This is a genomic window from Pseudodesulfovibrio aespoeensis Aspo-2, assembly GCF_000176915.2.
GTDB classification, from domain to species: Bacteria; Desulfobacterota; Desulfovibrionia; order Desulfovibrionales; family Desulfovibrionaceae; genus Pseudodesulfovibrio; species Pseudodesulfovibrio aespoeensis.
In genome coordinates, this window is record NC_014844.1 from 1,830,629 (window position 1) to 1,888,299 (window position 57,671).

A 57,671-nucleotide genomic window follows, 5' to 3' on the forward strand; every position below is an offset into this window, starting at 1 on the left:
GTTACTTATCAACCAACTGGCCCGAGTTAAGGAATCGCCCAAAAGATGATCCGGCTTTAGTAATGAAGGCGCGGGATCGCTGGTATGTGCCTGACCCTAATAAGGCAGGCGACTTGGAGAAGCTTCGTGAGAAGGCCCTGCTAAAAGAATTTGAAGAGTACAAACAAGTCAAGAAAAAGCTTAAGGTCTTCCGGTTGGAGGCTGTCCGGGCAGGTTTTAAGAGCTTATGGCAGCTACGAACGCCTGAAGCATACAAAGCCATCATTGAGGTGGCGGAAAAGATTCCGTCGAATGTTCTTGAAGAAGATCCGAAGCTGCTCATGTGGTATGACCAGGCAATCACTCGAAGTGGCGGCGAGATTTCATGATTACGGAGGATCGCAAATTCCTGGATCTGGATCATGTGTGCGACCAGATTGTTAGCCAAGATGATCGCGCCATGTTCAATGAGGCAATTCGGTGTTATCAGATTGGGTCTCACCGGGCTGCGGTGATTTTGGCTTGGTGCGTAACGGCGGACTGCCTTTATCGTAGAATCGATGATCTGGCAAATGAAGGAGACGGCGTAGCTCAACAAGCCCGAAATGACCTTCGAAGTGTTGTGGGGCAAGCGTGCTATGAGGAAAACCTTATTGTACAGGCAAAGAAATGCGAGCTGTTTGATGATTACGAAGAAAAGTGCCTACGTTTTGCTCGAGACACTCGGTCTAAATGTGCGCATCCAACAGGAGTAATTCCCTCTGCGGAAGCGGTGCGCAACATCTTTCATATCTGTTCTCAAACCGTCTTGTGCCGAGACGGATATAGGGGCATGTCATTTGTTAGGCAGTTCGTTCAATCAAAACTCGATGATAGGCATCTGTTTACCGACAAAAATCGCGTCCAGGAAGCATGCCGTTATTACTTTGGAAAGGTGCCGGAACGAATTCGGCCACAGTTCGCAGCTTGTTCTGCCGACCATGTGCGAAGTGGCGTAAGCCTTCAGTGGAAACAGAATGCGTTTCGCTTTTTCAAAGAATTAATCAACTGCTCATCAGATGAACTTGCGCTGAAAATATCCCAAAAATTCCAGCCAATAGAATCAATTGACAGGACTCTGTTTTCAGTTTTCGTTGGAATTGATGAAAGGGATAATCTTTGGGATGGCCATTCCAGAAGTCAGGCGAAAGCACATCTAAGAGACGCGCTCAAAACGGGGAGAATCGATTCATTCGAATTTGATTCCTATGGAAACCTTTGCGCCTTATGCGATTTTGAGGTTGAAGACCAAGATCTTTTTAAAGAACGCTTTTCGCTTATAGCTGAACACCTCTCTCAGCATCCGGTTTTAATCTTCCGTAGGAGGTCAGAAATATTGTCTCTTATCACAGAGGCAATGAAGGATGATCAACATCGGCAACAGATTTTCAAGGGTGTTGCATGGTTGGTATCTGGTGATCTCTTCATGCAAGAATCCGAGGAGATCACGCGATTCGTTGATGAACTCATCGAGAGCGATTGGCGGGAGGAAAATGTAAGCGACCTCTTCTTGATGTGCTCTGATTGGTCGGACATCTTAAAGGTTCATCTACTCAAAAAATCGGAGCGGTTTTTCGAAGAGTGCTCGGAAGATTTCCCTGATGACCTAGTTCAGTTATTTGATGCGGCAAATAGTCTAATTTCTTCCAATCCTTCCATGCTCCCCTCCGAATTTGAAGTGGCCATAAAGGGGATTATTGACGGCGACCAAAATGTTGTCTGGTTTGATGACAAAGGGTCGGCATTCCGAACCTTTGTCGGTCAAATTGACTTGATCCGTACTCAGCATGGGGTCCACCTTCCAGTACTTTCTTCGTTAATCCTGCCTGAAATCGAACCTGAGGAGCTTGTTGAGAATGAATAGCTCCATATGGCAATACAGCACCGTTCATAACAGCGCCTGCAAGGTCATCGAAGAACAGACCTTGTGGGGGCAAACGGTTTGCCGTGTCTGGTTGCCGAACCAGGACGCGGTGGTGCGCGTGCCCCGCTCCGCATTGCGGCCGCTGAGTGCCGACTTGCAGCCGGAGATCGAGGCTGGACGCATTGCCTATGTGGCCGCCGCAGCCAAGGTAGCCGAGGTGCTCGAAGGTTCCACCAGCGCCACCGAGGGCCATGTGCTGCTGGCTCCCATGGAGTCCAACGTCATTCCGCTGCCGCACCAGATCCACGCCTTGTCTCGGGCCATCTCCGGTGACCGCGTGCGCTACCTGCTGGCCGACGAGGTGGGTCTCGGCAAGACTATCGAGGCCGGGCTGGTCATGCGCGAGCTCAAACTGCGCGGACTGGTGCGTCGGACATTGGTCGTCTCGCCGAAGGGAATCGCTACCCAGTGGGTGGCGGAAATGCAGACCCACTTCAACGAGCAGTTCCAGCTCGTGCTGGGCGACGACATCGGCACATTGCAACGCCTGGCTCCAGGGGCGGATCACCGGAGCTCAGCCTGGTCGATGTTTGATCAGGTCATCGTCTCCCTGGATTCGGTCAAACCCATGGACAAGCGGCGCGGCTGGACCGCCGAGCGCGTCGCCGAATACAACCGCAGCCGGTTCGAGGATCTGATTACCGCCGGTTGGGATCTGGTGATCGTGGACGAAGCGCATCGGCTGGGCGGCAGTACCGACCAGGTCGCCCGCTACAAGCTCGGCAAGGGGCTGGCGGAAGCCGCGCCCTATGTGCTGCTCCTTTCGGCTACACCCCACCAGGGGAAGACCGATGCCTTCCATCGGCTGATGAACCTGCTGGATGACGATGCCTTTCCGGATATGGACAGCGTCTCCCGCGACCGGGTGGCTCCGTATGTCATCCGTACCGAGAAGCGCAAGGCCATCGATGCCGACGGCAAGCCGCTCTTCAAACCCCGGCGGACGCAGATGGCCCCGGTGGCCTGGGAGAGCCGTCACCAACTGCAGCAGCTTCTCTACGAGGCGGTGACCGACTATGTGCGCGAGGGCTACAACCAGGCCCTGCGCGAGAAGAAGCGCCACATTGGTTTTCTGATGATCCTAATGCAGCGCCTGGTGGTCTCCAGCACCCGGGCGATTCGCACCACGCTGGAGCGTCGGCTTGCGGCACTCAAGGATGGTGAGCAACAAGCCAGCCTGCGCCTGGCGGAACTGGAAAACGGCGCGGACGGATTGGAAAGCCCAGACGATGAAATAGCCGAGCTATATGACATGGACGGCCAGGAGCTGCTCGATGAGCTGCTGAAATCCCACGTGTCGGCTCTGCAGAGCGAAGGAAGCCATGTTGAGACCCTGCTCGACGCGGCGGTCCGTTGTGAACAGGCTGGACCGGATGCCAAGGCCGAGGCTCTGATCGAGTGGATCTACAAGCTGCAAGCCGAGGAAAACGAACCGGATATGAAGGTGCTGATCTTCACCGAGTTCGTGCCGACCCAGCAGATGCTGAAGGAGTTTCTGGAAGCCCGGGGAATCTCGGTGGTCACCCTGAACGGCTCCATGGCCATGGAGGAACGTGGGGCAGCCCAGGATGCCTTCCGCAAATCGCACCGCGTATTGGTCTCCACCGATGCGGGCGGTGAGGGTCTGAACCTGCAGTTCGCCCATGTCATCATCAACTACGACATCCCCTGGAATCCCATGCGGCTGGAGCAGCGTATCGGCCGCGTGGACCGTATCGGCCAGCCCAAAACCGTACAGGCGATCAATTTCGTATTTGAGGATTCAGTCGAGTTCCGGGTCCGCGAAGTTCTGGAGCAGAAGCTCTCGGTGATCTTCGACGAGTTCGGCATCGACAAGACCGGCGACGTGCTCGACTCGGCCCAGGCCGGTGAGTTGTTCGAGGATGTGTTCGCCTCGGCCATCCTTAATCCTGACGGCATCGAAACCTCCGTCGATCACACGGTGGCCAGGATTCGGGATGAGATTCAGCAGGTGCGCGAGTCCTCCGCCATCTACGGCATATCCGAAGAGCCGGATGTGCAAACCGCTGAGCGTCTGCGCTCGCATCCGCTGCCCCACTGGGTGGAACGGATGACGGTGGGCTACCTCAATTCACACGGCGGCGCAGCCAGTCGCAAGCGCTCATGGTGGGATCTGAATTGGCCGGATGGCCAGGAACACCGCAAAGCCGTATTCAGCGCTCGGGAAGCGGATCGTCTAACCGACGCAACCCTGCTCAATCTCGAAAACAGCCGTGTCCGTGGTCTTGCCCTGAACCTGCCCCAGGTCGCGGCAGGTCAGCCATTGCCGTGCGTAACCGTAAGCGGGCTGCCAGCCAGCATCTCCGGACTCTGGGGGCTCTTTGAGATCCGCCTTCAGGCCGGAATGCACCAGAAGACACAACTCCTGCGCATCCCCATGGTGCGGCGTGGCTATGTCAGCGTGTTTTTGAGCGAGGAAGGCAAACTGTTTCTGCCCACGGCCCGGCATATCTGGGATGCGCTGCAGACAGCGGAAGCCGAGGTGCAAGCCACCCTCGGGCAGGATGACTCTATCACCGCCCATGAGCGTTTGCAGATTGCTGCCGAACAGGCCGGACAGGAGCTATTCGATGCATTACAGCAGGCGCATCTCGCCGCTGTGGCTCGCGAGGAGGAACGTGGCATCGTTTCCTTTGCCTCGCGCCGCAAGGCCATAGAGCGGGTTGGATTGCCAGAGGTACGGCAATTCAGGTTCTCTCGTTGCGATGCGGACGAATCCGAGTGGAGGCATGAACTGCAATCGGCGAGGCAGATCGTGCCGGAAATCCGGCCGTTGTTGATGCTGCGGATCATCAAGGGAGGCGCTCAATGAGTAGTTGGCGAGACGCCATCCTGAACGATTTTGTACCGAACGTCAGCAAGCTGACCTTGGTCGCGGACCCGGATTGCCTGCTGACCGAGGAAAAGCTGGCCTTGGAACTTCGCGGGCGCGGCTTCGACCTGATAGAGTTCAGTGACCCGGTCGAATTCAGATACGCCTATGAGTCCAAGTACCGTTCGATCTGGGACCGGGGTGAGCACACCGATCTGGTGGTGGTCCTCCGCTTGCAGAATGCGGAGCTGGAATCCCTGCCATACGATCTGCTCCAGGCGGGCCGGAAACTGTCATTCAACTTGGGGGATCTCTTTCCCAATCTGAGCTATCCGGTCATCGAGAAGCTCGACCGGAGCCTGTTGGACGCGCTATTCGAGGCCCAGCGCAAGTCGCCGCCGGATCGCATGGGCGACAACGCCACCAAGGATTTCATTCTCCGTCATGTGTTCGGCATTGCGGCGGAACTGATCGCCAACGAGGTGGAGCTGCTTCGCGCCTTGCTCCGCCTGCACTACGGAAAGCTCCAGATTCCACTGATGCTGGCCGAGCGGCTCATCCAGGTTCTCAAAGGCCATGATGGGTTCAAAGCCTGGCCGCTTTCCGAGATCGTTCCGGACGATGAGGCCTTCTTCGCCTTTTTGCAGGAACGCTGGCCGCTCTTTCTTTCCCGGCTGGGTAGCGCCAATCAGGTGCGGGAAGATTCACCGGAATACGGCCTTAAGTATCCCGGCCCTGACCGCCTGCCGTTCGACCATCAGGACATTAAGGTCTACATCGACAACCTGTTCCTGGAGGGGAAACTCACCCCCGTCGAGGCCAAAGGCATTGAAGTGGATGCCGGGTCCTGGGTTCGAAGCGGCATCGCCACGTCCGGCGTGGACAATGACGCACTTCGGATTTCCCACCTGTTTGACCTTGTCGAAAAGGAACTGCCCACTGCGGAAGCGCGTTACTCTGATTGGACCGCTTTTGCATTGAAATGGGCCGAACTCTCTTCGCTGGTTCACTGCGGCAACAGCACCGAGTATCAGACCCGGCTCAGGGAAATCGGCGATGCACTGAACACGACCTTCGCCGGTTGGCTGACGGACCACTACTCCAGTCTGATTAACTTGCCGCCGACCAATCCTGCCATGCTCCACCATGTGCCGCGCCGCCTGGCTCGGGATATCGAGGACTCCGGTAGCAGCCGTGCCGCGCTGATCGTGGTCGATGGCCTGGCCTTGGACCAGTGGGTGACCATTCGCCAGCTTCTGCAAAAGCAAGATGCCAATCTGGTCATGCGCGAATCCGCGACCTTCGCCTGGATTCCGACGCTGACCTCGGTATCGCGGCAATCGATCTTCTCGGGCAAGCCACCGCTCTATTTCCCGTCATCCATCAACTCGACCAACAGCGAAGAGAAACTCTGGAAGCAGTTCTGGGAAGGCCATGGTCTGTCCCGGTTGGATGTCGCTTACCAACGCGGCCTCGGCGACGGCGATGCTGCGGGCGTCCTCGACTCCGCAATCCACCCCGGGAAGACCAAGGTGGTGGGGCTGGTCGTGGATAAAGTGGACAAGATCATGCACGGCATGCAACTCGGCTCGGCCGGGATGCACAACCAGATCAAGCAGTGGTGCCAGGGTGGTTTTCTGGCTGCGCTGGTCGGCCAACTGCTGGAATACGGCTATGAGGTCTGGCTGACGGCCGATCACGGCAACATCCAATGCGAAGGTAAAGGCCGCCCGTCTGAAGGCGTGATTGCAGAAACTCGCGGCGAGCGGGTTCGTGTCTATCCAACGCCGGAACTCCGCGCTCAGGTGGCTGGGGCGCTCCCGTTTGCCCACGAGTGGCAGCCGGTCGGGTTGCCCGCAGATTATTTCCCCCTGGTGGCCGGTGGCCGCGACGCATTCGTGAATCCGGGAGATGCCATCGTAGGTCACGGCGGTGTAGCCATCGAAGAAGTCATCGTGCCCCTTGTGAAGTTTGAAAGGAGGACACGGTGATGGGCAAAAGACACGAAGCCATCGGCATCAAGCAGGCGATTCGTTTTGAGTGGATGCAGAAAGCAGCCAATCTGCTGCTGGCGGGACTCGACGCCAAAACCATCCGCCAGGAGCTGCATGAGTTCCTCGCGGATCGAAAAGGCAACGGCTCCGAAGGCGAACGAAGCGATCAGACCCGGACCTTTGTCGTCAACAATCTGATGAAGATCTGGGTCTCTCCTGACCCCGAGTTGATTCCATTCCGGGATGCCTCGCTGGCGTTCCTGAGGGAAACCCCGTCAATGGCCCTGGCGATCCACTGGGGGATGATTTCGGCGGTCTATCCGTTCTGGTTCAATGTGGCCCGGCAGACCGGCCGTCTGCTGGCCTTGCAGGATCAGGTGACCCAGACGCAGATCATCAACCGCCTGAAGGAACAGTACGGCGACCGGCAAACCGTAAGCCGCTATGCCCGGTTCGTCATCCGCTCCTTTGTCGCCTGGGGAGCCCTGAAGGATTCCGAGGCCAAAGGCTGCTATGAGAAAGCCGCTCCGGTGAGCATTGCCGAACCAAACCTGGCCATCTTGATGTTCGAATCCGCACTCCTGGCCACCCCGGAGGCCAAGGGCGCATTGGGGCTGCTCCTGAACAACCCGGCATTCTTCCCATTCCAGCTCCCCGTGATGACCGGTGATTTTGTATCCCAGCGCAGCGCCCGGATCGATGTGGTTCGCTATGGACTGGACGATGAGCTGTTGAAATTGAAGGGCAACTAAATCAGGGATGGGACGTGAATGCCTTGGGATTCAGAACAAAATAGATATGAGAGAATCATGCGCATGACGTTGTTGGCAACATATCGATATTACGGCGAATGGTCGTCAATTTTCAGATGGGATCTTCAGCTCCATTTTTTCTGGGGATTGGAGCTCAATAGCAGTACTGGCTCCCGCCCGTCGGACAGTGCTGTATGAAAGGAAAGAGGAGGAGTGTAAATGAAAATGATAGTTGAGTTTTGGAATTCCCATTCGGAAAGCATTATCGGTATTGGCTATAAGGCCCTGTTGTGCGTCGCGATTCTTTTTGCCAGTACCCTTGTCGCCAAAGGTGTAAGGCGTTCGATTAATAAGGCAAATGACCGCTTTGAGAAGCTTGATGCCACTCTGGTGCCTATCCTGTGCGCTACGGCTACCTATGTGGTCTATATCATTGGCGGCGTGTTCATTCTTGATATTTTCGGGGTGAACACGACGAGCATCATCGCTTTACTGGGTGCTGCCGGCATTGCTGTCGGCCTGGCGCTCAAGGACACCTTAAGCAATATCGCGGCTGGAGTTATGTTGTTGTTTCTGCGACCATTCCGATCCGGTGATTTTGTCGAGATCGGTTCTGTCATGGGGTCCGTCAGAGAGATCAATCTTTTCACCACCATCCTGGAGACATTCGACGGCCTTTACATCTCCTCGCCGAACAGCGTGATCTGGGGGAACAGCGTCAAGAACTATACCCGTAATGGCAAGCGCCGCATGGATATCGTCATCGGCATCGCCTATTCCGATTCTATAGATACCGGCCTTGATGTGTTGAAAAGAATAGCGGTGGAAGAGCCGCGTTTTTTGCAGGACCCGGCTCCAGAGACGATGGTTGTCTCCTTGGCCGAAAGTTCCGTGAACCTCCAGCTCAGGGGATGGACAACCATTGGAGACTATTGGCAAACCTGCTGGGATTTGAACAAACGAGTCAAAGAGGAAATCGAGAAGGCGGGGCTGACCATTCCATTTCCGCAACGGAGCGTCCATGTCGTGGCAAATCCGGGGACAGCCGAGGCGGCGGAGGCTGGTGCATGATGCTCGCCTTTGCCAGTGATGCATGCAGCCTTGTCCAGCGGGTTTGGTACGAACGCCTTTTTTCTCTCCTGCTGATGGCCGGGTTGGCCACACTTCTCACAGGCTGCGAGAACACCGATATGCAGATGGCCACCGAGGCTGGAATTGATGCCTATAAAGCCATCACCCTTTCTGGGGAGCAGGTAGCGGAACTGGCTGGGAAGTCATCGGCCTTCATGGACAGCGAGCAGGCGATTGCTCCGGCCGACAATCACTATGCCAAACGGTTGCGGTCGTTGGTTGGCGATCTGCATGAGCAGGATGGCTACACCTTCAATTACAAGGTCTATTTGCGCGACGAGGTGAATGCCTTTGCGGTGGCGGACGGATCTATCCGGATCTTCAGCGGCCTGATGGATATGCTTGATGATGGCGAACTTCAATTTGTGATCGGCCACGAAATGGGGCACATCGTGAAACAGCACACCGCCAACCAATTGCGCCTTGCCTATGCCGCCAGCGCCCTGCGCAAGGGCCTGGCGGCGCAGGAGGGAGTGGTGGCGGATATTGCCCGCTCGCAATTGGGAGGCTTGGTCCAACGTTTGACGGCGGCGCAATTCTCGCAGCTTGAAGAGAAAGTGGCGGATGACTATGGCCTTTCCTTCCTCAATGCGCAAGGTTATCCACCCGAGGATGTGGTTTCGGCCTTGAACAAACTTGCCGGTCTGGGTAGTGGCCATTCCTTTCTTTCCAGCCATCCCGATCCGGCCTTGCGGGCCGAACGAATAAGCCTGCAGATTCAAGGCAAGGCCCTATCCATTGAAGAGACACAAAAAAACCTGCTGATAACCATTAAACAGAAGATGAACGAGTGGTACAACCATTTGCGGAAGATCGTCGCGGGGCTGATCAAGAGCCTTGCTGGACAGTCTGATATAAAAAGGGGGGCGGTATGACACTGCCCTTTTTCGCTGTTGTTTTTGGTTTGGCGCTTCTCGTCTGGAGCGCCGACCGTTTTGTGGAGGGATCGGCCTCCACCGCCCGCCATTTCGGGATGCCGCCGCTGTTGATCGGCATGGTGATCGTCGGGTTCGGCACCTCCGCGCCGGAGATGGTGGTGTCGGCGCTGGCCGCCTCGCAGGGTAACCCGGGCATCGCGCTGGGGAACGCCTACGGCTCGAACATCACCAACATCGCCCTGATCCTGGGGGTGACGGCCTTGATCAGTCCCATCGCCGTACATTCGCAGGTGCTGCGCAAGGAACTGCCAATCCTCACCGGCGTGACTGCCCTGGCGGCATGGCAACTCTGGGATGGCGAGATCACCCGGTTCGATGCTGTGGTATTGCTCTGTGTATTCGGCGGGTTGATGGCCTGGACCATCTGGCAGGGTATGCAGAAAAAAGCCGATGCGCTTGGGAGCGAGATGGAGCAGGAACTCGACGTCCGCGCCATGCCGATCCGCCGTGCGGTCTTCTGGCTGGTGGTGGGTCTGGTGTCGCTTATCGTGAGCTCCCGCATCCTGGTCTGGGGCGCGGTGGAGATCGCCCATGGATTCGGGGTCAGCGACCTGATTATCGGCCTGACCATCGTCGCGGTCGGCACCTCGCTGCCGGAGCTCGCCTCGTCGATTATCGCCACCCGCAAGGGGGAGCATGACATCGCCCTCGGTAATATCCTCGGCTCCAACCTGTTCAACACCCTGGCGGTGGTGGGTATCGCTGGCGCAATTCATCCCATGGCGGTCGGGCCGGAGGTCTTCAACCGCGACATACTGGTGATGGCCGTCCTGACCCTATCGCTGTTCGTTTTCGGCTACGGTTTTCGTGGGCCGGGACGTATCAATCGCATCGAGGGCGCGGTGCTGCTGGCCTGTTACATTGGTTACACAGCCTACCTGGTTACAACGGTACTGGCATGAAGCGTAGGTCGGTGAGCGTAAAAGGCCTGGAAACCTCGCGGCAGGATACAAAAAAGGCAGTTTCGGCTCGCTGGACTGCTTACGCCTTACTGTTTCTTGGGTTGAGCTGTGGCGTGCCTTTTTTTATTTATCGGCAGGTCGGCGCACAGTCATTTTCTATCAATCAGCACCTGTGGTCCTGGCCGGTTATTTCCGCACTCGTCCTGCTTCTGACGATTTATTTTGTCAGTGATGCACTGCGCCTGCACTTCATTCTCAAGGCGTCGGGGCACAACCTCGCCGCAGGAAACCTCGGCAAACTGACGTTCATCAATATTCTTTTTTCCAATATTACCCCCATGGCGACTGGCGGAGGTTTTGCCCAGGTTTGGTTTCTTTATCGACGTGGCGTTTCGATTGGCACGGCCACGGCGGCGACAACCATTCGAACGTTTATTGCGATGTTTCTGATTTTTCTCCCCATACCGTTCCTTGTCGCGGGAATGCCGTATTTCCGGGATGGCGGCATGATGACCAGTGTCGGCTGGATTTTGGCCAGTGTCGCCATCGGCTACCTCGCCTGTTTTCTCGTGTTGTTGTTTCGTCTACGCTGGCTGCTGCGGCTCTTCGACCTGGCCGCCAAAGGGCTGGTCTGGTTGCGCCTCACCAGCCATGAAAGAACGCGGCGTATCAAAGCTAAATTTCTCAGGGAAGCGGTACGATTCTCGCGCTGTTTGAAAATTTACGTTCGGGGGGACATGAAATACGTATTCCTCTCCGTTTTCTTTACCTTTATCTTCCTCCTTTCTTTGTTTTCGTTCCCCTCTGTACTGTTCTGGGGCGCGGGCTATCAGACGAATTACTTTACAACCACCGGCCTACTGGTGGTGTCGACCTGTATCATGTATTTCGCGCCGTCGCCTGGAGGTGCTGGATTTGCCGAGGGTGTTTTCGGATTGTTTTTCGCCTCGCTCATTCATGCGTCCGAACTGGTCGGCATCATACTGGTTTGGCGGTTTTTGACCATCTACCTCGGCATGCTTATTGGAATCCCCGTAACCTTGCATGAGCTGACCCGTTGGAGGATTGGCAATGGCTAGATTGTCATGGTGGCGGGCGCTCTTCTATCTGAACATGCTTATTCTGTTCCTGGTTATTTTCTATAAGATCTACCTCAATTTCTTTGAACAGGACTACGGTGCCGTCCATGCTGAACAGGTTGAGAGCGTCGAATCGATTCTGCATGGAGAAGAGACGTTCAGTTTCGCCGTTGTTGGAAACATCAATAACTCTGTGGGCATTTTTGAGCGAAAGATCATTCCCGAACTCAACCAGAGCGATGTAGCGTTTGTCGTTTCCGCCGGAAACGCGGTCAGCGGTGCGGGCGAAGATAAATACCGCGCACTGCACCGGACCATGGGTCATCTTGAAAAACCCTATCTCCTGACTTTTGGCGATAACGAGCACGGCACTTTTGGTGGGTTCCGATACTATGACCACTACGGGCCATATGTTTTCGCATTTTCAGCGGGGAACAGCAGATTTATCTTTCTCGACAGCTCCGGAAAAACCTCCTTTAAGTGGCAGGCCCGCTGGCTGGAGGAAGAGCTTGAAGTCGGTCCGAATCAGAATGTTTTCCTTTTCGTCGGGCATCCTCTTCTGCCGGTTGACAAAAAAGGCACATTCGATTTCGAAGATGATTATCTGTCAGATGAGGAATTCCGTAGTCTTCTCATGCCCATGTTTCGGGATTCCAGAATAAAAGCGGTCTTCTCGTCGAATTTGCCGCTCTTTTCAGTCCAGGAATACAACGGTACACCTTATGTTGTGACGGGTGGCGCAGGTGGATTTGTTCTCAACAATGATCGCAGTTTTTATCATTACGTGAAGGTCCAGGTCAGCCGGAGCCAGGTGGATATCGAACCTGTCAGGCTGAATATCGGACAGCACACGGTCTTTCGTACAGTTGAAAGCATCTGGTTTTTTATTCATTCGCTGTTCTATGTCGGTTATCTCAATTACCTGCTTATTGTTTGCTTTCTCATTGTCAGCGCTTACTGGCTATATTCACTCCTGTTGAAAGAACGGGATTACTATCCTGATTTCAATCAGCCATCCGAACCGAATCTTGATCGAGAGATCAAGATCGCCATGTTCACCAATAGCTATCTGCCCTTTATTGGCGGCGTTCCGATTTCGATCCATCGACTCTCTACAGTTCTCAAAAAACTGGGGCATAACGTCCTGATTCTGGCACCACAATACGAACAAAGCGTAGAGCCGCCGGTAGAACGTGATGTCTTCAGGCTTCCTTGTCTTTTTAGGCAAGCGGCCGACAAGGGGATCGTGGTGCCAAACATTTTCTCCTTGGCGGCAATCAGAAAAGTGCGCGAATTCGCGCCTGACGTGATTCATATCCATCATCCCTACTGGATGGGAACAGTAGGACTCTGGATGGCAAGGCGATTAATGATACCGGCGGTCTACACCTACCATACACGGCTGGAACATTTTTCTTACGCAGTCCCTTTGCCCAAAGCCCTGTTTCGTAATTTTCTTTCCCACGCGCTGGTGCGGCGGCTCGGCAACCGATGCAACGCCATCGTCGTTCCTACGGAAGCTTCTGAGCATTATCTTCGCATGATTGGCGTGAAGACTCCCGTGTTCGTCGTGCCTACAGGTATCGAAACCGACAAGTTTGCCAAACTGTCTGAACTGGAAGGAGCCCGATTGCGCGCTGAGCTTGGCATAGCAAACGATGAACTGGTGCTGTTGAGTGTTTCCAGATTGAGCGCCGAGAAAAACATAGACTTCATGCTCGAAGCGGTTTCCCGTCTGACAAAGCATTGTTCGCGGAAATTCAAGCTTGTTCTTATTGGTGAAGGCCCTGAGCGGGAACGTCTTTATAAGATGGCCGAGACTTTAGGTTTACAGGATACCGTGCTCTTTCCAGGCGCGGTTCCTCCCGAAACCATGCCAGCCTACTACAGCCTGGGCGATATCTTTGTTTTCGCGTCCACCTCGGAAACACAAGGGATGGTTATCCTTGAAGCGATGGCAAGCGCAATGCCCGTTGTGTCGATCAGGGCCAGCGGCATCGATGATTTTGTTGTTGACGGCATGACCGGATTTAAAACGATGCAGAATATCTCCGCCTGGACAGAAAAAGTACAGCTCCTGCTGGAAAATGACACGTTGCGACACGAGTTGTCCGGCCATGCGGCATCAATGGCAAGCAGGTTTGGAATAGACGAGTTTGGCAAAAAAATGATACGAGTTTATGCTCATGTTTTATTTAACAGAAAGGAGACGTGCAATGAAATGCCCGGTGTGCAAAGAAACCAATCTGGTAATGACGGAAAGACAGTCCATTGAAATCGATTATTGCCCTGAATGTCGCGGGGTATGGCTGGATCGTGGCGAGCTGGACAAGATCATCGAACGGTCGACGCAGGAGGCTGCACCGGTCCGGAAAGAACCCTATCAGGATCTTGGGCGCGACCAGCAGCGTTATGCCCAGGGGGACCGCCATCACGATTACAAACACAAGCACCACAAACGAAAGAATCTGCTCGGCGAACTGTTCGATTTCTGATTTGGGAACCGAACCGGCGTCCGAAAACCAGATTCGAAGTTGTTGCGGCTCAACGCCAGGTATCCGTTTTTACTGCAAACCCGTCACCCTCGTCCGGTGCCGGGAAATCAGGGGAGAAAATCGTTTCTCTGGTCGGGTTGGCGGGAAGTGGTTGTGCGAGATGATTTCGGCGTTTATTATCAAGTAGTTACGAGGAGCGTGGGCTTTGAGACTGTTTTGCGGTAGGTCGGCGTTCCCTCCACCACCCCCCATTCGCGCCGCGAAGCCCTGATCGACACCGTCGATCAGGGCTTTCTGCCTTGGGGGCGGGAAATCCTGCAATTGCCAATTCTCGCCCATGATTCCTCCTTCGTCTCTGCATTCCCCTCTAGTCAATCCATGCGGCTTTCTGTAGAGTTCAGGCCGTTGCCCGGCCTGGCCGGGCGGCCAATCCCCGCACTCAGGACCAAGGAAGCACATGCCCACCCTGCACTGGCTCACCCGCGAAACAGACCTCAAGCTCTCCGGCCTCGCGCCCTATCGGCTGCTGGAAGCTGTTGACGAACACTCCCACGGCGACCCAGCCACGGGCAACATACTCATTCAGGGCGACAATCTGGACGCCCTCAAAGCCCTGCTCCCCTATTATGCGGGCGCAGTGAAATGCATCTACATCGACCCGCCCTACAACACAAAGAGCGCTTTTGAGCATTATGACGACAACATGGAGCACACCAAGTGGTTGTCCGTCTTATATCCGCGCCTTGAGATTTTGCGAGAACTACTGACTGAGGACGGGGCTATTTGGGCATCTATTGACGATCATGAGGTGCACTATCTTAAGGTCATTATGGATGAGGTATTCGGTCGTGGCAACTTCCTTGCCAACTTTGTTTGGCAAAAGAGCTATGGAGGAGGTGCCAAGGCCCGTTGGTTTGTCGGTCTACACGAACATATACTCTGCTACGCAAAGTCTCTTGATAGATTACCAGACCTGTGGCTACCTCCAGATCCTGAAGCAGCGAAAAAATATTACAAATATAAAGGGGGCTGTACCAGATAACTCCTCTGGGTTATCAGTATGGCAATGCGAAAAAGTCGTTTGAGCAAGGACAAGCAGCTTCGTTTAATCGAACATTTTGTTGCCGGCACGACAGCTCGTTGTGCTGCTGATCTGGTTGGTGTGAACGTCAAAACAGCCGCCTATTACTTTCACCGGCTCCGGGAAATCATAGCGGAAGAAGAGTCCTGTGAAGGGATGGATTTTGGCGAATTTGAGGTCGATGAAAGCTACTTCGGTGGCAAGCGAAAGGGCAAAAGAGGACGTGGGGCGGCTGGTAAGGTTCCTGTTTTTGGAATCCTTAAAAGGGGTGGGAAGGTATATACACAGGTGATTCCTGATGCAAAAGGTAAAACCTTGCTTCCCATTATTCAGGAAAGAATCCAGCCAGACAGTGTGGTTTACTCGGACTGCTGGTATGGCTACAATGTCCTCGATGTGTCAGCATTCAAACACTTCCGAATCAACCACTCGAAGCTGTTTGCAGATAGCCACAACCACATCAATGGAATCGAGAATTTTTGGAACCAGGCCAAACGCCATATGAGGAAATTCAACGGCATTCCAACCAAGCATTTTTCTCTGTTTTTAAAGGAATGCGAGTGGCGTTTTAATAACAGCAATCCGCGAAGTCAGTTTAAACAGCTGAAACAGTGGGTTAGAAGGTATATGGGCTAGTTATCTGGCACAGCCCCATATAAAGATAGCAAGTTTGTTGCGAGGGGGTCATTTAGATTACAAGCACTTGCCACTACCAGCATGGATGAACGACAAAACCTACGTTATCCATTAATACTGGCAGATGGCCGCGAAATATGGCCAGAAAAGCAATGGCAATGGTCGCGAGAACGTGCAGAACGCGCATTGGCAAATGATGAACTTGTTATATCAGAAAAGAACGGTAAAGTGACAGTTTCCTACAAGCAATACTTGAGAGATGAAACGGGCGAAGAACGGCGCAGAAAGCCTACATCGATTATCAATGGGTTTTATACCCAACAGGGAACATCCGAAAGTGTAAAGCTTTTTGGGCAAGCATCAAAATTTCAGTTCCCAAAGCCTGAAGGATTGATTCATTCAATATTTGAATGTTGCACCAACCCAGGCGACCTCGTCCTAGACTCCTTCCTCGGCTCCGGCACAACCGCTGCCGTGGCCCATAAAATGGGCCGCCGCTACATCGGCATTGAAATGGGCGAACACGCGGTGACGCACTGCGCGCCGCGCCTGCGCAAGGTCATTGACGGCGAACAGGGCGGCATCTCCAAGGCCGTGAACTGGCAGGGCGGCGGCGGATTCCGCTTCTATCGCCTGGGCGAGCCCATTTTCAATGATGACGGCAGCATCCGCCAGGGCATCACTTTCGCCCAGCTTGGGGCGCACGTCTGGTTCTCCGAGACCAAGACCCCGTTGACCAACGCCCCGGATTCCCCGCTCCTGGGCATCCGCGAGGGCACGGCCTATTACCTGCTCTACAACGGCATTCTGAAAGACAAGAGCGTGGGCGGCGGCAACGTGCTTACGGCCAGAATCCTGGAAGGCCTGCCCGCGCACGACGGCCCCAAGGTCATCTATGGGGAACGCTGCCTTTTCGGCGAAAGCCGCCTCAAGGAAAAGCGGATCACGTTCAAGCACACCCCCTATGACATCAAGGGCCGCTAAAGGAGCTCACGCATGTTCACCCTGAAGGAATACCAGAAGCGCACCCTTGCGGCTTTGGAGACATACCTCGCCTCTGCCCGCGTCATCGGCCCCAAGGAAGCCTTTGAACGCTTCGTGAAGACCAGCCCGACAGACACGCGCCCGCAGAGCTACGCGCACCGCTGGGGGCTCACGGATGTGCCCTATGTGTGCCTGCGCCTGCCCACGGGCGGCGGCAAGACGCTCCTGGCCTCCCATTGCGTGGAAATAGCGGGCCGCACCTTCATGGAGCGGGACTTCCCGCTGGTGCTTTGGCTGGTGCCCACCAACATGATACGCCAGCAGACAGTCGAGGCCCTGAAAAAACGCTCGCACCCCTACCGCGAAGCCCTGGATTCCATCTACGGCCAGGATCGCGTGGAAGTGTTCGACATTGGCGACATCGTCAATATCCGGCCCAAGGATTTTTCCGACAAGGTCTGCGTCATCATCGCCACCATGCAAACCCTGCGCGTTGCCGAGAGCAACAAGGAGGTCCGCAAGGTCTACGGCCACAATGAGAATTTCGAGCCGCACTTTGCGGGCCTGCCCAATGTCGCGCCCGGCCTGGACCGGGACGAACACGGCCAGGTGCTTTACTCCTTCGTAAACATACTGCATCAACTCAGACCCCTGGTCATCGTTGACGAGGCGCACAAGGCCGTGTCCGGCCTCACGGGTGAAATGATGCAGCGCATCAACCCTGCCTGCGTCATTGAGCTGACCGCCACACCCGTGGAAAGCAACGTGCTCTTCCGCGTGTACGCCTCGGAACTCAAGGCCGAAGAAATGGTCAAGCTGCCCTTCATGCTCACGGAGCATGACAATTGGGAACAGGCGATCAACGGCGCGGTGCAGACCCGGCGCAAGCTGGCTGAACTGGCCCCAGGCGATAGGGAGAACTACATCCGGCCCATTGTCCTTATCCAGGCCGAAAAGATCAACCAGCCCCACACCGTTGACGCGGTCAGGAAACACCTCATGGAGAATGAGGGCGTGGCGGAATCGGAAATCGCCGTTGCCACGGGCGAACAGCGCGAACTGGACGGCATCAACCTGTTCGACAAGACGTGTCCGGTCAATTTCGTCATCACCATCGAAGCCCTGAAAGAGGGCTGGGATTGCTCCTTTGCCTATGTATTTTGTTCCGTGGCCAATATCCGGTCGGCAACGGACGTGGAACAGCTCCTGGGGCGCGTCATGCGGATGCCCTATGCCAAGCGGCGGGCCATACCGGAGCTGAACAACGCCTATGCCCACGTCATTTCCTCTTCCTTTGCCGAAGCGGCCCAAGGCATGCACGCACGGCTCATGAACATGGGCTTCCACGAGGACGAGGCCGCAGCCAACCTGCAACAGGTGCAGCTCGTCTTGCCAGAGGTGGACCTTTCCGCCATGCCCCTTTTCAAGACCACCGGGGCAACGCCATCCGAGCCGCCGCCAATGACCATCACGCTGCCCAAGGCCCCGAACCTGGAAACCCTCCATGAGGATGTCCGGGAGTATGTGTCCGTGACCCCCAATGCCGATGGCACGGTGCAGGTGGCGTGCACGGGCATGGTCCCGACCGAACTGGAGACGGCGCTCATTGCCGCCAACCCGAAGAAGGAAGACGACATCCGCAGCACCGTGGCCTTGCACCGGGCGCGGGTGCGCGCCGCGCAGCCCCCCACGGCGTCGCAACAGGGCAAACGGTTTGACGTGCCCCGGCTCATGGTGGAGGTATGGGGCTCCCTGGAACTCCCCGAACAGGAGACCATTCTCCTTGCCACGGAGTGGACCCCGCTCAAGCACACCGTGCGCATGGAGCCGGGCGAATTCGACTATGACGAAACTGCCCGCACCTTCCGCTTTGACCTGGACGGGGAGCAGATGCGCTACGAACTGGAGAATGCCCAGGTGCAATTCTCCCTGCTGGCCTCGGCCTCGGAGTGGAACAACCTGGAGCTTGTTCGCTGGCTGGACCGTCAGTGCCGCCGCCCGGATGTGCGGCAGGCCGACATGCTGGAGTTCTGCCGTCGTTGCGTTGCTTCGCTCCTGGAACGCAGCGCTGTTGCGCTGCCCACGCTCTGCCGTGCGAAGTATGCCCTAGCGGCAGCCTTGAAGGACAAGCTTTCACGCCTGCGTGAACAAGGGCTGAAGGACGGCTATCAGCTTCTGCTCTTTGCGCCCCAGGCCAAGGTGGAGACGAGCTTCAGCAATGCCCTGGCCTTCCCCGCTTCCGGTTATGCGGAAAGCATCCAAGCCTATACGGGAGTCTACCGCTTCAAAAATCACTTTTACCCGCTGGTCCGCGACCTGAAATCAAAGGGCGAGGAATTCGAATGCGCCTTGGCCCTGGACGCAAACCCGCAAGTGGAATGGTGGGTGCGCAATGTGGACCGGCAGCAGGGTTCTTTCTGGCTGCCGCTCTCGAACGCTAGGTTCTACCCGGATTTTGTGGCCAAACTGTCGGACGGACGCACGCTGGCGGTGGAGTACAAGGGCCAGCACCTCGTCAGTGGCGATGACTCCAAGGAAAAGGAGAACATCGGCGCGTTGTGGGAAGCTAAAGGCAACGGCAAGGCCCTTTTCCTCATGGCCGTGAAGGTCGATGACCAGGGGCGGGATGTGCAGCGGCAGATTCAGGGGAAGATTACTGGATAGCGAATTGCTGGTGGGAACCTATTGGGGGCAAACGATATTTTTTGCATCCCCCCCATTCGCGTCACGAAGCCCTGATCGACACCGTCGATCAGGGCTTTCTGCCTTGGGGGCGGGAGAACGCCAGCTTTGTTCACACGGAGGATCTCCGTCCGAAGCCTTCTGCTGACCTTGATATTTTCTTCTCGTTATAATTGCCCTCTTTTCCATATTGAACTAGATTCGTTGCATGATCACACTCAGCCGTCATGTGTGGAAAGCGTTGCCGGAAGCCATGGTCAGAGGCTCTGTTCCTGGTGCCCTGCTCACAGCCCTGTGCCTCATCCTGTTCGCCTTGCCGGGCTGTGGCGACAGTTCGCCCATCCTGGTGGGGTTTTCGGGACAGCTCACAGGCAAGGTGTCGGACATGGGCGTGGGGGGCAGAAACGGCGCCCTGCTGGCCGTGGAGCACATCAACAAGGCCGGGGGCGTCAATGGCCGCCCGCTCAAGCTCGTTGCCGAAGACGACGGCAACACGGCAGAGGGCGCCCTGGCCGCTGACACGGCGCTGATCGACGCGGGCGTGGTCGCCATCATCGGCCACATGACCAGCTCGCAATCCATGGCCGCCCTGCCCTATGTCAACGAAAGCGGGATCATCCTCATCTCGCCGACCACCTCCACCCCGCTGCTGACAGGAATCAAGGACAACTTCACCCGCGTCATGGTCGAGAATCCTGTCCAGAGCCGGGCGCTGGCCACATACGCCCGGACCATCCTGGACATCAGAACAATTGCCAGTATCATGGAAACAGACAACCTGAGCTACTCCATGACCTTTGAGGAGACCTTCACCTCGGTCTTCGAGCAGTTGGGTGGCACCTTCCTGTCGAGCTTTGCCTATTCCGCCTCCGGGGCCACCAACTGGACCGCGATCATGGCAGAGTTGCAGCGGTTGAATCCCGACGCCATCCTGCTGACCTGCCCGGCCCAGGATTTCGTCACCCTCGCCCAGAATATCCGCTCTTCCGGGATCACGGCACGCCTGTTTTCCGGGGCCTGGGCCTATACGGACAAGCTCCTGCTCTGGGGCGGCAGGGACATCGAGGGGAGCATCTTTGTCATCGACTTTGCCTCGGACAATCCAAGCCCGGCCTTCACAAGCTTCATAAAGGCATACGAGACGCGTTTCGGCAGCAGCCCGAATTTCGCTTCCGCCTTTGCCTACGAGAGCGTCCTGGCCCTGGCCAACGGGCTGAAAAAAACAGATGGTTCGTCCGAAGGACTCCTCGCTGCCATGACTTCGGGCGAGAGAATCCAGGGGGTCACAGGCTCCTTCAGCCTTGATGAGTATGGCGATGTGACCCGCGAAGTGTTCATCGTGACTGTGCGCGACGGCAGCTTCAGAACAGTCGGGATCAGGTAGGGCCGGCTCCATGCGACCAGATGCGACACCCACCATGCCGACACTCTCCCTGAACAATCTGCTCCAGCGGAACCTGATGCGGTGGGTGCTTGTTCCAAGCCTCTTTTTCATCCTGCTGCTGGGCGGATATATCGCCTATGAGAAAACCCGTGATTTCGAACTGCGAAACACGATCCTGGCCCAGTCCTTGAGCAAGCAGATCACCACCCACGTCACGGACGCCGAGGCCGCCATTGGCAACCTCGCAACGGCCCTGGAGCGCTACGACCCCTTCTGGTATACGACGGCGCTTGCCAATTTCCTCAGGTCCTATCCGCATGTGGAGGGGCTTGCCTATCTTGATCCCCAGGGCCGCGTTCTCAGCTCCTCGCCAGCCGGGAGCGACTTGCTGACCATGCAGCTGTTCCTTGAACGGGTCACTGAAATCCCGGCGATCATCTCCAACCCCATCAGATCCCCGACCAGTCACAATGTCGTGGTCTACATAGGCTTGCGGACGCCAAGCGGCAATGTGCTGGTCGGCGAACTGAGCATGAGCGCGTTCCAGCGCCACATCGAGGAGTTGCTTCCGCCCAGCGGGGGCCGCGTCATTCTCAGCGACAGATACGGCAACCTCGTCTCCCACCCCGATCTCCACAGGGTCGCCATCCAGGACAACATCGGAAACCTCGACATCCTGCACAGCGTGGGCAACAGCGGAAGCAACACGGCCCTCTTTGGCGACGACGGCACATACTACATCGGCACGGTCTCGCGCATCCCCCGGCTCGACTGGATCATCCTCATAGCCAAACCGGCCAGCGAGGTGTTCCTGCCCATCATCACCCCGATCATCATTCTCCTGAGCCTGATTCTGCTCGCCTTCTTCCTGTTCGTGAACATGCTCAAATACCGGTTGCGCGAGACCATCATCAGCCCCTTTGCCGCTTTCACGGAATTCATCGAACAGACTGCGCGAGGAAATTACCACCATCAACGGTCAAACAAGCAGACTTTCGCCGAACTGGCCATCATCGAGCACAAATTCGACGAAATGGTCATGCAGATGACCCAGCGCGAGAGCCAGATCAAGGAGAGCGAGGAGCGGTTTAGACAACTCGTCGAGAGCATTCACGAATTCTACTGGATCAGCGAACTGGCGAACGGCAGGATCATCTACGCCAGCCCCTCCTACGAAGCCATCTGGGGCCGCTCACGCCAGTCGCTCCACGACAACCCGGAGACATTCTTCCTGGCCATCAAGCCCGAAGACCGGCTGTCTGTCATCGAGGCATTCTCGGCACTCAGGGTCGAAGGAATCGAGGTCGACGAGGAATTCCGGATCACCCTGCCCGACGGCGGCGAGCGCTGGATCCGCGCCCAGGCATTTCCGGTCCGCGACGAACGCGGCGGCAGTGTCCGCCAGGCCGGAGTGGCCGAAGACATCACCGAGCGCAAGGCCACCCAGCAGGCGCTCATGGAGGCCAAGCATTCCGCAGAGGCGGCCAACCAGAGCAAGACGGAATTTCTCACCAACATCAGCCACGAGCTGCGTACGCCGCTCAACGGCATCCTGGGCATGCTCCAACTGACCCGCGAGACGCGGCTCAAGCCCGAACAGGCGGAATACATCGACACGGCCATCAGTTCGAGCAAGGTGCTGCTCAACGTCATCAACGACATCCTCAACATCGCCCAGATCGAGGCGGGCAGGCTCACTCTCCTCGACGCCCCTTTTTCGACAAACGAAGTGCTGGAGACCATCTACCGTTTCTTCAGGCACTCGACAGAGGCCAAGGGGGTCGAATTGACCATGGATATGGAGCCCGGGTTTCCGAAAACCCTTGTCGGCGACGAGGTGCGCATTCGCCAGATCCTGTTCAACCTGTTGGGAAACTCAGTCAAATTCACCGACCAGGGGCATATCAGCGTGCATGCAAGCATCCTCCCTGTCACCCCCCGGCCCGGCAGGGTCACGGTCCTGCTTGTCATCAAAGATACGGGAATTGGCATCCCGTCGGATAAAATAGACTACGTCTTCGAATCGTTCACCCAGGTGGACGGCACTTACACCCGCCAGTACCAAGGCACCGGCCTGGGCCTTGGCATCGTCCGCAGCCTTGTGTGGTCCATGAACGGCACCATAGCCGTGGACAGCGAGACGGGCATGGGCACAACCATCTACGTGACCCTCCAGCTCAGCCTGCCCAAGGGCGACGACCAGGTCGACGAGCCGCCCCGGCCCGTGCTCCGCGAGCGCACCGGGCTGGCCATCCTGGTGGTCGAGGACGACCGGGTCAATCAGCTGGCCATCAGCCGCATGCTGGAGAAGATGGGCCACTTCCCCACCTGCACACCCAATGGCGAAAAGGCCCTTGAAATGCTCAAGGGAAGCATCTTCGACTGTGTTTTCATGGATATACAGATGCCAGTGATGGACGGAATGGAAGCCACCAGGATGATCCGCACCGCGCCGTCCCTGGCCGGGGTCGCGTCCATCCCCATCATCGCCCTGACGGCCCATGCCATGCCTGCCGACAGGGAGGCCTTCCTCAAGGCGGGCATGAACGACTACGTGGCCAAACCCGTGTCCTTCGAGCAGCTTGCCGAGGTCTTGTCCCGCATCATCGCCTGACCGGCGACCGGCACACTACCATTTGGAGCGGCCCACGGGCATGTAGAAGAATTCGACCCGCCTGTTGATCTGCCTGTTTTCCTCGGATGTGCTCGGCACGATGGGTTTTGCCCCGGCATAGCCCACGGCCTTCATGCGGTTGGCCGAGATGTCCGAGTGGGTCAGGATGTAGCGCAGACAGGTGGCCGCACGGGCCGCTGAAAGCTCCCAGTTGGATGTGTAGAGGTCCGACTCCGGGGTTTCACTGTCCGTGTGTCCGTTGATGACCAGGTTGAAATTCTTGTTTTCCATCCCGGCAATGACCACCTCAAGCGCCGGTTTCGCCTGGGGCGACAGTTCGGCTGATCCCCTCTGGAACATGGCGCTGTTGTTGAAGCGGAGCATCACGCCCGACTTGTCGCTGCTCACGCGGGCCATGCTGGTCAGATCCCTGGCCCGGATGAAATCCTTGAGGCGCGCGCCGACCTCGACGATCTCGCGGTTCTCGCGCACGCTCTGCCGCTCCTTGAAGGACGAATCGGCAAAGGGGTTGGAGAGGGCTCCACTGTCCTCGTACTGGACGCCCAGAGCCTCCTGGATGGACCCCATCAGCAGCCGGAAGTTGGTGATGTCGGTATTGGTGAACGACAGGAGCAGCACGAAAAAGCACAGCAGGAGTGTCACCATGTCGGCGAAGGTCGCCATCCACGCCGGGATGCCCGGGTCCGGCTTCGGCTGCGAGGGCTTGACACCGGCCTGAAGCTCGGGCTGCGGCTTGGATTCGGATTTCTTGTCGGCCATGGTTTCTACCGGCTACCACGCATCGCGCTGGGGCATGTGCAGGTAGAATTCGACGCGCTGGTTTTTGAGGCGGTTTTCGTCTGAATCATTGGGCGCAGCTGGCCGGGTGTCGGCATAGCCCACGGCCTTGGCCCGGCTGATCCCGATGCCGCTCTCGCGCAGGATGTAATCGAGGGCCACGGCGGCCCTGGCCGACGACAATTCCCAGTTGGACGGAAACTTGAGCGTGGATATGGGCCGGTCATCAGTATGGCCGCGCACCACCAGGCTGAGATTGTAGTCCTTGAGCACCGTGACGACCTTGTCCAGCACCGTGTCCGCATCGGCGGCCAGATCAGCCGTGCCGGGCGCGAACAGCATGGCGGAATCGGCGCTGAAGATCACGCCGTCCCGATCCGCCGCAACGCCGGTTCCTTCCTTGAGCTTGATATCCTCGTCTTCCATCAGCGACTTGATGCGCATGACCACTCCGAGCAGCAGCCGCTCGTCCGTGGAAATCTTCGCCATGAGCTCCTTGGAAGACTGACTGGTGTTGAACGGGGCCATGTCGTCAGACACGGTCCGCAGCTCTCTAACGCCAAAGGCCCCCTTGAGCGAGCCCAGGGCATCGCGGTACTTCTCCTCGCTCTGCTCGGCAAAGGACAGGAGCAGCACGAAAAAGCACAGCAAAAGCGTCATCATGTCGGCAAATGTCGCCATCCAAGGCGGGAGTCCCTCGTCGCGGGGCGGCTCCCGCAGGGGTTTTCTCTGGACGACTTCTTCCGCTTTCCTGGCCATGATTCACCGGACCAAAAACCCTAGGCCTGCTCGCGCATGGCTGGCGCAAGGAACGCCTGGAGCTTTTCCTTGACCACTGTGGGGTGGTCGCCGCGTTGCAGCGAAGCCACACCCTCGATCATGATCTGCATGAACAGGGCGTCCTCGGCCGAGCGCTCCTCCAGCTTCGTGGCCATGGGGAGAAAGACGCAGTTGGCCAGGACCGCCCCGTAGAACGTGGTCAGCAGGGCAACGGCCATGGCCGGGCCGATGGAGGACGGGTCCGAGAGATTGGAGAGCATGTTCACCAGACCGATCAGGGTGCCGATCATGCCAAAGGCGGGAGCCATCGTCCCCATGCCCTTGAAGACCGACTGCCCCTGCCTGTGCCGCTGCCGCATGAAATCAAGCTCGATCTCCATGACCGACCGGACCAGGGTCTCGCTCGACCCATCCACCACCAGCATGACCCCTTTCTTGAGAAACGGATCATCAATGGCGACCTTCTCCAGGGAGACGAGGCTCTGCTTGCGGGCTGTGTCGGCCAGCGAGGTGATGAGTCGGATGATGTTCTGGGGATCGTTGGATTTGATCATCAATGTCTTGAGCCCCACCTTGATGGTCCCGATGACCACGCCCAGCGGAAACATGACAAAGGTGACGGCAAAAGTGCCGCCGACGACGATGGCAATGGAGGGGATGTCCACAAAGCCTGCGGCGTTTCCGCCCATGAAGATGGCCGCAAAAACCAGTCCAAAGGCCCCGACAAGCCCGATTAAAGTTGCTATATCCATATTTTATCTTCTAAGCTTATGGACCGATGTGCCGATTTTGACTTCATCGTTCTCATGGTAAAAATAGACGTCCTCAAGATAATCATCCACCTTCAAAAATGCGGAACCGATACTTATCTCCACACCGGGTTTGACCAGGCCGGGCACCAGCACCTTGCATTGGTCCACCTGCTCGGTGCCCCGGATGCCTTCCCACAGCTTGACCTTGAGCAGCTTGAGCAGGTCTAGCTCGCGCCGGGCGGACTCAAGCTTTTCGGCATATTCGCGCTTATGGTCCCGGCCCTTGCCCAGCGCCTTCTCAAGGATCGTGATGTCGGTGTGCAGTCTGTCGATCCGGGTCTCGTACTCGACATCGGTGAAAAGCAGGGCCGGATCATACCCCACCACCAGCGCGGTGTCCGTGTCCAGGCCGCCGCCGAGCTGCTCGCCGACATAGATATACTCGTGACAATAAATGGTGCCGCCGGTCAGCCTGCCGCCAACAGCCAGCTTGCGTCCGGCGTACACGTTGCTGTGCATCAGCGCCCCCTTGATCAGGATGTCCTCCCTGGCTTTGAGGGTGCCGTATTCGCAAAAGGCGAGTTTCATGCTCCTGCCAGCTTCGAGAAACGCGGTCTTGGCTCCCTTGACGCCGCCCCGGCAGTTCAGATCGCGCAGGGCCTCGATGCGCGTCCCCTCGATCTGCCCCTGGATGGTGATATCGCGCCCCCGGATGGCGAACCCCCCTCGCGCGGAGCCGCCGATGATCACGTTGCCGACGAAATTGATGTTGCCGGTATGGAAATCCACCTCAGACGGCAGGGTCAGGGTGTCGTTGACCACGATCCGACCATCCTGATAGCAGACATAGCCGCTCACCGCAGCGTAGAGATTGTCGGGGTCCCTGCGCTTGATGCCGGTCCCTTTCCCGGCTGGGAACATCTTGTCCTGGTGGAGGAACCGGGGATCGGCGCTGCGGGCCGCCTCGTCGCTCAGCTCCTCCCACTGGGCGATCACGGCCCCGGCCTCGACATTATGAACAAAATTCAATTCATAATGATCGACGCTCCCGTCTTCCTGGTGCTCGGGCCGAAGGCTTTGCTGATCCACGTCGGGGTCAAAATGGTGTTTGAGGAAAAAAGGCATTTCAACCCTGCGCAATAATGGTGAGTGATGCGGACATGACGCGGACGAACTGCGCTCGGCAAATTGAATTTGATACTTATTTTGCAGTCATATAATCATATTCAAGTTTCAATTCGGCGTCAATTGATTTGCCGAAACCGCCCGGGCCGGAGCCGCCCGCACCCCGGAGTCTAAAGATTGTGTCTCAATTGCCGATAATACAGACGTGAAAGGCGAATCAGGTGGGGAGTATTCGTGTAACACCAGGGAGGGAGACCATGAATTTCTCCGAAATATCCAATGATATCAGGCAGAGTTTGCGCTCGGAGAGCGTTGCTCCGGCCCAGGCAAAGGTCCGGGCTCCTGCTCGTGACGCAGAATCCGAAACGGCTCCATTGGCTGTGAACAGGAGTGGTGAGAATGCGCTTGCCAACAGGCCGCACACGCTCTCCAAGGACGAGGCAACAGCCCTGGCCGCCGATATCGAAAAGGTTCTCGAAGCGAACAACGTCAAGTTGAAGTTCAACATTATCGAAGAGAATGACACCGTGCAGGTGGAGATCGTGAACAACGAAGGGAAGACCATCCGCAAGATTCCCAGCGACGACATGATCAAGCTCTCCAAGTCGCTCGAAAGCCTCGACCGCGGATTCATCGACGCGCGATCCTGACCGACCGCGCAACGCTGATCGCCGATGCCCCCGTCTCCCGACGGGCGGGGGCGTTTTTGCGTTCTCCCCTCCCCCTTGCCAGGCGTTCATTCGTGGTGCATATTGTCCATGAGACTCACACCCACCACGGAGGCAGCCATGTCCGGCATGAGCATATCGACAGAATCCGTATCCGCGCTGACCGAAAACCTGATGCGCGGGGCTGAAACCGTCTCGGATACCACCAGCACCATCTTCTCGTCGGTGAACCGGGGCGGCGTGGATTCCATGGAACAGACCGTGGCCGGTGCCGAGGTGGCGTCGAGAACCAGCGAGTTCTTCGGCTCCGGGACAGACTTCAGCTCCACCGGCACCGACTACGACACCCAGCAGGCGGTCAACAACACCGTCATGAGCGGCAACGGTTCCATCGCCGACATCGTCGTCTAGCCCTGCCGGGCGCACCGACGCCTTTCCTTTCGCATTCACCCCCAGCCAGGAGATCCCCATGACCAAAATCATGTTCATCAAGGCGTCGCCCCGCGGCCAGCGCTCCCATTCCATCGCCGTGGCCGAGCGGTTCATCGCGGCCTGCCGGGCCGCCGACCCCAAGGCAGTTATTCTGGAGCGCGACCTCTTTGCCATGGACCTTCCCACCCTTGACGGGCCGACCCTGGCTGGCAAGTACAACATCATGCATGGCCGCCCCTTTTCCGAGGCCGACAGGAAGGCGTGGAGCGCGGTGGAAGCGGTGATCACGGACTTCAAGAGCGCAGACAAGTATGTCTTCGCCATTCCCATGTGGAACTTCTCCCTGCCCTACCGGCTCAAGCACTACATGGACATCGTGGCCCAGCCCACCTACACCTTCGAATCCACGGACCAGGGCTACAAGGGACTGGTCAAGGCCAGGGCGTTCATCGCCTATGCCCGCGGCGGCGACTACCCCGATGGCTCGCCCTACAACTTTCAGCAGGACTACATGGCCTTCTATCTCGGCTTCATCGGCATCACCGACGTGCAGAGCGTGGCCGTGCAACCCACCCTGGCTGGCGACGGCCCGCGCGACGCCTCCAAGGCCACGGCCATTGAAAAGGCCCTGGAGATCGCCAGAACCTTCTGACCTCTGCCCGAAACGACGCGAAAAGGCCCCGCCATGTCTCACATGGGGGGCCTTTGTTGATTCAGGGTGAGCGGGCCGGACTACCAGGACTTGGCGCGCTGCGCCTCAAGCGCCTGCTCCTGCTCCTCGAAGGTGGCAAAACCGGCATGGTGCATGGCATCCTCCACGGTGTTGTGCCACTCCCAGCTGGCGTAGATGACCGGCTTGTGGAACATGCTGCGGAACTGCTGCATTTCCTGGCGGTAGAACTCCTCCTTGGGCGTCTCCATGTGCTCGCGAAGCTGCTCGCTGAAGCGGTCCAGCTCGCCTTCGTACCACTCCATGAAGTCCTCAGGGGACTTGTATTTCTTGAGAATATGCCCGTAGCTGTTGGTTTCCAGCAGCTCGCACAAGCGCTTCATGTGCTGCTTCTTGAGCCAGCCACCCAGGTCGCTGGGCCTGATGTTCTCGGCCTCCACGGCGGCCATGTCGAACTTGGTCTGCTGGTAGGTGTCGGGCACCACCGAGGCGGACACGATGCCGGCAATGGCCACCAGCCCGCGCAGGATGAGGCTGTTACTGACGCCCTGGCCGCAGAAGCCGACCTTCTTGCCCGCCTTCTGTCCGGCGAAGATGGCCGAGAGAATGGCCCAGACCACCGCCGGGTCCTCTTCGTCGTAGATGTGCTGGAGGCTCGCGTTGTCGCGGTCCGTGGCCAGCACCATCTGGGTCATGTCGTTGGAACCGATGGAGAAGCCGTCCACCTCCTGGAGGAACTCCTTGCACAAAATGGCGTTGCTCGGAATCTCGGCCATGAGGATGACCTTGAGGTTGTCCCGGCCCGATTCCAGGTTGTGGACCTGCTTGAGGTAGCGCTTCATGCTCCGGGCCTCTTCCAGGGTGCGCACAAACGGGAACATGATGCTCAGGTTCTTGCCGCCGTAAATGCCCCGGGCCAGCTTGAAGGCCTCGAGCTCCCAGTCGTGGATGTTGCGCGACACGCCCCGGTAGCCGATCATGGGGTTGTCTTCGTGGGCCTCAAAAAGCAGACCGCCCAGCAGGTTCCGGTACTCGTTGGACTTGAAGTCCGTGGTCCGGTAGACGATGTTGCTGCCGTAGAAGGCCATGGCAAAGAGGGCCAGCCCCTGGGCCAGGGTCTGGATGTAGTTCTCCTTGCCCGAGGTGTAGCCGCGCGCCTCCAGAAGATGCCGGATGCGGTCGGGCAGCGTGGCCACCTCGTCCATCTCGGACTTCAGGCCCATCTTGAGGGCCACTTCCTCGCGCAGGGCGGTCACCTGATCGAGATAGGCCACTATCTCCGGGTTGTTCTTGAGCCGCTTGACGTAATCGGCCACGATCTGCTCGTGTTCCTGCCGGACCTTCCACGCCTCGCTGCGCGGCTCGGGCATGGATTCGAGCACGTCGTGGTGGCCGAGGATGACGGCCACGTGCGCCTCAAGGTCGATGGAGGTCTTGAGCACGTCCAGTCGATCGGTGGCAAAGGAAAGGTGCTCGTCGAGCTTGTGGTCCATCTCGCGCAGCTTGCGGTGCATGGCCAGCACCTGATCGGTGCTGCGCGATCCTTCCTGCTCGGCCAGGGAATCCATCTGGCCCGACAGACCGGTGATCAGGCCGACGTATTCGCGCAGCTTGAGCGGCATCCGGATCAGGCCGTCCGCCAGCTGCTCCTTCATGACCTTGGTCAGGCGGTTGTCCATCTGCTGGATCTTTTCCTCCACCAGATCATTGAGGGTGTCCTTGTCATAGGCCTCAAGGGCCATGGGATGGACGCCGATGTTGCCGAGCATGAACTCAGCGCGCAACAGGCCTATCTCAAAATCGGGCACGGTGCGCAGCCGGGAGAGGAACAGGGCCTGCCCCACGTCGGCCAGGATGAGGCCAACCTTGGTCTTGGTGGCGGGCAGTTCGGCGAGGTCGATCTCGCCGCCCACCTGCACCAGAGGCAGTTCGCCGCGATAGACCTTGCCGCGCGAACCGTCCACGGTGATCTGCTGGCCGTCGAGGGCGCGCAGGGCTTCGAGACGCTGGATGCCGATGATGGCCGGGATGCCCAGCTCGCGCGAGGTGATGGCCGCATGGCTGGTGTCGCCGCCCACGTCGGCCAGGATGGCCGAGGCGATGCGCATGCCCGGCACCATGTCCGGATCGGTGCGCTCGGCGGCCAGGATGTCGCCCTTGTTGATCTTGTTCAGCTCCAGTGCGGAGCGCAGGTACTTGACCGTGCCCTGCCCGGCTCCGCGCGAGGCGCCGTTGCCTTCGAGGATGACCTCGGCGGATTCGATGGCCTTCTTGTCCACTTCGAGACGGCGCATGAAGATGGTGTCAGGATGGAGCTCGAAATCCTCGTTCCAGCGGGTTTCTGGCCGCGCCTGGACGAACCAGAGCCGGTCAGTCTTGTCGATGCAGAACTCGGTGTCCATGATCATGTGGCCGTAAGCATTGGAAATGGCGCGCACGCCCTGGGCCACCATCTCGGCCTGGGCAATGGAGAGCGCCCAGCGGGAGACCTCGTTGTCAGGCACCTTCACCACATGGGTGCCGCTGCCGTCCTCTTTGTAGACGATCTTCTTTTCCTTGCAGCCCATGTAGCGAATGACGACCTCGCGGCCCCCGTCGCGCTGGAACACGTAGAACTTGTCTGGGGTGACCATGCCGCCCACCACCGCCTCGCCCAGGCCGTAGCTGGCGTCGATGGACACCAGGTCGTTGCGGTCGGTGCCGCGACAGCCGGTGGCCGTGTCCGCGCTGAAGGCGGTGCCGGAGATGACCGGGTTGATCATGCGCATGATACACACGGAAAGGGAGGTGTGCTCAATGGCCCACTCCCGCTTGGCGGTCTCGGCAATGGTGTTGTCGCCGGTCTCCTCGGCCTTGGTGATGGCGTCGAGGATCGCCTCGCGGCGGTAGGTCATGGAGCGCAGGTTGTAGGCCGAACCGCAGTCCCACTGATAGGCTTCGAGGCACTCGTCGGCCCCGATGATGTTGAGATAGGTGTCCTGAAGTCCGGCAAAGGCCTTCTTGCGGCTGTCCTCGCCCGCTGCGGACGAGCGCACGGCCACGGGAACGTCGTCCATGCCCGCGTCCTTGCAGATGGACAGGTATGCGCCCTTGACCTCATTGCCGACGATTTCGGGTATGTCCACAGAGAGGATGGCCGACTGGACAAGGACCGACCGTTTCCTGAGCTGGTCGATGCCCTCCGGCGAGGTGGCAAACCCTTCGACCACGTTGTTGATGAACGTGCGCAGCCTGATGGGCGTGCCCGACTGCTTGGCCGACTGCTCGCGGATCTTGCGGCCTACGTGGCGGACGAACTTCTGCAGGAATTCCGAGTCCTGGTTCGCCTCGTCGGAGCGCCAGTCCACCTGGTTGTACTCCTTGTCCACAGTGGCCCGGACAACGGCGGCGTTGACCTTGGTGTCGTCGAGAACGGTATGAAATGCATGTGAGGAAATGGCCCTGAATTCGGGCGCCCTGATGCCCTGGACCTGACTGATTATGGCGGTGTTGTAGTTCTTGCCGCCGACAATAAGTTCAGCTTCTTCGCCTATCAGAGTGATATCGGCGCCGTTGAGAACCAACTTCTCTTTGAGACTCTCAGTTTTTGCCCCTGCGGCGACGGCTTTGCTTTCTTCAGCCTTCTGAGCGGGCTTTTTCTGGGTCTTGGCCATTTCTTCCTCCTGGAAATACCGTGCGGTCCGAAGCGGAATCCCAATCCCCTCCGGTCCGAGGCCCACGGCTCCCTGCTAATAATTAGTGAACAATCAAAGAGCAATCCCAATTCTTCTCTGGTCTACCCGTTTACAGGGTAATCCCACTCCCCGTCAATGATACACCGGGAAAAAACGCGCCGCATCGCTCGCGCGGAGGCATGAAAAATCCCCCTGCCGAAAACAGGGGGATTTCCCTACATCTTCTGACCGCAATGGGGGCAGAAGTTGCACTCCTCGCTTGGCACCTCGAACTTGCAGGTGGGGCACACACCTGCCGAGGCACCGAGCACCACGAGCAGTTCGCCCTCCACCACCGGGACCATCTTCCGATCCTCGGTGTAGTTGGCGGACTTGATGACCCGCCGGACCACGCCGTCGATGGGGGCGAGAATCGACTTCTCCTGCTTCATGATGGATATGTTGAACAGCTCCTCGCCCACCTTGACCCTGTCGCCGGGCCGCACATGGGTGACCCAGAGGTCGCCGTTGCTGGGCGAGCCTACATGGAAGATGTTGGAGGGGTCGGCCATCTCGGTCCTGTCCTTGCCGCCCACTTCCGGCTCGCTCACGCGCACCTGATGGCTCATGATCTCCGAATCGAGCACGTAGCGGACCACGGCCATGCCGTTCTCATCGGGCTCGGAGATGTCGAGGATGCGCATGATGTGGGGTTTGCGGCAGTTGCCCTGGAAGTTGAGCACCACGCCCTTCTCCAACCCCTCGAACCAGACATCGACCGGCAGGTTATTGATATTGCCGAACTTCTCGCAGAACTCGATGGTGTTGATGGCGTCACCGGGGTGGTTCAGGTACATGATGAACTCCTCCTCGGTGGGATGACGGTGCAGCCGGGCCTGCAACGCCTCGCGCTCGGCGTTCAGATCGACATCCACCAGGGTGGTCAGGGGCGAAGCCTCTGTCCGTTCGGCGATGGCGGTCTCCCACCCCTTGCCAAAGGCGGACTGGTAGACCCAGTCTGCCGGGAAGCCCAGCGGCAGCTTGCCGAACTTGCCGAGCAGCAGGTTGCGGAAGGCGTCATTGGAGTCGCGGTAGAGATCAAGCCTCGCGTCACGCTCAAGATCGGTCAGGTCCGCCTCGTTGCAAAGGTTGACGATGTCGAGGACATTGAGCAGCCGGCGCACCTCGCGCTCGCCACCGCGCTTGAAGGCCCCGGTCACGGCCAGGAACGCGGTGTTCCAGGTGATCTGCGATCCGGGGGTCACATCGTGATAACGCACCACCTTGCGGGTTCCGGCAAGGAATTTGAGCATGTAGGGCAGAAGCTTGATGTAGCCCTGCTTGAGCGCGCCCTCCTGGGACGACGAGGTGGCGCCGCCGGGCATGCCGTGACGGACCACATCGTGGTCGATGCCCTGGAAATACGGGGCCGTGTAGCGGTCGTAATAGGGCATGACCTGCTTGAGCAGGAAGTTGGTCGAGCGGATCATGTCCTTGTCGAGGTGGGTCTTGAGCCCGATCTCGTCCTCGATGTAGGCGGCGGTGGAGAGCACCTCGCCCTGGCCGTACCAGCGCACCGAGGCGCCCACGGCCACGTCCACAATATGCGCGCCCGCCTCGGCTGCCGCGCCCATGGTGGGCACGAACAGGCCGTCCGTGTAGTGACGGTGGCTGTGAATGACCAACTCCGGGTACTTGGCCCGGATGGTCCCGATCAACTCGCGCATGAACCGGGGCGGGCACACGCCCGCCATGTCCTTGAGGCCCAGGATGATCATCCGCTCGGCCTTTTTGAGGCTCACGCCCGCCACATCGGCGCACATGGCGAGGATCTCGTCGGTCACGGCCATGTACCGCTCAACGCCGAATCCCTTGGCCCACGACAGGGACAGGGCCGGCTCAAAGATGTTCTTCGAGGAGTTGAGCGCCACCTCGGCAAATGGACGCATATTTTCGATATGATTAAGGAAGTCGAAACAGCGGATGACATCGTAGTGCTCGTTGATCATCTCGCCGGTAAGCCGCATGACGTTCTTTGGCTGCGGCTTGTAGCCGAGCACGTTGGTCGAGCGGATGAGGATCTGCTTCAAGGTGGTGGGCGCGAACCTGTTCCACTCGGCCCCTTCGGAGAAGGGATAGGTCATGTTGGCGAGCATGGCCACGTGGAAGTGCGCCCCGCCGCCGTTCTCAAGGGAGAAAAAGCCGCACTTGTCCAAGGTCGGACCGACGATCCTGTCCTCGGCGAGGCGGAAGCGGTTGCCGCTGTTGGACTGGGTGATGTCGCGGGTGGTGGTGTCCGTCATGTGGACGATGCCCGCCTCGCGGTCCGTGCGCAGGGTGTCGAGGATGGCGTCCCGGTCCATGCCGCGCGTGATGCGCGGCTCGAACCAGGTGGCGACCTCGGGCGGTTCGGCCAGCTCAAAGCGGCCAACCCGCTTGTCGTCGCGGCCCCTGTATTCGCCCAGCCGCACATATTTGTTGTAGCCCATGGCCGAAATCTCGGCCACGAGGCGTGTCATGCGCAGAGAGTCGGGCTCTCTGTCTGAATAATCCATGAGTTCGGCGTAGTTGTGACGCACAAAATTGGTGTCGTAGTCTGCCTCGATGAACTTCTGATGCTCCACGATCTTGCGGTGGAACGGAACCGTGGTCTTGACCCCGCTGATCATGTACTCGCGCAGGGCGCGTTTCATGAGCGCCACGACTTTGTTCCACGAATTGCCGTAGGAGATGAGCAGCGCGGCCGCGGAATCATAGTTGGACGGAAAACGGTAGCCGTCGCCCACGCAGGAGTCGATGCGGATGCCCTGGCCGCCGGGCGACACATAGCGCGTGATCCGCCCGGAGTTGGGATCGAAGTTCTTCTGCGGATCCTCGCAGTTGATGCGGCACTGGAACGCCCACTGGTAGGGCTTGGTGCTCTCCTCGGAAAAGCGCAGGGTCGAGCCGAAGGCAATGGCGATCTGCTCCTCGACCAGGTCGATGCCGTAGCGGCATTCGGTGATGCCGTGCTCCACCTGGAGCCGGGTGTTGACCTCGATCAGGTAGGGAGTGCCGTCGGCAGCCACGAGAAATTCCACAGTGGCTAGCGAGTAATAGCCCACAGCCGAGACGAGCCGCTTGGAGTATTCCTTGAGCTGCGTGCGCAAGGCCTCGGAATATTTGGGCCAGGGCGAAGGCGTGATCTCGATGAGCTTCTGATGATTGCGCTGCACCGAGCAGTCGCGCTCGTCGAAACAGAAGACATTGCCGTAGTGGTCGGCGATGACCTGGATCTCGATGTGCCGGACAGAGGTCAGCAATTTTTCCACATACAGGCGCGGGTTGCCGAAGGACGCCTGGGCCAGGGCGGACGCCTTGGCAAAGGCGTTCTCCAGCTCCGAGTCCTTGTACACCTCGTAGATGCCGCGTCCGCCGCCGCCGCCCTCGGCCTTGAGCATGACCGGGAAGCCGATCTTCTTGGTGATCTCGCGCGCCTCGGGGATGGAGACAGCGCCGTCGGAGCCGGGCACCACAGGCACCCCCAGCTCGATGGCCAGCTTGCGCACCGCGACCTTGTTGCCGAGGATGCGCATGGGCTCCTGGCGAGGACCGATGAAGAGAAGCCCTGCCTTTTCACATTTGGCGGGGAAGGAATCGTCCTCGGCGCCGAAGCCCCAGCCGGGATGGATGGCCACGATCCCGCTGGCCTTGGCCTCCCGGATGACCCTGTCAAGATCGAGATAGGCGCGGGGATCGGAGCCGAGCATGAGCAGCTCGTTGGCACCCGACGTGGCCGGAGAGGTCTTGTCCACGTCGGTGGCGGTCATGATCGCCTTGGCGTTGAACATCTCGGTGATCGAACGGCAGATGCGCCTGGCAGGGATTCCGCGGTTGGCGACAAGAATCCGCTTTCCCTTGACCTCTTCAAGAACCTCTTCAAAGGTCTTCGGCTTCATGGAATTCACTGATCTCCTTGGACATGTGTGACCGTAAAACGTCGCATAGGCCCCGCTTCGCCTCGAAAACGGAACCTACAGGGGAAATATGGAACCGGAGTAGAGAACCACCTCTCTGCCCGCCCTCCGCAAAATGAGCCCGCCTTTTGGTGAAAGGCCAGCAATTTCAGCATGATAATCTTCGTGCTCCCCTTCGCGGACACGAATGGTCCGGCCATACCAGGCCAGACGGTTCGCCACCACTGTCAGGAATCGTGACGGCTCCACCCCGTCGAACAAGGCTGCATACACATTTCTTCCACGGTTCACAAGGGTTTCGCACAGGGCCAGCGCGCCGCCCGCATGGTGCGGAATTCCCAAAACGCCCGCCGACACAGAATGATCTTCGCGCATCAGGCCGTCCGGCGGAGACTCGACAACATTGAGGCCAACCCCCAGAACAACCAGTCCATTTCGCTCCTCGATGAGCATGCCGCCCACCTTGCGACCCGACTGGAGCAGATCGTTGGGCCACTTGAGCCGGATGTCCGCGCCCAGGGTATCGAGCACCTCGGCGCACATGTGTCCGGCGACAAGGGGCAGCAGGTCCGGGGCCGCCCCGCGCCACAAACCCTGGTCAGGCAGTCCGGGCAGGATCAGCGAGACATGGACATTGCCGGGCGATGACACCCAGGGCCGCCTGAGCTGGCCGCGTCCGCCTGTCTGGCGCACGGCCAGGACCGCGCCCCATGGGCCGAGATGTCCGGACACGGCCAGCGCCCGCGCCGCCTCCATGGTGGAGATGCACTCCCCGGCCACGACAATGGTTGTGTCCGCGACCGAAGCCTGGGCCGCCTTGAGAAACCGGCCCGCTCCATCGGCATCCACGGTCTCGTCCCATGGGCCATGGGCGGCCATGTCCACAGCCCAGGACGGATGCGCACCGGCCAACGCCTGCACCGTTGTGGGCGAGACGCTCTCCCCATGGCCTGATATCCAGGCAAGAATTCCAGGTGGCAGCATGAGTTACCTTGTGCTAGAAAGAATCAAATGAACGTCTATCTGGCTGGCGGCGCGGTCCGCGATCTTTTATTGGGCAGGCCCATCAACGACAGGGACTATCTGGTCACTGGCGCGACCAGGCAGGAATTCACGGACCGTTTTCCCAACAGCCGTGAGGTGGGCCGGACCTTCCCGGTCTTCCTGCTCGACGGCCTTGAGTTCTCCTTCCCGCGAGAGGTGGCCGTCGAGCAAGAACTACGATCACGCGACCTGACTGTCAATGCCATGCTCCTCGACGAGGACGGCGACCTCATCTGCCACCCGGACAGCCTGGACGACCTGCACTCGCGCACCCTTCGCCCGGCCTCGCGCCAGTCGTTCCTCAGCGATCCCCTGCGCGTGTTCCGGGCCGCCAGATTCTGGGCCAAGCTGCCCGACTTCACGCCCCACGACGAGCTGGTGGAAACCATGCGGCTGGTGGCGGACACAGGGCTGCTCGCCCCTCTCCCTGCCGACCGGGTGGGCCAGGAGACCATCAAGGCCCTGCAAACGGCCTCACCGGGCAATTACCTGCGCCTGCTGGGCCGGGCCGGCTGCCTTGAGCCGTGGTTCAAAGAGTTCAAGGAAAGCATGAACATTCCAGCCGGACCCCTGCCCTATCACGACACTGACGTGCTTGAGCACACCTGCCGGGTCATGGACAGCCTTGCCGGAGACGGCATGGCTGTCTGGATGGGGCTGTGCCACGACATCGGCAAGACCTCGACGCCAAAGGACATATTGCCCAGCCATCACGACCATGACCAACGCGGGGCCGACATGGCGGACACCCTGGCCCGGCGCATCCGCCTTTCCAACGCCCATGCCCTGGCCGGACGCAAGGGCGCGCAGTGGCACATGACCGCGGCGCGCTACAGAGAGCTTCGACCCGGCACCAAGGTGGACATGCTCATGGACCTGCACCTCTCGCGGGTGACCCGGCAACTCTTCAGGCTTGTCGCCGCCGATCAGGACGAGGATCACTGGCATCTGGCCGCGCTTGACCTGAGGACCGTGCTGGCGAGCCGCCTGGACGAGACGCAGCGCAATCTCGGCCCGGAGTCGGGCAGGAGGCTGCGGGAACTGCGCGCCCAGGCCCTGGCTGGTCGCAGCAGAAAATAATCCTCACATCTTGACATGCCCACTGGAAACGCAGAGCGTTTGGTGTTATTTGTTACGAACCCTACTGAAGCATCATAGGCAACAATCCGGCAAAACGGAGTTTTTTCATGAGACTTGTGACCCGATCAGACTTCGACGGTTTGGCTTGCGCCACCCTGCTCAGGCACCTCGGCATCATCGACGACTATCTCTTCGCCCACCCCAAGGATCTCCAGGACGGCAAGGTGGAGGTCTCGAAAGACGACGTGCTCGCCAACGTTCCCTATGTCCCTGGCTGCGGGCTTTGGTTCGACCACCACACCAGCGAGCGGGAGCGGCTTGGCGACATAGTCTTCGAGGGGGCGAGCCAGCCCCTGCCCAGCTGCGCGCGGGTCATTTACGATTACTACGGGGCTGACAAATTTCCCGACCACCTCATATCCATGCTCGAAGCAGTGGACAAGGTGGATTCCGCCCGCCTGAACGCCGACGAGATCGCCAACCCCACGGGCTGGATACTGCTCGGCTTCATCATGGATCCGCGCACCGGCCTGGGCCGCTACAGGGACTACCGCATCAGCAACTACCAGCTCATGCTCGACATGATCGACCACTGCCGGACCATGACCGACAAGGATATCCTGAAGCTGCCGGATGTTCGGGAAAGGGTCGCCAGATACATGGCCGACCAGCCCAGGTTCATCACCATGCTCAAGGACAACTCCACAATGCACGGCAACGCCGTGGTGCTCGACCTGCGCAGGCAGGATCCGATCCATTGCGGCAATCGGTTCATGATCTACACCCTGTTCCCGGAATGCAACGTCAGCATCCGCGTCATCTGGGGATTCAAGCGGCAGAATGTGGTCTTTGCCGTGGGCCACTCGATCCTCAACAAGACCAGCGGGACCGATGTGGGCAAGCTCATGCTCTCCCTTGGCGGCGGGGGCCACAAGACGGTCGGCACCTGTCAGGTGACCCTTGACGAGGTGCCTGAAACCCTTGGGAAGATTCTGGAAACAGTCAACGCCGACGGCTAGGCCCGCTGGCCTGGAGGTGCTTCCACATGGCTGGAAAACGATTTCTCATAGTCGATGACGACCAGCGGTTCGCCGAGCTGGTCGCCCTGACGCTATCGCGCTACGCAGATTGCGTGGTTTCCCTGGGCGGGGGCGATGCGGTGCTCCAGTTCCAGCACCATCTGCGCAAAAACGAGCCCTTTGACGCCGTGATCATGGACATAGAGATGCCCGGAATGACCGGGCACGAAGTGGTGGCCAGGATGCGCGAGACAGAAAAGAGCAACGGCATCAACCCGCTCCACGCCTTCAAGCTGATCATGCTGACCGCCCACAAGGACGTGAAGAACATCAGCAGTTCCTTTTTCCGCGGCGGGGCGGACGCTTTCATTCCCAAGGAACAGACCTCGGAAAAACTCGTCAGCGAACTGAAGAAGATCAATCTGATCTGATCCTTCACCCCCCCCGCGACGCCGTGTCCCTGGCCATGACCAGAGAAAGCATGGCCGCGCCTGCCTCCCGGCTGCGGGCGTGATGGATCGCCCGGCACATCCGGCTGATCTCACTCTTGACCTTGAAGAGCGGCGCAAGGTCCTGCACTTCCGGCAGGCCCAGCCCGTCAAAATCGACCGGAACAAAGCCAAGGTCAACGTCCAGACAGCCACCGTCGACATAAGACACGTCGCCAATGATCCGCTCGCGCTCGGCCTGTGACGGGTCCAACCCCTTGACATAGCGCAGCGCATCCGTGGGCGTCCTGTTCCGGTTCACCCGCAAAACCTCGTCATTGATCCGGGACGCGAACTCCCTGAGTCCGAGATAGCTGACCGTCATCCGTTTTCTCCCCTTTTCCCCGGCTTTTTCATAATACTTCCCATGAAGATACTCATGCACCGCCTTCTGGAAGAGGTCGTAAGCCTTGCGGACGCATCGCACGTACCGGCCCGCGCCGGTCAGGGCAAAGGGCAGGCTGCCGAACATGGGGACCGGCGCGTCGTCCGCAAAGGGGATGCAGACCGGATCCACCCCAAGTTCCAGGTAGAAATTCGAGATCAGGGGACGATCGAGGAGCAGGTGATGCAACCGGGCAGCAGCCATGGCAAACGTTTTAATTTGTTGACGCAATTCATCAGCCATGGCGTAGAAATCCGTGATCATGTCATCAAGATTCCTGCGCTCGCCAAAATAGCCCTCGGCCATTTCGGACACCACTTCCCTTTGCAGCTGGTCCGCATAATCACTGAAATCCGACATGGGAACTCCTGGCACCTTGGCCGTTTATGGGGTATATACTCCCTATTCCGCCTGCCCGCAATGCGGCACGCCCCCGGCAGCGGCTTATCCCGCCGCCGCTTCGACCTTCTAGCACGAGGACCACTGCATGTTATTGAACGAACACATGAGCAAGGCCCTGTTCAACAAAGCTGGAATCCCCGTCCCCCAAGGGCTGTCGGTGTTTCCCGGCTCCGAGGAGACAGTCGTTCCGGACTTTGCCCTGCCCTGGATTCTCAAGGCCCAGGCGCTTACGGGCGGGCGCGGCAAAGCTGGCGGCGTCCTGCGGGTGGACGACGCGCACGACTTCGCACCCACGGCCCGCAGGATATTCGGCCTGAACATCCAGGGACACAGCGTCCCGTTCATCCGCGTCGAGCCTGCGGTGATCATCGACCGGGAGTGCTACCTGTCGCTGTCCGTGTCCCGCAGCCGGGGATGCATCCTGCTGACCGTGGGCCGCGAGGGCGGGGTTGAGATCGAGTCCGGCGGCAGGGCCAACCTGCTGGTGCAGGAGATACACCTCCCGGCAGGGCTGGCGGCCAACCAGATTCGCGCGGCCTTCTTTCATCTCGGCCTGGACAAGGCCCTGTTCGGGGATTTCTCCGCCCTGCTCGCCACGTTCTTCAAGGCCATGCTCGACAACGGCCTGCTCCTGGCCGAAATCAATCCCCTGGTCCTCACTGGCGACAACCGGTTCCTGGCACTGGACGGCAAGGTGGAGGTGGACGACAACTTCGCCGAACTCAATCCGGCCATGGAAACCTACTATCAGCCCGAGCACGCCAGCCATGAAGAAAATGTGGCCCGCGCGGCCGGTCTTTCCTATGTCAAGCTCGACGGCTGGGTCGGCCTGATGGTCAACGGGGCCGGGCTGGCCATGGCCACCATGGACCTGCTCAATTTCTCGCGCCTTCCGGCCCGCAACTTTCTCGATCTCGGCGGCGCAGCCGATCACACCCGGATGCGCACGGCCCTGGAGCTGCTCTTTGGCGATGCCAGGGTCCGGGCCGTGTTCATCAACATGTACGGCGGCATCCTCTCCTGCCGCAACGTCGCCCTGGCCCTGCGCGAAGCCCTGGGCGACCGCGAGCCGGACAAGCCCATCGTGGCCCGCATGTCGGGCAACGACGCGGCTGGCGGGATCGAGGTGCTGCGGGCCATGGGCTGCGACACGGTGCATATCGCCAGCGACATGCAGGCCGCCATCCGCATCCTGGAAACCCTCAAGCCCCAGGACGCGCCGGTCATCGAATTCCCCGCGCCGCAGACCGCCCTGCCAGAGGCGCGGCCACAGCCGACCGGCCACGTTTCAACGGCCAGCCTTGGAATAGACCGCGACACCCCCATCCTGGTCCAGGGCATCACTGGCCGCGAGGGCCAGCTCCACACCCGGCTGATGCAGGCCTACGGGGCCAACGTGGTAGCCGGGGTGACCCCTTTCAAGGGGGGCCAGGAAATCCTCGGCGTGCCGGTCTACAACTCGGTTGCCCAGGCCATGCGCCATCACAAGATCGGGGCAAGCATCATCTTCGTGCCGCCGCGCATGGCCGCCGACGCCGTGCTCGAAGCCGCCTGCAACGAGATTCCCTGGACCATCTGCATCACCGAGGGCATAGCCCAGCACGAGATGCTCGCCGTGTTCGAACAGATCAAGTCGTCGCCCACGCAGGTGGTGGGGCCGAACACGCCGGGCGTCATCGTGCCCGGCCAGACCAAGATCGGCATCATGCCCACGGACCCGTTCATGCCCGGACCGGTGGCCATCCTGTCCCGAAGCGGCACCCTGACCTACGAGGTCTCGGCCCGATTGACCGCCTCGAACATCGGCCAATCGGTGTGCGTGGGCATCGGAGGCGATCCCTTCATCGGCGTTAAATATGCTGATGTGTTCGAAATGCTTCGCAATCACGAGGCAACACGGGCCGTGGTCGTGCTCGGTGAAATCGGTGGACAAGCCGAGGAGAATCTGGCTGAATACGTCGTCCGAACCGGCTTTGACAAACCAGTGGTGTCGTTCATCGCAGGCCGCACGGCCCCGCCCGGCAAACGGCTGGGACACGCGGGCGCCATCCTGGAGAAAGGCGGCGGTGTCGGACGCAAGATTGAAACCATGCGCAGGGCCGGGTTCACGGTCTGCTCAAGCCTTGAAGAAGTCGCGAATGAGACTTCCTGCATATTGAAATAACAGGATTCCCACTTGAAAATACTGCTTCTTGATCTCGGCAAGATCATGCGCGGTGGGCAACGGCAGGTGTTCTACCTGGCGCGCGCCCTTGCCCGCACCCCCGGATTCGACCCGATTGTGGCCGTGCCCGTGAAGTCGCCGCTCATTCCCCTGCTCGACGCCGAAGGGATCGCCCATCTGCTTCTGCCCTCGTTCAGCGACCTCAATCCGCTCAACATCCTGCGCCTGTTCCGGATCATTTCGGCCCACAGGCCGGACATCGTCCACACCAACGACGCCAAGGGAGCATCGCTGGCAGCCATGGCCCGCAAGGCGCTGGGCGGCTTCAAGCTGGTCCACAGCCGACGCGTCTCCTACCGTCTCAAGCGCGGCTGGAGCTGGCGCAAATACGAGGCCGGGGACGCGCTGGTGGCCGTCAGCCGCGAAATCCAGCAAGTGCTGGTGGATTGCGGCATTCCTGCGGAAAAGACCTCCACCATCCACAGCGGCATAGACGCCGAGATGTACTCCACCGGCAAAAACGACCATCCGGTGTTGACCATCGGCGCGGTCGGCGCCCTGAGCACCCAGAAGGGGTTCGAGGTGCTCATCGAGGCCCTGGCCGAACTGAAGAAACATGCGGCCATGCCCGACTGGCAGTGCCTTATCGCGGGCGACGGCCCCCTGTTTCAGGAACTCAAGGTCAAGGCCGACACGCTTGGGCTGGCCGATGTCATCCTGTTCCTGGGGTATCGGGACAGCCGCGAGGTGCTGCCGGAGATCGACGTGCTGACCGTCCCGTCCGTGGACGGCGAGGGGTCCAACGCCGTGATCAAGGAAGGTTGGGCCTCGGCCACGCCCGTGATCACGTCCGATCTCCCGTCCAACCTCGAGCTGGTGACCCACGAACACAACGGGCTGGTCTTCCGCAACCGCGACGCGCGGGAACTGGCCGAGGCCATCGTCAGGATCGTGCGCGACCCCGAGCTGGCGCAAACGCTGGTGCAAAACGGCACGGCCTCGGTCAGCCTGTTTACCGACAAAAGCATGGCCGACAAATACATGCTTCTCTACCGCTCCCTGGCCACCCCCTCCTCCTGACCGTCCTCCGCAGGGCGGGCGACCTATCGGAACTCGCCGTCCAGGAGCAGATGGGAGAAATATCCCGCGCAAAACGCGAGGTAAAAGGGCACAAATGGTTCTGCCGCCTCAATCTCGAAGATAAAGGCCGGGATGAGCAGGATGGGCAGCGGCACCAGGAGCATGGCCCACCAGGTGTGGGTCCACCCCCGATGCGAGCCCATGGCCGGAAACATGGCCAGCAGACCGAGCCAGGCAGCCCACATGTACTGTTGCTGCACGATCAGGCCGAAATCAACGCCAGCTAGGACCATGTAATAGAGTTTCTGTCCCTTGGAATCGGTATCCACATCCGGGAACAGCGCGCCGAGAAGACAAAAACCGATCAGGCCCGCCCCGATGAGCGGGTCGATGATCAGCCAGCCGAGCAGCCCGGCACCCACCAGCCCCATGATCCCGAAAAACAGCCCCCCGGCCAGATGTCCCTTGTAGCCGGGCATGCAACGCGCCACCATAACCAGCAAAGGCTAGGAATCGCTGGCCTTTTTCGCGCAGACACTCCGCAGGACGAATTCCCTGGCCTCTTCGAAAAGTCCGGTGATGTTGTAGGGGGTCAGGAACCTGTTGCGAACCGCGCCCACAATGTTCGCATAGATCATGAAGGCCGTCTGGGTCACGGGCAGGTCGAGGATCGAACCGTCATCCATGCCCCGGCGCAGGATTTCCTCCACGATGTCGATCAGCCCACGAAACTTCGCGGCGATCTTCTGGCGGTCCAGGTCTGGATTGTCGTCGCTGAACGGTGAGCACCGTATGATCGTCGGAAACGTTTTTTCATTCTCGATGGTGAAGTCGAGGTATGCCTTGACAAAGACGCCAAGGGCCTCGCAGCCGTTTTTCGTACTGGCGGTCTTGTCGCGCAGGACAATGATCATGGTGTCCACCAGTTCGATGCCGGCGGCCATGAAAAGGTTTTCCTTGCTGTCAAAATAGTGGAAAACCAGCCCGGATGCGACGCCCGCCTGTTCGGCGACCATCTTCATGGTCGTGCCAGCGTACCCGTAGCGGGCAAAGAGTTCCTGGGCCGCTCTCAGAATCTTATCCTTTTTCGAAATCAAAACACACTCCCCCTTCGTGAATCGTGATCCGGAACCGCACCATTCCGAGCCCGGACGGAAAGCCCATCCAACGCAGCCCCTTGCTTAGTACGCCAACCGCCTTTATTCAAGCGGTAATTGGAATTTAATTCGGTTCTCGCCAGGGACGGGCGACGCAAAAAAGGCGAGACCGACCGGCCTCGCCTTCACGCATTCGAACAGGCAAGGGCTACATGGCGTCGGATGCCTGCAACTCCTCGATCTGTTTGTCTATCTCGCGCTGGAGCCTGTCGGGCAAGCCCATGATGTCCGTGTTCAGGAAGCCGCGCACGATGGTGGAGGTCGCCTCGGCCTCGTCCAGGCCGCGCGCCATGAGGTATTCGATCTCGTTCTGGGCGATTTTGCCCACAGACGCCTCATGGGACAGCTCCACACCCTCGGCGGTGCCGTCCAGTTCGGGGATGGCCCAGATGCGGCCATCGCCAAGGATAAGGCCCTGACATTCCAGGTGCCCCTTGCTCGGCACGGCGTGTGCGCCGATATGGCCCCGGTTGATGATGGTGCCGCCGGCAGCGATGGTCTTGGCGATGATCTCGCACCGGGTGTTGGGCGCGTTCATGATCACGCGGTTGCCCAGATCGAGATGCGCGCCCTTGGGCGCGACCACCACGGAGTTGAAACGGGCCACGGAGTTGGCCCCGTTCATGGTGATCGAGGGATACATCTGGAGATCCTTGACCGCCTTGAGCAGTACGTAGTTGGAGAGGAAGGTGCCTCCCTCCTCGACCACACCCGCTGATCTTGGCCGTACAGCCACGCTCTCGCCCCAGTTGTGGACCATGGTGAAGGTCAGGGAGGCGTTTTTCTTGATGAAAAATTCGGAGATGCCCAGATGCGCGCCCGCCTTGGTCCCATGGGCCACCGAGCAGCCGGTGATTATATGGGCCGAGGCCCCCTCCTCGATGATCACGAGGTTGTGGACATTCTGGCCGACATTCTCGGACTTGAGCATGAGACAGGACTGGATCGGGTCCTTGATCTTTGCCCCGGCCCTGACGCGGATGAAGTAGCCGCCGTGCAGGTTGTCGTTGGCCGCCCTGGTGAACTCGTCCTTGTCCTTGTCCACCAGCGTCCAGTAATACTCCCCGAGGCCGTCGTACTTCTTCAGCGCGTCCTTGATGTCGAGTATCTCGACGCCCTCGTCGTGGGACTGGCAGTGCACCGCCGAGTGGTCCATCTGGAGGTACGAGGCCGAACGCATGGACTCGTCGGCCACCACCCCGGCCAGGAGGAGCTGGTCCTTGTCCTCCTGCGACAGGGTGTTGAGGTCGTCTATGGCCTCGCGGTTCATCCCGTCGAACTTGAATTGCGAAAGATCAACTTTGGTCATATCTGCTCTCCACAGGGAGTTGCTAGTTCATGCAGCGCACGCATTCCTGATAGCCGTGCTGGCGGATGTGGTCGAGGATGTCCCTGGGGCGGCCCTCGCAGCACAGGTGGCCCTTGTAGAGCACCTGTCCCCGGTCCGCGTTGACGTAATCGAGGATGTAGCCGGTGTGGGTGATGATCAGCCCGGCGGTCCTGGCCTTCTCCTTACGGGCCTTGAGGGTCAGGTCCGGCGTCAGGGCATAGTTGCCGTCGAGCACGTCGCGGGCCACCTTGCCCACCAGCTGCATGTTCTCCATGTCCACGCCGGATTCCGGCTCGTCGAAAAGAACCAGATCAGGCTGCTGGGCCATGAGCTGAAGCAGCTCCGAGCGCTTGATCTCGCCGCCGGAAAAGCCCGCGTTGATGTCGCGGTCCAGGAAATCCGTCATGTTGACAATATCGGCCAGCAGATCGGGGTTGACCTTGCCCTTGCGGGAACACATCTGGACAAGGTGGCGGGTGCGCAGCCCGTGGATGGTCGGCGGCCTCTGAAACGACATGCCGATGCCAAGGCGCGCCCGCTCATACATGGGCGCGCGGGTGATATCCTGGCCCTTGAACAGGATGCGGCCCCGGGTCACCTCGTAGCCTGAGAAGCCCATCAGGGCCATGAGCAGCGATGTCTTGCCCGAACCGTTGGGGCCGAACAGGATGAATGTCTCGCCCTTCCTGATTTCGAGATTGATCCCCTGCAGGACCGGCTTGTCGCCGATGTTGACATGCAAGTCTTCAATGGTCAGCATGTGTTTCCTCGCTTTGAATCGATATGCAGACAGACTCTTTACTGAAGCCGGGGGTGGAAGTCCAGTCATTCATCCCCCGATTGCGGTGCTGGAGCGGCTGCGGCGCTGTGTCCGGCTGCGGGCTGCGCCGACATGGCGGGCGCGAAAACGAACAGCAAAAAACCGGCCTCGCCCGGCGAACGGAGATATCCATGGCCAAGAAGCGGCACATCAGGGATTTGACGGAACTCAAGGAACTCTCCCTGGCAAAGGACAAGAAGAAGGACGCCTACACCCTGCCCTATGACAAGCCGAAAACGGTCCGGGAAGACACGCCCAAGCCCAACGAGGAGGCGGAGCTGGCCCTGTTCCAGGCCGCCATGCAGGGCGTCAGCCAGATGCGGGACGACACCGTGCGCAAACCCGCGCCCAAGGCGGCTCCGGCACCCGCGGCCACCCCGCTCCCCCTTGACCCGGACGAGGACGACGGCACGTATCTGCGGAAATTCCTCAGCGGCGAGGTGCAGTTCGAACTCGAATACACCGACGAGTTCATGTACGGCTATGTCCGGGGCCTGGACATCAAGACCTTCCAGCAGCTCAAGGCGGGCGTCCTGAGCGTGGCCGCCCATCTCGACCTGCACGGCATGACCTCGGTCCAGGCCAGGGAGGGGCTGCTCTTCTTCATCCGCGAAAGTTACCTCCAGGGCTCCCGCTGCGTGCTGGTGGTCACGGGCCGGGGCATCAACTCGCCGGGCGGCCAGAGCGTGCTGCGGCGCGAGACCGAAACCTGGCTGACGCACGAACCGCTCAAGCGGGTGGTTCTCGCCTTCTGCACCGCCCAGGCCAAGGACGGCGGGGCCGGAGCCATCTATGTGCTGCTTCGCAACCAGAAGAAAACCCAGGGCAAGATCGCCTGGGACACTCAACTCGACCGGGACGAAGCGTAACCGCCACCCGGACAGAACGCAAAAAGACCTCCACCCCGAAGGGCGGAGGTCTTGTATCATTGCACCAGGAACGGCTACGCCATGGCGGCGACAGCCTCTTCGGCCTGGGCCTTGCCCGGCCCGCCCTTGAGGTTGGTCAGTTCCTTGGCCATGGCCAGCTCCTCGGCGGAGAATATCTTGTTGATATCGATGATGATGATGAACCGCTCGTTCTGGCGGCCCATGCCCTTGATGTATTCCGCGTTGATGGCAGCACCCATCTTGGGGGCGGCTTCGATGGATTCCGGCATCATCTCGAAGACTTCGCGCACCGAATCGACCAGCGCGCCCATGACCGTGAACTCGCCGTCGAATTCGATCTCCACGATGATGATGCAGGTGTCCACAGTGTCTTCGCTCTTGGACATGCCAAGCTTGAGGCGCATGTCCACCACGGGCACGGCGTGGCCGCGCAGGTTGATGACACCGCGCATGAATTCGGGCGTACGCGGAATCTTGGTGATGGAGGTCAGTTCCAGCACCTCCCTGACCGTCCCGATGTCCAGGGCGAAGATTTCCTTGCCCAGCGTGAACGTCAAAAACTGGTTGATATCCTTCAGTGCGTCTTCAGACATGGCAACTCCCCTGAAAAATTGAGGATTATTATACTAGCCAGCGTTGATGCACATGGCATTTCGAGGGTCTGAACCCTCATCCATGCGCCTTTGTCCCCGCGACTGACTCTGTTGATACCCCTGACTGCCGGGAAAAACCATTATAAATACCGTCCCGTTTGACCGAGCATACCCTTTTGGCCCAACAAACTGAAGCGTTGCGGGCAGGATTTTTCAAAAAGATCTCGGCGTTGCCCATTTTTCCGAAAAAGAGATTGACAATGTGCCCCCCGCGCAGATAGTTACTCCCTTCGCGTCGGGATGTAGCGCAGTCTGGGAGCGCACTTGAATGGGGTTCAAGGGGTCGGAGGTTCAAATCCTCTCATCCCGACCAAACAACGAGACACCCCGGTGGACCGGCAGTCCGGTCCACCGTTTCGTTGAATCAGCTGAGAAGCTGTCGTAGCTCAATTGGTAGAGCGCATCCTTGGTAAGGATGAGGTAGGCAGTTCAATCCTGCTCGACAGCTCCACATATCACAAAGGCCGGTCAGATCACTGACCGGCCTTTGTCATTTCGGCAGTATGTGGAAATCCCCGCACCCTACCCGGTTCCATCGAAAATGGTGCCGGAATCCCGAAGGATCAGGTCTGCCAGAAGCTTTTCCAGCGAATAGCCGGGGTCCGAGGGCTTCCTGAGCTGGGCAGCGTTGTCCAGGATCTGGGCTTGGCTTTGCAGAGCCAGCTCCTGGGACTGGAGGCCGTCCTCCTTGCTCTGGTACATGCTCTGGATCGAGTCCATCTCGCTGGCCAGCGACTGGACATAGCCGAGCTGGGTGGCCCTGGTCCCCTCCACGGCCAGGGACGCGCCGGAAAGATCAGACCAATTGACGCCGCTGGCAGGGTTGTCCACGGCGTGAAAAGAGATGTCGAACCCGCCGCTCTTGTCCGACTGGATGAAGACCTTGCCGCCCGAGTCGATCTGCGCGGTGCCCCACTTGGTGCTGTCGAGCATGGCTATACCATTGAAATCCGTCCCGGAAATGGTGCCGAGAACCTTGTCGCGCAGGGCGTTGTAGTCGCTCTGGACCACGGAACTCGACCCGTCCAGCTCGCCGGTGTTGATCTTGTCGATGATATTCTCCATGTCGCTCAGGGCGCTGGAGATGGTGGCCATGCCGGTTCTGGCCACGCCCATCATGGAGGCGGCCTCGCCCACGTTGCGCGCCGCCTGACGGGTGGCCCCGGCATCCGCCCGCAGGGTGCCGCTGATGGCTTCCTCAAAGGGATTGGTAAAGGTCGTTGCCCGAACCGGACCGCCCAGCACCAGACTGCGCAGGTTCTGACCCACAGCCGACCCGGCGAACAGCTGATTGGTCAGCATGTCGCGCTCAAGCAGTCTCGACGAATAGTCGTAGATGAAAACCTTTTCGAGGTCGGTCAGGGCCATGGCGTCCCCCGGCTACTGTTCGGGCCTTTCCGCTCTTTATATCGGCGCCTTGACGGTTTTCTTTAGGGGGTGGGCGGGCAATATCGCCTCAGCCAGCCCAACCCCCTTAATTCAAATGGATAACATCGCGCAAAAGATGGACGAACGTCTGTTGAGCACGCCCCGCCTGCATGACTTCTCTGCCTCAACCGGCCAAAGGATGCTCCAGGCCGCCCGGCAGCCCCAGCCCGTCAGGCGACGAATTCGGCCATCTTGGAGAACACCGCGTGGCCGCCATCGTGCCGTTCGACCATGAGTACGTCCTCCAGCTTGTCCACCTGCTTGATCATCTGGTTGAGCCGCTCGTCGGCGTCCACCAGCAGCCAGATGCGGCTGGTGGTCCCGCCGTTGACGGGCATGCAGGCAATGCCCTCCACATTGTATGCCCGCCGGGCAAACAGGCCGCAGATGTGCGACATGACGCCGGGATGGTTGTTCACCGTCAGTTGGATGACTGTCTGTTTACACATGGTTTTCACCTCCGATCATCTGCGAGTTGGCGGCTCCGGGAGGAACAATGGGGTACACCGGCTCGTCCGGGCTCACCGGCACGTGGATCAGGCAGGGGCCGGGATGGGCCATGGCCTCGGCCAGCATGACTCCGGGGTCGTCGGCGTTCCCCATGTCCCAGGCCCGGATGCCGAATCCTTCGGCAATCTTCATGAAATCAACCCGCCTGGCATAGTCTGACGCGAAGTAGCGCTTGCCGTAGAACAGGTCCTGCTGCTGGCGCACCAACCCCAGGGCGTTGTTGTTGGTCAGGATGATCTTGACGTTCACGTCCTGCTCCATGGCCGTGGCCAGGTCCTGGATGTTCATCATGATGGAGCCGTCGCCGCTGAAGCAGAGCACCGTGCGTCCGGGCGCGGCCAATGCCGCGCCGATGGCCGCGGGCAGGCCGAAGCCCATGGTGCCGAGCCCGCCGGAGGTCAGCCACTGGCGCGGATGGCGGAAGGGATAGGCCTGGGCCGTGCGCATTTGGTGCTGGCCCACGTCGGTGCAGACAATGGCATCCTCCCCGGCCAGCTCGGCAGCCTTGAGGATGACGCCGTAGGGAGAACGCGGATCGTCGGCATCGGGAATGATCATGGGATGCTCACCGCGCAGCCCGGCCACCTCGCGGAGCCAATCGCTCCGGTCCTTGGCCTCCACCAGTTCGAGCAGCGCTCTGAGGGAGTCGGCCACGTCGCCGCTGACCGAAACATGGGCGCTCCTGATCTTGTCCAGCTCGCTGGAGTCGATGTCCATGTGAATGACTTTGGCGCCCGGACAGAACCCGGCCAGCTTGCCCGTGGCCCGATCATCAAAGCGCACCCCTGCCGCCACCAGCAGGTCGCACCGCTCCATGATCAGGTTGGTGTACCGCGCGCCGTGCATGCCGAGCATGCCCAGGCACAGGGGATGGTCCACGGGCATGACACCCAGCCCCATGAGGGTGAGCACCGACGGGATGGACGCCTTCTCGGCCAGGGCCAGAGCCAGGGCCGACGAGCCGGACTGGACGATGCCTCCGCCCAGGTACAAAAGGGGCCGCTCGGCCTCGTCGATCATCCGGGCGGCGTGGGCCAGCTCCGGGTCCATCAGCTCCGGACCGGGGGTGCGCCCGCCTGGTGCGGGCCAGGCGTCGAATTCGAGCATGGCGGTCTGGACATCCTTGGGCACGTCGATGACCACCGGCCCCGGACGGCCCGAGGCGGCGATGCGGAAGGCGTCCGGGATGACGGTCAGCAGCTCGTCAACGCAGCGGACCAGATAGTTGTGCTTGGTAATGGGCACGCTCAGGCCGTAGGTGTCCACCTCCTGAAAGGCGTCGGTGCCGATCATGGCCAGAGGCACCTGCCCGGTGATGCAGATGATGGGGATGGAGTCGAGCTTGGCATCGGCGATGGCGGTCAGGGTGTTGGTCGCACCCGGCCCGGAGGTGGCGAAGAAGACCGCCGGATTGCCCGTGACCCGGGCCATGCCCTGGGCGATGAATCCCGCGCCCTGCTCATGCCGGGTCAGGATGTGCCTGATGGGGCTGGCCGAAAGCGCATCGTATAGGGGAAGATTCGCACCACCTGGAATTCCGGCAATAATCTCGATGCCTTGTCGCTCCAGCAATGTGATGATGATTTCAGCGCCGCTCAGTTTCATGGTGGGGCCTCCGTGTTGTCGTCCATGCTGCGGCGGGAAAGGAAAACCCCCGCCGGTTCGCACCGACGGGGGTTTGTTGACAATCCTAAGAATACAATCCCGCTATGGCGCGTCCCTATGGGTGACACCTACTACTACGTCCACGACGACAACGACGACCGCTAGGCGGGCGTTGAAAAGAAGGGAGTCGTGGTCGAAGTTGCGCATAAGCGGCTTGTTCCTTTCAATGAATATGAAAAATGCATACCCAAGCAGCAAAGCGGCGTCAACAGATTTTTTCCACGGCCCGGCATCTTGCCATCCACTCCGAAAAGAATCATGGTCCGGCTCACAATCCATGTTCAGGAGTCCCACCCATGCGCATTCTCATCATCCTGGCCCATCCCGACGAACAGAGCCTCAACCACGCCATTGCCCGGCAGGCTGAGGCCACGGCCCTGGCCAACGGCCATGAGGTCATCTTCCATGATCTCTACAAGGAAGGATTCGACCCGGTCCTCCCTGGTCCCGAAATTCCCAGAAATGCGCCATTACCCAAGGAAATCGCCAGACACTGCGACGAGACGGCCAGCGCGGACGGCATCATCATCGTCCATCCCAACTGGTGGGGCATGCCGCCCGCCCTGCTGACAGGCTGGGTGGACCGGGTGCTGCGCCCCGGCGTGGCTTACGAATTCACAGGGGATGACGGCGGCGAAGGCGTGCCCGGCGGGCTGCTCAAGGCGCGAACGGCCCTGATCTTCAACACCTCGAACACCGAGGCGGGCCGTGAAATCAGAATCTTCGGCGATCCCCTTGAACGCATCTGGAAGGAGTGCGTGTTCGGCCTGTGCGGCGTGGTCGAGACTCACCGCAGGATGTTCCGCATCGTGATCACCAGCAGCGACGAGGAGCGGCGCCAGTGGCTCGACGAGGTCAGCGACATGGTGGATGAGTTTTACCCCCGGCAGGACTGACAAACCCGCGCGGGCGTGATCATGCCGTGATCTCGCTACACCCGGTCCACCACCACCCAGAAGGCGAGCGCGCCCACGGTCAGCCGGACCACATGGCCGATATGAAAATGGTAGCCCAAATCAAGGGTGAACATGGCCACGACCCCGGCCACGTAAGCGAACAGGATGATCTTTCTCCATATGTTGAGCCTGAGCAGATTCATGGCGTTCTCTCCGTATGCCAAATGAAAGGGTTGCGGTGTGACACCGCAACCCTTGGGCATTGCATGGATATTGTCAAGTAAAGATACTCATTCCTATTTCATTTTAGGCGGCGTCCTTTTGGCAGGCCTCTTTGAGCTGCCCTTCCCGCCATTCCCATTGCTGCCGCTTTCGCCCTTCTTGCCATAGGCGGCCAGGGTGTCGGCCAGGGTGCACAGCCGGTCGTCGGCCAGACGGTTGATGGTGCCCTTGGGAAACTCGCCGTTCTTGGCGCGAGCGCCCGCCTTGACGCCGGTCAGGATCTCGATGCCCTCGTCGATGGTCGAAACGGCCCAGATGTGGAACTTGCCGTCGGCCACGGCCTCAATCACCTCGTCGCGGAGCATGAGGTCTCTGATGTTGGCATGGGGGATCATGACGCCCTGCCTGCCGGTCAACCCGGCATGCTTGCAGCAGAGATAGAATCCCTCGATCTTCTGGTTCACTCCGCCGATGGGCTGGACCTCGCCATACTGGTTCACCGAACCCGTGACCGCGATATACTGCCGGATGGGCTTGCCCGAGAGGCTGGAGAGCAGCGCGTACAACTCTGTGGACGAGGCCGAATCGCCGTCGATGCCGCCGTAGGACTGCTCAAACGCGATGCTGGCGGCCAGGGACAGGGGTTTGTCCTGGGCGAACCGGCTGCGCAGGTAGCCCGAGAGGATGAGCATGCCCTTGTTGTGCGTGGGGCCGGACATGTCCGCCTCGCGCTCGATGTTGATGATGCCCTCCTTGCCCAGGGAGGTCACGGTGGTGATGCGGGTCGGCTTGCCGAACATGTAGTCGCCCATGGCGTACACGGCCAGTCCGTTGACCTGGCCCACCACCTCGCCGTCCGTGTCCACGAACAGGCTGCCCCGGTCGATCATCTCCTGGATGCGCTCCTCCACCTGATTGGAGCGGTAGACCTTGGCCTCCACCGCCCCCCTGACATGGGCTGCGCCCACCACCGATGCGCTGTCGAGGGAAGCGAAATAATCGGCCTCGCTCAGGAGGTCGGCCATGACCGGGAAGGCCGTGGATATCTTCTCCTGACGCCCGGCCCAACGCACGGCCTCTTCCATGACCGCCGCCACGCCGCTGGCGTCAAAGGGCCGAAGCCCGCTCCTGTCCACCTCGGCCCTTATGAACCGGGCCACCTGCATGACCGTGTCGTCATCAAGGTTCATGCTCGACTCGTAGTCGGCCCAGACCTTGAATATCTTGGGCACGTCCTCGTCGTAATGCCTGAGCATGGCATAGAGATACGGGCTGCCCAGCACCACCACCTTGACCTGCATGTCGATGGGCTCGGGCTTGAGGCCCGTGGCGCTGATAAAGTAGTACGGGTCAAAGGTCTCGATCTCGATCTGCTCGGTCTTGAGCGACCGCTTGAGCGTCTGCCACACGCCTGGCTCGAAGATGGCGTCCATCAGGTTGATCACGAGATAACCGCCGTTGGCCTTGACGAACGAGCCGGCCTTGATCTTGGTGTAATCAGTGTGCCAGCCGCCGTTGCGGTCCATGACCCGCTCGATGCTGCCAAAGAGGTTGCGGTAGGTCGGGTAGGACTCGACAATGACCGGCGGCCCCAGCTTGTCGGTGTTGTCCACCAGCAGATTGACCTGATAGGGGTGAAATACCACCTCAGGCGGGGGGCCGCCGAGCATCATGCCCGGAAACGGCCCCTGCTTGGGCGGGCTGCCCAGGGACTTGATGCTGTCCAGGTCGTCACCCATGTTCTCAAGCACGGAGTCGAGAAACGCCTGGACCTTGGTATCGTCATACCGCTCCCGCAGGGGCTTGATGAAATCCTGGGCCAGGGCCATGAACATGAGCCGGTCCACCTCCTCGTGCTTCTTGCCGACCTCATTCTGCAATTCCTTGAGCTCCAGGACGATCTGGTCGATCTGTTCCTTGAGCTCCAGCCGCTTGGCGCTCAGCCGCTCGAATTCCTCACGGGGAAAGCGCTTGTTCTCGACCATCTCCTCAAGCTCGATCATGCGCTTGGGCTCGCCGTCCACCAGCGGGACCACATCCGGCCTCTGGATCGGCCCCATCTGCATGCGCACCACCACAAGCCCGGTATCCTTCACCTGATCCTCGATGGCCTTGTAGAAGCTTATGATCTTCTTCTCGTGCGCCTCGGCGATCTGGTTCTTGCGGGCAATGTACTCCTCGCTCTCGAACAGTTGCGGGGCCTCGCGCTTCACGGTGTCCAGGAATTCCTGCATGTCGCGCTTGAAGTGGCTGCCCTGACCCGAGGTGAACCGGAGCAGGATCGGCGCTTCGGGATGCTTGAAATTGTTGACGTAGCAGAGATCGCACGGAACATGGTTCTTGTCCTTCATCTCTCTGAGCAGCTTTTTGACCGTGGAGAGCCGCCCGATGCCGGGCTGGCCGGTGACAAATATGTTGTAGCCCTTCTTGAGCATCCCCATGCCGAAACGGAACGCCTCAACGCCCCGCTTCTGGCCGATGATCTCGGTCTGGGGCTCCAGATCGTCGGTGGTGGCGAACGTCACCTGGCTCGGTTGCAGCGTCCACTTGAGCTTGTCCACCGGGACTTCATGCGATGAGTTCTTCCTTGGCATGGGCGACTCCGTCTATTTCTTGATTAACCTGACAATCTGGACATACTGCGACGCGCACTTGGGCAGCCTGATCACGAGCACCCCTTGGGCAAACTCCACCTGGGCCTCTTCGGTCCTGATGGCGCAGGGCAGTTTGATCTCCTTCCTGAACGCACGGGACCGGCTGCGCCCGCCGACCGTCTCGACCATCCGGGCCGTGATCACGAGCAGCCGTTCGAGCACCACGACCGAGACATCGCCGGGGGCCACGCCGTGCAGCTCCATCCGGGCAACAAGGGTGTCACCCTCCTCCCACAGCTCAATGTCCCCGGACATGCGGCAGATCATGGCGGGCAGATCAAGATCAAAGCACAGTTCGTCGAAGAGCCTGTCCATTTCCAGGCGAATCCTGGTGATCTCGCCCTGACCCCATCGTTTCAAATCGGCCATCGACGCATCCCTCCTGAGCATACCGGCCCGCCGCCACGACGGGCCGCACTGACAGTTACATACAATGATTACACAAACAGGCGAACAACGACAAGGGGCCTGCCGTAAAAATGCGGCAGGCCCCTTGTGCGCTGAAAGAAAACGTCCGTCCTCAGAGCCTCCTGACCACGTTCGATATGGCCAGGATGCCGAATCCGGCGGATACGAGCCAGAACGGGCGAATGAGGTCTTCCAGTGCGGGCACGGACATGACGTCGAGATGAATGAGAATTCCCATCAAACCCAGGATGACGCCTACGACCCAGGTGATGACTTGCGGTGCGCTCAGATTCATGCGGATGGTCTCCCTTTGCGGCTGGTCACGAAAAAATGGCGCTACTCCGCCATGACGAGGAACGCCTCCGCCTCATCCCTGGGAAGCGGTTTCGAATAGAGATAGCCCTGACCGTAATCGCATTGCAAGGAATAAAGCAGGTCGCGCTGCCGCTCGGTCTCTATGCCCTCGGCCACCACGCGCAGCCGCAGGCTGTGGGCCATGTTGACGATGGCCCTGATGATCTCGATATTCTCCGGCCCCTTCTCCATGAGCCGCACAAAGCTCAGGTCGATCTTGAGCTGATCCACCGGAAATTTCTGGAGATAGCTCATGGACGAATAGCCTGTGCCGAAATCGTCAACCGAGAGCTTGACGCCCAGCGATTTCAAGAGATTGAGCCTGACGGACGACTCCATGGCGTCGAGCATGACCACGGTCTCGGTGATCTCCAGCTTGAGCAGGCCGGGCGGCAGCCCGGAGCGCGCCAGGATGTCCTTGACGCTGGTCACGAGCTTGGCCTCGCCAAACTGTTTGGCCGAGATGTTGACCGCCATGACCAGGTTGCCCGCGCCGGGATACCGGCTGCGCCACTGGCTCAAGGTGGTGCAGGCGTACTCCAGGATATGCGCGCCCAGCTCGACGATGAGGCCCGTCTCCTCGGCCACGGGGATGAATTCGCCGGGGCTGACAAGCCCGCGCTGGGGGTGGTTCCAGCGGGCCAGGGCCTCGAAACCGTAGAGCTGCCCATCGGACAGATTGACGATGGGCTGGAAATGGGCCTCGAACTCGTGCGCCCGGAGCGCCCGCTTGAGGTCGTT

Annotated in this window: 49 protein-coding genes and 2 tRNA genes (2 of these 51 running past the window's edge); 29 read left to right on the forward strand and 22 right to left on the reverse strand. The window is 59.5% G+C overall.

Translation table 11 applies throughout. From position 1 onward, the window contains the following. The 11 genes from DAES_RS08295 to DAES_RS08345 all read left to right on the forward strand — a co-directional run. A protein-coding gene (locus DAES_RS08295; RefSeq protein WP_013514585.1) for a DNA methyltransferase crosses the window boundary here: on the forward strand, positions 1-368 show its 3' end. 2,437 nt of this gene lie to the left of the window's left edge; only the last 368 of its 2,805 coding nucleotides appear in the window; the start codon falls outside the window, past its left edge; its stop codon occupies positions 366-368. Further along, complete coding sequence (locus DAES_RS17600; protein ID WP_013514586.1) at positions 365-1,882, forward strand: hypothetical protein; 1,518 nt, start codon at positions 365-367, stop codon at positions 1,880-1,882. The genes DAES_RS08295 and DAES_RS17600 overlap by 4 nt, the downstream gene beginning before the upstream one ends. Then, complete coding sequence (locus tag DAES_RS08305; RefSeq protein WP_013514587.1) at positions 1,875-4,775, forward strand: DEAD/DEAH box helicase; 2,901 nt, start codon at positions 1,875-1,877, stop codon at positions 4,773-4,775. The genes DAES_RS17600 and DAES_RS08305 overlap by 8 nt, the downstream gene beginning before the upstream one ends. Further along, a complete protein-coding gene (gene pglZ / locus DAES_RS08310) occupies positions 4,772-6,766 on the forward strand; it encodes a BREX-3 system phosphatase PglZ (RefSeq protein ID WP_013514588.1) in 1,995 nt (664 codons plus the stop codon). Before DAES_RS08305 ends, pglZ begins: the two co-directional genes overlap by 4 nt. Beyond that, complete coding sequence (locus DAES_RS08315) at positions 6,766-7,521, forward strand: hypothetical protein (protein WP_013514589.1); 756 nt, start codon at positions 6,766-6,768, stop codon at positions 7,519-7,521. The genes pglZ and DAES_RS08315 overlap by 1 nt, the downstream gene beginning before the upstream one ends. A 219-nt stretch (positions 7,522-7,740) precedes the next feature. After that, a complete protein-coding gene (locus DAES_RS08320; protein WP_013514590.1) occupies positions 7,741-8,592 on the forward strand; it encodes a mechanosensitive ion channel family protein in 852 nt (283 codons plus the stop codon). Then, positions 8,589-9,527, forward strand: a complete 939-nt coding sequence (locus DAES_RS08325) for a M48 family metallopeptidase (protein WP_013514591.1) — start codon at positions 8,589-8,591, stop codon at positions 9,525-9,527. Before DAES_RS08320 ends, DAES_RS08325 begins: the two co-directional genes overlap by 4 nt. Further along, complete coding sequence (locus tag DAES_RS08330; protein ID WP_013514592.1) at positions 9,524-10,492, forward strand: calcium/sodium antiporter; 969 nt, start codon at positions 9,524-9,526, stop codon at positions 10,490-10,492. Before DAES_RS08325 ends, DAES_RS08330 begins: the two co-directional genes overlap by 4 nt. An 11-nt stretch (positions 10,493-10,503) precedes the next feature. Continuing rightward, on the forward strand, positions 10,504-11,571 hold the full coding sequence (locus DAES_RS08335; RefSeq protein ID WP_236608389.1) for a lysylphosphatidylglycerol synthase transmembrane domain-containing protein: 1,068 nt from the start codon (positions 10,504-10,506) through the stop codon (positions 11,569-11,571). After that, a complete protein-coding gene (locus DAES_RS08340) occupies positions 11,564-13,846 on the forward strand; it encodes a glycosyltransferase (protein ID WP_013514594.1) in 2,283 nt (760 codons plus the stop codon). The genes DAES_RS08335 and DAES_RS08340 overlap by 8 nt, the downstream gene beginning before the upstream one ends. Further along, entirely contained in the window at positions 13,824-14,066 is a 243-nt protein-coding gene (locus DAES_RS08345; RefSeq protein ID WP_236608390.1) for a TFIIB-type zinc ribbon-containing protein, read from the forward strand. The genes DAES_RS08340 and DAES_RS08345 overlap by 23 nt, the downstream gene beginning before the upstream one ends. A 69-nt stretch (positions 14,067-14,135) precedes the next feature. Here DAES_RS08345 and DAES_RS08350 read toward each other — a convergent pair whose 3' ends face one another. Continuing rightward, positions 14,136-14,405 (reverse strand): hypothetical protein, encoded by a 270-nt coding sequence (locus tag DAES_RS08350; protein WP_013514596.1) that lies wholly within the window; start codon positions 14,403-14,405, stop codon positions 14,136-14,138. A gap of 118 nt (positions 14,406-14,523) precedes the next feature. On the opposite strand from DAES_RS08350, the gene DAES_RS08355 reads away from it, so the two are divergent. From DAES_RS08355 to DAES_RS08380, 6 genes are all read left to right on the forward strand, one after another. Next, positions 14,524-15,108: a site-specific DNA-methyltransferase gene (locus DAES_RS08355; RefSeq protein ID WP_049776391.1), complete on the forward strand. Its 585-nt coding sequence runs from the start codon at positions 14,524-14,526 to the stop codon at positions 15,106-15,108. Positions 15,109-15,132: 24 nt separating this feature from the next. Then, on the forward strand, positions 15,133-15,783 hold the full coding sequence (locus tag DAES_RS08360; protein ID WP_013513076.1) for an IS1595 family transposase: 651 nt from the start codon (positions 15,133-15,135) through the stop codon (positions 15,781-15,783). Between the two features lie 81 nt (positions 15,784-15,864). After that, the gene (locus tag DAES_RS18030; protein WP_083808642.1) at positions 15,865-16,767 is read left to right on the forward strand and encodes a DNA methyltransferase; all 903 of its coding nucleotides are present in this window, start codon (positions 15,865-15,867) and stop codon (positions 16,765-16,767) included. Positions 16,768-16,779: 12 nt separating this feature from the next. Continuing rightward, positions 16,780-19,431 carry a DEAD/DEAH box helicase gene (locus DAES_RS08370; RefSeq protein WP_013514597.1) on the forward strand — a complete coding sequence of 884 codons (2,652 nt, stop codon included), beginning with the start codon at positions 16,780-16,782 and terminating at the stop codon, positions 19,429-19,431. 271 nt (positions 19,432-19,702) lie between these two features. Next, a complete protein-coding gene (locus DAES_RS08375; protein ID WP_013514598.1) occupies positions 19,703-20,833 on the forward strand; it encodes an ABC transporter substrate-binding protein in 1,131 nt (376 codons plus the stop codon). A gap of 34 nt (positions 20,834-20,867) precedes the next feature. Beyond that, the gene (locus tag DAES_RS08380) at positions 20,868-23,447 is read left to right on the forward strand and encodes an ATP-binding protein (protein ID WP_157864826.1); all 2,580 of its coding nucleotides are present in this window, start codon (positions 20,868-20,870) and stop codon (positions 23,445-23,447) included. Positions 23,448-23,462: 15 nt separating this feature from the next. Here DAES_RS08380 and DAES_RS08385 read toward each other — a convergent pair whose 3' ends face one another. The 4 genes from DAES_RS08385 to DAES_RS08400 are packed head-to-tail and all read right to left on the reverse strand — an operon-like array spanning position 23,463 to position 26,902. Beyond that, positions 23,463-24,227 carry an OmpA family protein gene (locus DAES_RS08385; protein ID WP_013514600.1) on the reverse strand — a complete coding sequence of 255 codons (765 nt, stop codon included), beginning with the start codon at positions 24,225-24,227 and terminating at the stop codon, positions 23,463-23,465. Between the two features lie 12 nt (positions 24,228-24,239). After that, positions 24,240-25,004: a flagellar motor protein MotB gene (locus tag DAES_RS08390; protein ID WP_013514601.1), complete on the reverse strand. Its 765-nt coding sequence runs from the start codon at positions 25,002-25,004 to the stop codon at positions 24,240-24,242. A 20-nt stretch (positions 25,005-25,024) separates the two neighbouring features. Then, the gene (locus DAES_RS08395) at positions 25,025-25,777 is read right to left on the reverse strand and encodes a motility protein A (RefSeq protein WP_013514602.1); all 753 of its coding nucleotides are present in this window, start codon (positions 25,775-25,777) and stop codon (positions 25,025-25,027) included. Between the two features lie 3 nt (positions 25,778-25,780). Then, complete coding sequence (locus DAES_RS08400) at positions 25,781-26,902, reverse strand: FapA family protein (protein WP_013514603.1); 1,122 nt, start codon at positions 26,900-26,902, stop codon at positions 25,781-25,783. Between the two features lie 257 nt (positions 26,903-27,159). On the opposite strand from DAES_RS08400, the gene DAES_RS08405 reads away from it, so the two are divergent. From DAES_RS08405 to DAES_RS08415, 3 genes are all read left to right on the forward strand, one after another. Continuing rightward, on the forward strand, positions 27,160-27,552 hold the full coding sequence (locus DAES_RS08405; protein ID WP_013514604.1) for a flagellar protein FlaG: 393 nt from the start codon (positions 27,160-27,162) through the stop codon (positions 27,550-27,552). A 108-nt stretch (positions 27,553-27,660) separates the two neighbouring features. Further along, on the forward strand, positions 27,661-27,981 hold the full coding sequence (locus tag DAES_RS08410; RefSeq protein WP_173358452.1) for a hypothetical protein: 321 nt from the start codon (positions 27,661-27,663) through the stop codon (positions 27,979-27,981). 58 nt (positions 27,982-28,039) lie between these two features. After that, a complete protein-coding gene (locus DAES_RS08415; RefSeq protein WP_013514606.1) occupies positions 28,040-28,654 on the forward strand; it encodes an FMN-dependent NADH-azoreductase in 615 nt (204 codons plus the stop codon). A gap of 80 nt (positions 28,655-28,734) precedes the next feature. Here the strand turns inward: DAES_RS08415 and DAES_RS08420 are convergent, their stop codons facing one another. The 3 genes from DAES_RS08420 to DAES_RS08430 all read right to left on the reverse strand — a co-directional run bounded on the left by DAES_RS08420 (position 28,735) and on the right by DAES_RS08430 (position 37,265). Continuing rightward, positions 28,735-32,325: a PEP/pyruvate-binding domain-containing protein gene (locus tag DAES_RS08420; protein ID WP_013514607.1), complete on the reverse strand. Its 3,591-nt coding sequence runs from the start codon at positions 32,323-32,325 to the stop codon at positions 28,735-28,737. 236 nt (positions 32,326-32,561) lie between these two features. Then, positions 32,562-36,263 (reverse strand): pyruvate carboxylase, encoded by a 3,702-nt coding sequence (locus DAES_RS08425; protein WP_013514608.1) that lies wholly within the window; start codon positions 36,261-36,263, stop codon positions 32,562-32,564. A 75-nt stretch (positions 36,264-36,338) separates the two neighbouring features. Beyond that, on the reverse strand, positions 36,339-37,265 hold the full coding sequence (locus DAES_RS08430; protein ID WP_013514609.1) for a biotin--[acetyl-CoA-carboxylase] ligase: 927 nt from the start codon (positions 37,263-37,265) through the stop codon (positions 36,339-36,341). 27 nt (positions 37,266-37,292) lie between these two features. Here DAES_RS08430 and DAES_RS08435 point away from each other — a divergent pair, with 27 nt between their 5' ends. The 3 genes from DAES_RS08435 to DAES_RS08445 all read left to right on the forward strand — a co-directional run bounded on the left by DAES_RS08435 (position 37,293) and on the right by DAES_RS08445 (position 39,855). Next, positions 37,293-38,405: an HD domain-containing protein gene (locus DAES_RS08435; protein ID WP_013514610.1), complete on the forward strand. Its 1,113-nt coding sequence runs from the start codon at positions 37,293-37,295 to the stop codon at positions 38,403-38,405. 107 nt (positions 38,406-38,512) lie between these two features. Further along, positions 38,513-39,424 carry an exopolyphosphatase gene (locus tag DAES_RS08440; protein ID WP_013514611.1) on the forward strand — a complete coding sequence of 304 codons (912 nt, stop codon included), beginning with the start codon at positions 38,513-38,515 and terminating at the stop codon, positions 39,422-39,424. Positions 39,425-39,450: 26 nt separating this feature from the next. Continuing rightward, entirely contained in the window at positions 39,451-39,855 is a 405-nt protein-coding gene (locus DAES_RS08445) for a response regulator (protein ID WP_013514612.1), read from the forward strand. Between the two features lie 4 nt (positions 39,856-39,859). Here DAES_RS08445 and DAES_RS08450 read toward each other — a convergent pair whose 3' ends face one another. Continuing rightward, positions 39,860-40,657: a hypothetical protein gene (locus DAES_RS08450; protein WP_013514613.1), complete on the reverse strand. Its 798-nt coding sequence runs from the start codon at positions 40,655-40,657 to the stop codon at positions 39,860-39,862. Between the two features lie 127 nt (positions 40,658-40,784). On the opposite strand from DAES_RS08450, the gene sucD reads away from it, so the two are divergent. Then, positions 40,785-42,863: a succinate--CoA ligase subunit alpha gene (gene sucD, locus DAES_RS08455; protein WP_013514614.1), complete on the forward strand. Its 2,079-nt coding sequence runs from the start codon at positions 40,785-40,787 to the stop codon at positions 42,861-42,863. Positions 42,864-42,875: 12 nt separating this feature from the next. After that, positions 42,876-43,943, forward strand: coding sequence for a glycosyltransferase family 4 protein (locus tag DAES_RS08460; protein ID WP_013514615.1), 1,068 nt, complete (start codon positions 42,876-42,878; stop codon positions 43,941-43,943). A 23-nt stretch (positions 43,944-43,966) separates the two neighbouring features. On the opposite strand, the gene DAES_RS08465 is transcribed toward DAES_RS08460, so the two are convergent. The 4 genes from DAES_RS08465 to DAES_RS08480 all read right to left on the reverse strand — a co-directional run bounded on the left by DAES_RS08465 (position 43,967) and on the right by DAES_RS08480 (position 47,190). Then, the gene (locus tag DAES_RS08465) at positions 43,967-44,422 is read right to left on the reverse strand and encodes a metal-dependent hydrolase (protein ID WP_013514616.1); all 456 of its coding nucleotides are present in this window, start codon (positions 44,420-44,422) and stop codon (positions 43,967-43,969) included. 27 nt (positions 44,423-44,449) lie between these two features. Then, on the reverse strand, positions 44,450-45,040 hold the full coding sequence (locus tag DAES_RS08470) for a TetR/AcrR family transcriptional regulator (protein WP_013514617.1): 591 nt from the start codon (positions 45,038-45,040) through the stop codon (positions 44,450-44,452). Between the two features lie 208 nt (positions 45,041-45,248). Beyond that, complete coding sequence (locus tag DAES_RS08475) at positions 45,249-46,409, reverse strand: SufB/SufD family protein (RefSeq protein ID WP_013514618.1); 1,161 nt, start codon at positions 46,407-46,409, stop codon at positions 45,249-45,251. Positions 46,410-46,431: 22 nt separating this feature from the next. Then, positions 46,432-47,190, reverse strand: coding sequence for an ABC transporter ATP-binding protein (locus tag DAES_RS08480; RefSeq protein ID WP_013514619.1), 759 nt, complete (start codon positions 47,188-47,190; stop codon positions 46,432-46,434). Positions 47,191-47,381: 191 nt separating this feature from the next. On the opposite strand from DAES_RS08480, the gene DAES_RS08485 reads away from it, so the two are divergent. After that, complete coding sequence (locus DAES_RS08485) at positions 47,382-48,119, forward strand: Smr/MutS family protein (protein ID WP_013514620.1); 738 nt, start codon at positions 47,382-47,384, stop codon at positions 48,117-48,119. A gap of 74 nt (positions 48,120-48,193) precedes the next feature. On the opposite strand, the gene DAES_RS08490 is transcribed toward DAES_RS08485, so the two are convergent. Continuing rightward, positions 48,194-48,733: a chemotaxis protein CheW gene (locus DAES_RS08490; protein ID WP_013514621.1), complete on the reverse strand. Its 540-nt coding sequence runs from the start codon at positions 48,731-48,733 to the stop codon at positions 48,194-48,196. Positions 48,734-49,029: 296 nt separating this feature from the next. On the opposite strand from DAES_RS08490, the gene DAES_RS08495 reads away from it, so the two are divergent. Beyond that, positions 49,030-49,106 (forward strand) — tRNA-Pro (locus tag DAES_RS08495). Positions 49,107-49,168: 62 nt separating this feature from the next. Next, positions 49,169-49,244: transfer RNA gene (locus DAES_RS08500), tRNA-Thr, on the forward strand. A gap of 71 nt (positions 49,245-49,315) precedes the next feature. On the opposite strand, the gene DAES_RS08505 is transcribed toward DAES_RS08500, so the two are convergent. From DAES_RS08505 to ilvB, 3 genes are all read right to left on the reverse strand, one after another. Next, a complete protein-coding gene (locus tag DAES_RS08505) occupies positions 49,316-50,161 on the reverse strand; it encodes a flagellin N-terminal helical domain-containing protein (RefSeq protein ID WP_013514622.1) in 846 nt (281 codons plus the stop codon). A 230-nt stretch (positions 50,162-50,391) separates the two neighbouring features. Continuing rightward, positions 50,392-50,670, reverse strand: a complete 279-nt coding sequence (gene ilvN / locus DAES_RS08510; RefSeq protein ID WP_013514623.1) for an acetolactate synthase small subunit — start codon at positions 50,668-50,670, stop codon at positions 50,392-50,394. Beyond that, the gene (ilvB, locus tag DAES_RS08515) at positions 50,663-52,336 is read right to left on the reverse strand and encodes an acetolactate synthase large subunit (protein WP_013514624.1); all 1,674 of its coding nucleotides are present in this window, start codon (positions 52,334-52,336) and stop codon (positions 50,663-50,665) included. Before ilvB ends, ilvN begins: the two co-directional genes overlap by 8 nt. A gap of 356 nt (positions 52,337-52,692) precedes the next feature. Between ilvB and DAES_RS08525 the strand changes: the two genes are divergently transcribed. Next, positions 52,693-53,292 carry an NAD(P)H-dependent oxidoreductase gene (locus DAES_RS08525; protein ID WP_013514625.1) on the forward strand — a complete coding sequence of 200 codons (600 nt, stop codon included), beginning with the start codon at positions 52,693-52,695 and terminating at the stop codon, positions 53,290-53,292. A gap of 35 nt (positions 53,293-53,327) precedes the next feature. Here the strand turns inward: DAES_RS08525 and DAES_RS17790 are convergent, their stop codons facing one another. The 5 genes from DAES_RS17790 to DAES_RS08545 form a co-directional block, all read right to left on the reverse strand. Then, positions 53,328-53,495, reverse strand: coding sequence for a hypothetical protein (locus DAES_RS17790; RefSeq protein WP_013514626.1), 168 nt, complete (start codon positions 53,493-53,495; stop codon positions 53,328-53,330). A gap of 93 nt (positions 53,496-53,588) precedes the next feature. Beyond that, entirely contained in the window at positions 53,589-56,108 is a 2,520-nt protein-coding gene (locus tag DAES_RS08530) for a Lon protease family protein (protein ID WP_013514627.1), read from the reverse strand. Positions 56,109-56,120: 12 nt separating this feature from the next. Beyond that, positions 56,121-56,537: an Hsp20/alpha crystallin family protein gene (locus DAES_RS08535; protein ID WP_013514628.1), complete on the reverse strand. Its 417-nt coding sequence runs from the start codon at positions 56,535-56,537 to the stop codon at positions 56,121-56,123. A 151-nt stretch (positions 56,538-56,688) separates the two neighbouring features. Next, on the reverse strand, positions 56,689-56,871 hold the full coding sequence (locus DAES_RS08540; RefSeq protein WP_013514629.1) for a hypothetical protein: 183 nt from the start codon (positions 56,869-56,871) through the stop codon (positions 56,689-56,691). 41 nt (positions 56,872-56,912) lie between these two features. Then, positions 56,913-57,671, reverse strand: the end of a protein-coding gene (locus DAES_RS08545) for a putative bifunctional diguanylate cyclase/phosphodiesterase (RefSeq protein ID WP_013514630.1). Its footprint extends 1,377 nt past the window's final position; 759 of the gene's 2,136 nt are visible here — the last part of the coding sequence; the start codon falls outside the window, past its right edge; its stop codon occupies positions 56,913-56,915.

Coding starts and splice junctions, on each gene's coding strand:
- DAES_RS08475 (WP_013514618.1), bottom strand. CDS start 46,409: ATGACCAAAGTTGATCTTTCGCAATTCAAGTTCGACGGGATGAACCGC.
- DAES_RS08430 (WP_013514609.1), bottom strand. CDS start 37,265: ATGCTGCCACCTGGAATTCTTGCCTGGATATCAGGCCATGGGGAGAGC.
- DAES_RS08465 (WP_013514616.1), bottom strand. CDS start 44,422: ATGCCCGGCTACAAGGGACATCTGGCCGGGGGGCTGTTTTTCGGGATC.
- DAES_RS08355 (WP_049776391.1), top strand. CDS start 14,524: ATGCCCACCCTGCACTGGCTCACCCGCGAAACAGACCTCAAGCTCTCC.
- DAES_RS08390 (WP_013514601.1), bottom strand. CDS start 25,004: ATGGCCAGGAAAGCGGAAGAAGTCGTCCAGAGAAAACCCCTGCGGGAG.
- DAES_RS08340 (WP_013514594.1), top strand. CDS start 11,564: ATGGCTAGATTGTCATGGTGGCGGGCGCTCTTCTATCTGAACATGCTT.
- DAES_RS08385 (WP_013514600.1), bottom strand. CDS start 24,227: ATGGCCGACAAGAAATCCGAATCCAAGCCGCAGCCCGAGCTTCAGGCC.
- DAES_RS08505 (WP_013514622.1), bottom strand. CDS start 50,161: ATGGCCCTGACCGACCTCGAAAAGGTTTTCATCTACGACTATTCGTCG.
- DAES_RS08490 (WP_013514621.1), bottom strand. CDS start 48,733: ATGTCTGAAGACGCACTGAAGGATATCAACCAGTTTTTGACGTTCACG.
- DAES_RS18030 (WP_083808642.1), top strand. CDS start 15,865: ATGGATGAACGACAAAACCTACGTTATCCATTAATACTGGCAGATGGC.
- DAES_RS08485 (WP_013514620.1), top strand. CDS start 47,382: ATGGCCAAGAAGCGGCACATCAGGGATTTGACGGAACTCAAGGAACTC.
- DAES_RS08530 (WP_013514627.1), bottom strand. CDS start 56,108: ATGCCAAGGAAGAACTCATCGCATGAAGTCCCGGTGGACAAGCTCAAG.
- DAES_RS08415 (WP_013514606.1), top strand. CDS start 28,040: ATGACCAAAATCATGTTCATCAAGGCGTCGCCCCGCGGCCAGCGCTCC.
- DAES_RS08425 (WP_013514608.1), bottom strand. CDS start 36,263: ATGAAGCCGAAGACCTTTGAAGAGGTTCTTGAAGAGGTCAAGGGAAAG.
- DAES_RS08325 (WP_013514591.1), top strand. CDS start 8,589: ATGATGCTCGCCTTTGCCAGTGATGCATGCAGCCTTGTCCAGCGGGTT.
- DAES_RS08370 (WP_013514597.1), top strand. CDS start 16,780: ATGTTCACCCTGAAGGAATACCAGAAGCGCACCCTTGCGGCTTTGGAG.
- DAES_RS08445 (WP_013514612.1), top strand. CDS start 39,451: ATGGCTGGAAAACGATTTCTCATAGTCGATGACGACCAGCGGTTCGCC.
- DAES_RS08305 (WP_013514587.1), top strand. CDS start 1,875: ATGAATAGCTCCATATGGCAATACAGCACCGTTCATAACAGCGCCTGC.
- DAES_RS08350 (WP_013514596.1), bottom strand. CDS start 14,405: ATGGGCGAGAATTGGCAATTGCAGGATTTCCCGCCCCCAAGGCAGAAA.
- DAES_RS08440 (WP_013514611.1), top strand. CDS start 38,513: ATGAGACTTGTGACCCGATCAGACTTCGACGGTTTGGCTTGCGCCACC.
- pglZ (WP_013514588.1), top strand. CDS start 4,772: ATGAGTAGTTGGCGAGACGCCATCCTGAACGATTTTGTACCGAACGTC.
- DAES_RS08395 (WP_013514602.1), bottom strand. CDS start 25,777: ATGGATATAGCAACTTTAATCGGGCTTGTCGGGGCCTTTGGACTGGTT.
- DAES_RS17790 (WP_013514626.1), bottom strand. CDS start 53,495: ATGAATCTGCTCAGGCTCAACATATGGAGAAAGATCATCCTGTTCGCT.
- DAES_RS17600 (WP_013514586.1), top strand. CDS start 365: ATGATTACGGAGGATCGCAAATTCCTGGATCTGGATCATGTGTGCGAC.
- DAES_RS08380 (WP_157864826.1), top strand. CDS start 20,868: ATGCCGACACTCTCCCTGAACAATCTGCTCCAGCGGAACCTGATGCGG.
- DAES_RS08375 (WP_013514598.1), top strand. CDS start 19,703: ATGGTCAGAGGCTCTGTTCCTGGTGCCCTGCTCACAGCCCTGTGCCTC.
- ilvN (WP_013514623.1), bottom strand. CDS start 50,670: ATGTGTAAACAGACAGTCATCCAACTGACGGTGAACAACCATCCCGGC.
- DAES_RS08420 (WP_013514607.1), bottom strand. CDS start 32,325: ATGGCCAAGACCCAGAAAAAGCCCGCTCAGAAGGCTGAAGAAAGCAAA.
- DAES_RS08435 (WP_013514610.1), top strand. CDS start 37,293: ATGAACGTCTATCTGGCTGGCGGCGCGGTCCGCGATCTTTTATTGGGC.
- DAES_RS08315 (WP_013514589.1), top strand. CDS start 6,766: ATGGGCAAAAGACACGAAGCCATCGGCATCAAGCAGGCGATTCGTTTT.
- sucD (WP_013514614.1), top strand. CDS start 40,785: ATGTTATTGAACGAACACATGAGCAAGGCCCTGTTCAACAAAGCTGGA.
- DAES_RS08405 (WP_013514604.1), top strand. CDS start 27,160: ATGAATTTCTCCGAAATATCCAATGATATCAGGCAGAGTTTGCGCTCG.
- DAES_RS08535 (WP_013514628.1), bottom strand. CDS start 56,537: ATGGCCGATTTGAAACGATGGGGTCAGGGCGAGATCACCAGGATTCGC.
- DAES_RS08345 (WP_236608390.1), top strand. CDS start 13,824: ATGACGGAAAGACAGTCCATTGAAATCGATTATTGCCCTGAATGTCGC.
- DAES_RS08320 (WP_013514590.1), top strand. CDS start 7,741: ATGAAAATGATAGTTGAGTTTTGGAATTCCCATTCGGAAAGCATTATC.
- DAES_RS08450 (WP_013514613.1), bottom strand. CDS start 40,657: ATGTCGGATTTCAGTGATTATGCGGACCAGCTGCAAAGGGAAGTGGTG.
- DAES_RS08330 (WP_013514592.1), top strand. CDS start 9,524: ATGACACTGCCCTTTTTCGCTGTTGTTTTTGGTTTGGCGCTTCTCGTC.
- DAES_RS08360 (WP_013513076.1), top strand. CDS start 15,133: ATGCGAAAAAGTCGTTTGAGCAAGGACAAGCAGCTTCGTTTAATCGAA.
- DAES_RS08525 (WP_013514625.1), top strand. CDS start 52,693: ATGCGCATTCTCATCATCCTGGCCCATCCCGACGAACAGAGCCTCAAC.
- DAES_RS08540 (WP_013514629.1), bottom strand. CDS start 56,871: ATGAATCTGAGCGCACCGCAAGTCATCACCTGGGTCGTAGGCGTCATC.
- DAES_RS08400 (WP_013514603.1), bottom strand. CDS start 26,902: ATGCCTTTTTTCCTCAAACACCATTTTGACCCCGACGTGGATCAGCAA.
- DAES_RS08480 (WP_013514619.1), bottom strand. CDS start 47,190: ATGCTGACCATTGAAGACTTGCATGTCAACATCGGCGACAAGCCGGTC.
- ilvB (WP_013514624.1), bottom strand. CDS start 52,336: ATGAAACTGAGCGGCGCTGAAATCATCATCACATTGCTGGAGCGACAA.
- DAES_RS08410 (WP_173358452.1), top strand. CDS start 27,661: ATGAGACTCACACCCACCACGGAGGCAGCCATGTCCGGCATGAGCATA.